Genomic DNA, 57,671 nt, shown 5'->3' with positions numbered 1-57,671 from the left:
GCACGAACAACGCCGCTGCCCGCATCGGGCCGACGGTGTGCGAACTGGAAGGGCCAATGCCGATTTTGAACAGGTCGAAAACGCTGATAGCCATTACTGCCGAACTCCTGGATGTACCAACTCCAGGCGCAAAAGCGCCCAGTGACGGAGCTGCTACGCTCAAGCTGCAATCCGCCGAGATGGCCGCATCATCAGGCTTTTGCGGTGTCGTTCGACGTCTCACACCGACGCACTCATGTCCAACAACGCCGCGGGTCGTCGACGCTGCGTTTTCGCCGTTTTTTTGCGGTTCAGAGCGGCAAACAGGGCAGAAAAAAGCTGTAAACGACGTCACTGACACTGGATGCGACCATCCCTGTACTGGTTACGACGCCCCCTGTAGGCGTCAGATTTTCACTGGTACATGATCGTATCGACTCGATTGCAAGGCGCCGTGGTAGAGCTGTCTTAAAAAACGCCACCAACCGCAACCTATAAGTGCGGTGGTCCAGTCGGAACACTGCCAAAAAAAACACCAAGGAGTCCACCCATGAAAGGTTCCCCGTCGTTGTTGTTGGCCGCCATGCTGAGTTTGCCGTTACTGGCTCAAGCCGCAGAACCCGCTCAGTGCAGCACCGTAAACTTCTCTGATGTCGGCTGGACCGACATCACCGCGACTACCGCGACCACCAGCGTTGTACTCGACGCCCTGGGCTACAAAACCAAGACCACCATGATTTCCGTGCCCGTGACCTACAAGTCCCTGGCCGATGGCAAGAACATGGACGTGTTCCTCGGTAACTGGATGCCGACCATGGAAAACGACATCAAGGCCTACCGCGATGCCGGTACCGTTGACGTCGTGCGCACCAACCTCAAAGGCGCCAAGTACACCCTCGCCGTGCCGCAAGCGCTGTACGACAAAGGGCTGCATGACTTCGCCGACATCGCCAAATTCAAGAAAGAACTCGACGGCAAGATCTACGGTATCGAGCCAGGCAACGACGGCAACCGCCTGATCCAGACCATGATTGACAAGGACGCCTACGGCCTCAAAACCGCCGGCTTCAAAGTCGTCGAGTCCAGCGAAGCGGGGATGCTGTCCCAGGTCGACCGCGCACAGAAACGCGATACCGCCGTGGTCTTCCTCGGCTGGGCACCGCACCCGATGAACAAACGCTTCAAGATTCAATACCTGACCGGTGGCGATGACTTCTTTGGCCCGGACTTCGGTGCGGCCACGGTAGCCACCAACACCCGCAAGGGCTACGTCCAGGAATGCAGCAACGTCGGCACTCTGCTGAAAAACCTGGAATTCACCGTAGACATGGAAAGCTCGCTGATGGGCAACATCCTGGACGACAAGATGAAGCCTGACGCAGCTGCCAAGGCCTGGCTGAAAAAGAATCCACAGGTGCTCGATACCTGGCTCGCTGGCGTGACCACCATTGACGGTAAACCAGGCCTGGAGGCCGTGAAAGCCAAGCTCGCGCAGTAATCGCTACTCCGGGTGGGCTTGCCCCGCCCGGGCTGTTTATTTCCTTGCATGCGGACGTTCACTACCATGCTGATTGATCAGAAAATCCCCTTAGGCCAGTACATCGCGGGCTTCGTTGAATGGTTGACGCAACACGGCGCCAGCACCTTCGACGCAATCGCCGTGACACTGGAAACGATGATCCACGGCGTGACGTTTGCGCTGACCTGGTTCAACCCGCTGGCATTGATCGGCCTCATCGCGCTACTGGCACATTTCATTCAACGAAAGTGGGGGCTGACCGTTTTCGTCATCGCCTCCTTTCTGCTGATCCTCAACCTGGGGTATTGGCAGGAAACCATGGAAACCCTCGCCCAGGTGCTCTTCGCGACCCTGGTCTGCGTGGTCATCGGCGTGCCGCTGGGCATCGTCGCCGCGCACAAACCGATGTTCTACACACTGATGCGGCCGGTGCTCGATCTGATGCAGACCGTACCGACCTTCGTGTACCTCATTCCAACCCTGACCCTCTTCGGGCTGGGCGTGGTCCCGGGTCTGATTTCGACGGTGGTGTTCGCGATTGCCGCGCCTATCCGCCTGACCTACCTGGGTATCCGTGATGTTCCCGCAGAACTGATGGACGCCGGCAAAGCCTTTGGCTGCTCGCGCCGTCAGCTGCTCTCGCGCATCGAACTGCCCCACGCCATGCCAAGCATCGCGGCCGGTATCACCCAGTGCATCATGCTGTCGTTGTCGATGGTGGTGATCGCCGCACTGGTGGGCGCCGACGGTCTGGGCAAACCTGTGGTCAACGCACTGAACACCGCCGATATCGCCCTGGGCTTCGAAGCCGGGTTGGCAATCGTACTGCTGGCGATCATGCTCGACCGTATCTGCAAACAACCCGACGCTAAAGTAGGGGGTGACGCATGAGCATTATTCGCTTCGAAGACGTCGACGTGATCTTCGCCAAAGATCCGCGTGAGGCGCTCAAACTCCTCGACCAGGGCATGACCCGCGACCAGATCCTGAAAAAGACCGGGCAGATCGTCGGCGTTGAAAAAGCCAGCCTGGACGTCGAAAAAGGTGAAATCTGCGTACTGATGGGCCTGTCCGGCTCCGGCAAATCCAGCCTGTTGCGCTGCATCAACGGCCTCAACACGGTCAGCCGTGGCAAGTTGTTCGTCGAGCACGAAGGCAAGCAGATCGATATCGCTTCCTGTACCCCGGCAGAACTGAAAATGATGCGCACCCAGCGCATCGCGATGGTGTTCCAGAAGTTCGCCCTGATGCCGTGGCTGACCGTTCGCGAGAACATCAGCTTCGGCCTGGAAATGCAGGGTCGCCCAGAGAAAGAGCGGCGCAAACTGGTGGACGACAAGCTTGAGCTGGTGGGCCTGACCCAGTGGCGTAACAAGAAGCCCGACGAACTCTCCGGCGGTATGCAGCAACGGGTGGGCCTGGCCCGCGCGCTGGCGATGGACGCCGACATTCTGTTGATGGACGAACCGTTCTCGGCCCTTGACCCGTTGATTCGCCAAGGCCTGCAAGACGAGTTGCTGGCACTGCAAAGCAAGCTGAACAAGACGATCGTGTTCGTGAGTCACGACCTTGATGAAGCGCTGAAGCTCGGCAGCCGGATTGCGATCATGAAAGACGGGCGCATCGTGCAGTACAGCGTGCCGGAAGAGATCGTGCTGAACCCGGCGGACGATTACGTGCGGACCTTCGTCGCCCACACCAATCCGCTGAATGTCTTGTGCGGTCGCAGCCTGATGCGCACGCTGGACAACTGCAAACGCATCAACGGTTCGGTGTGCCTGGATCCGGGCGGCGATTCGTGGCTGGACCTGGCCGAAGGCAACACCATCAAGGGCGCACGCCAGAACGGTGCGAGCATGGACTTGCAGAACTGGGCGCCTGGGCAATCGGTTGAAGGCTTGGGTCGTCGGCCAACGCTGGTGGACTCCAACATTGGCATGCGCGAAGCGCTGCAGATTCGTTACCAGACCGGCAACAAACTGGTGCTGCACGACAACAACAAAGTGGTGGGGATCCTCGGCGACAGCGAGCTGTACCACGCACTGCTCGGCAAGAACCTGGGTTAAGGCAACAGACACAAAAACGCCGCGAGAGGATCGCGGCGTTTTTGTTAGTGCAGATATTTGGCTTGGAATGCTGACAACTGTGGCGAGGGAGCTTGCTCCCGCTGGGTTGCGAAGCAACCCCAAAAACTTGTGAGTGCTACGCACTCAAGCGGGAGCAAGCTCCCTCGCCACAACAGCTTTACCGCATCACCTCAAGTCTCAGCTATAGACACGGCCAAGGAGCTGCCGATGGCTTTCAAACTGATCGAGCACGTCACGGGTGATCTGATCCTGAGCGAAGCCCATCAGGTCATAGTCCTGGCTGCCGTTGTGCAGGTACACCTCGGCGCGGTAGTAGCGTGCGCGAGGTTCATCGGCGCTTTCGGCCGACACCGTCTCGCTCGCTGCGGCCAGGTAGCCGTCCAGGCTCACTTCGTAGACGAAAGGGTTGCCCTCTTCCATCTCGATCCGCAGGCCCATGCAACGCTTGGATTTACCGAGCAAGGTCTGCACTTCCAGGCCTTGAGCCTGCAATTGCACCGCCGCATCTTCCAGCGCCGGGCTGACTTGCTTGTCCATGAAGCGCTGCACGATCGACTGGTTCGGTTGCAGGTCCAGCTGGGTCAAGCGCTCGCTGAAACCACGACGACCGCGTGCGGCCAGTTCCGCTTGCTCCTGTTCGACCTGCACATCCTGGCGCATCTGCTTGTGCAAACCGAACATGAAGAACACCAGCACCACCGAGAACGGCAGACCGGCCAGCACCACCATGGTTTGCATGGCTTCGAAGTTACCGGCAAACAGCAGGCCGATGGTCACCAGGGTAATCACCGCCGACCAGAAGATCCGCAACCAGTGCGGCGCATCTTCATCAACGTTGCCGCCCTTGCAGGACAGGTTGGCCATCATCACCGCGCCGGAATCCGCCGGGGTCAGGAACAGCACGAAACCGACAAAGATCGACACGCCGATCACAATCTTCGACGCCGGGTAATGCTCCAGCAACTGGTAGATCGCCATCGATGGCTGTTCCAGCGCCGTCTTCCCGAGCTCCACCGCCCCATGGTTCATCACCAGGTCCAGGGCCGAGTTACCGAAGATCGACAGCCACGCCAGGGTGAAGCCCAGCGGGATCAGCAATACGCCGGCCACCAGTTCACGCACCGTGCGACCACGGGAAATACGCGCGATGAACATGCCTACGAATGGCGCCCAGGAAATCCACCACGCCCAGTAGAACAGGGTCCACAGGCCCAACCAGCGGTCGGACTTGTCACTGTCGCCTTCGTACACATACAGATCGAAGGTCTTCAGCACCACACCGTTCAAGTAGTCGCCGATGTTCTGCACGAAGCCGTTGAGCAGGTGCAACGTCGGGCCGAACAGCAGCACGAAAATCAGCAAGCCGCTGAACAGCACGATGTTGAGGTTGGACAGACGACGGATGCCGTTCTCCACGCCGGACACGGCCGCGATGGTCGCCACGGTGCTCATCACGATGATCACGATCAGCAGGTTGGTGTTGCTGTGTTCCATGCCGAACAGGTTTTCAAGCCCCGAGGACACTTGCAGCGAACCGATCCCCAGGTTCGTCACCAGCCCCAGCAGGGTCACGAACATGCCGAAGCCGTCCACCGCATGCCCGGCCGCGCCTTTGACCCAACGCTCGCCCACCAGCGGATACAGCGCCGAGCGCAATGCCAGCGGCTGGTTATGACGGTAAGCAAAGTAAGCAACGGCCAGACCGACCAATGCGTAGATCGCCCAGCCATGCAGGCCCCAATGCAAGAAGGTCAGTTGCACCGCCTGACGCGCGGCCATGTTGCTGCCGGCTACGCCTTCCGGCGGGTTGAAATAGTGGTCCAGCGGCTCGGAAGCACCGAAGTACAGCAGCGAGATGCCGATACCCGACGAAAACAGCATCCCCGCCCAGGCGCCGTAGCTGAAGTCCGGGGTGTCGTCCTTGCTGCCCAGTTTGAGTTTGCCGTAGGACGAGAACGCCAGGCCGACCACGAACACCAGGTAAGCGGCGATCACCACCATGTAGTACCAGCCGAAGCTGCGGGATAACCAGGCCTGGGCAATGCCGAGCAATCTGCCCGCCTCTTGCGGGGCGATGATCAGAATGGCGGTCAACAACAGGATCAACGCGGTAGAGGTGTAGAACACCCAACCGTTGACCGTCACCTTCTCGGGTGGGGTCTTTATAAGAGAGGCAGAACTCATGGCACAGATGCTCCAGGCAGTGCGAGAGAAGAACACAAGGCAACGCGTTACCCGACCAATCGGTTAGTTGGCAGCCGACCGGCGGGTGATATAAAGACAGCCCGAAAAAAGCCCGAAGCCCGGGAGCGCCTGTGCGCAGGGGTTTCGAGCGGTTTCAGATGTCGTTTTTCCGCCAGCTACACGTAGCAAAAACCGGTAGACAGCGACGAATTGTCGCAGATCTTATTCTTTGTTGATTGAACGTTCAATCAAAACAAAATAGACTGGCCCTCAATCCGACAGACGTTTTTCGTCCGTCGGAAGGCCTAAGGAGATGTGCAAGATGCCCAAGGTCGGTATGCAACCCATCCGCCGCCAGCAATTGATCGAAGCCACATTGCAGGCTGTCGATCAGGTCGGAATGGGGGACGCCAGCATTGCGCTGATCGCCCGTTTGGCCGGTGTCTCGAATGGCATCATCAGTCACTATTTTCAGGACAAGAACGGCCTGATTGCTGCCACGGCGCAGTATCTGATGAGCGTCCTCAGCGAGAACGTCACCGCGCGTCGTCAAGCGCTGGAGGACAGCAGCCCAAGGGCGCACCTTCAGGTGATTATCGAAGGCAACTTCGACGCCAGCCAAGTCAATGGCCCGGCAATGAAAACCTGGCTGGCCTTCTGGGCCACCAGCATGCACCACCCGTCATTGCACAGGTTGCAGCGGATCAACGATCACCGCCTGTATTCCAACCTGTGTTGCCAGTTCCGCCGTGTATTGCCGCTCGATGATGCGCGCAGTGCAGCTCGCGGCCTGGCAGCCCTGATCGACGGTTTGTGGTTGCGCGGCGCCCTGTCGGGAGATGCTTTCGACACTGAGCAAGCGCACCGCATCGCTTACGAATACATGGATTTCCAATTGGCCAAGCAGGTGAGCTAGAGCACACATAACCGCTCAGCCCCTGAACCGTCACCGATCGCCAACGCTCCACGGCACCCGGTGACCAACGCCAACCACTTATGCACTTGCGAGGACACTATGGCCCGTTTCGAACTGCAAAAACTCTACATCGATGGCGGCTACTCCGACGCCAGCAGCGACGCCACCTTCGAAGCCATCAACCCGGCTAACGGTGAAGTCCTCGCAAAAGTACAGCGCGCGACCTTCGACGACGTCGAGCGTGCTGTGGTCAGCGCTGAAAAGGGCCAGAAAATCTGGGCCGCCATGACCGCCATGGAGCGTTCGCGCATCCTGCGTCGTGCCGTCGACATCCTGCGCGAGCGCAACGACGAACTGGCCGCCCTGGAAACCCTGGACACCGGTAAATCCTTCTCCGAAACCAAGTACGTCGACATCGTCACCGGCGCTGACGTGCTGGAATACTACGCAGGCCTGGTGCCCGCCATCGAAGGCGAGCAGATTCCACTGCGCACCATGTCCTTCGTCTACACCCGTCGCGAGCCGCTGGGCGTCGTCGCTGGTATCGGCGCGTGGAACTACCCGATCCAGATCGCCCTGTGGAAATCCGCACCGGCCCTGGCGGCCGGTAACGCGATGATCTTCAAGCCAAGCGAAGTCACCTCCCTGACCACGCTGAAACTGGCCGAGATCTACACCGAAGCCGGCGTTCCGGCTGGCGTGTTCAACGTGCTGACCGGCAGCGGCCGTGAAGTCGGTACTTGGCTGACCGAGCACCCACGCATCGAAAAAATCTCCTTCACCGGCGGCACCGACACCGGCAAGAAGGTCATGGCCAGCGCTTCGAGCTCGTCGCTCAAAGAAGTGACCATGGAACTGGGCGGCAAATCCCCGCTGATCATCTTCGACGACGCCGACCTCGATCGCGCCGCCGACACCGCGATGATGGCCAACTTCTACAGCTCCGGCCAGGTCTGCACCAACGGCACTCGCGTGTTCATCCCGACGCATCTGAAAGCCGCTTTCGAAGCCAAGATCGCCGAGCGCGTTGCCCGTATCCGCATCGGCAACCCGGAAGACGAGAACACCAACTTCGGCCCGCTGGTCAGCTTCGCCCATATGGAAAGCGTGCTGGGCTACATCGCCAAAGGTAAGGAAGAAGGCGCTCGCGTCCTGTGCGGCGGCAATCGCCTGACCGAAGGCGACCTGGCCAAAGGCGCCTTCGTGGCACCGACCGTGTTCACCGACTGCACCGACGAGATGACCATCGTTCGCGAAGAAATCTTCGGCCCGGTCATGGCGATCCTGACCTACGACACCGAAGAAGAAGTGATCCGTCGTGCCAACGACACCGACTTCGGTCTGGCCGCGGGTATCGTCACCAAGGACCTGAACCGCGCTCACCGCGTGATTCATCAACTGGAAGCCGGTATCTGCTGGATCAACGCCTGGGGCGAGTCCGACGCGAAGATGCCGGTCGGCGGCTACAAGCAGTCGGGTGTTGGCCGTGAAAACGGGATCAGCTCGCTGAACAACTTCACACGCATCAAATCGGTACAGGTCGAACTGGGCGATTACGCCTCGGTTTTCTAAGCAGACGCTGAAAACCCTGTAGCAGCTGCCGAGGCACGAGGCTGCGTTGCGCGTCCGCAGGACCGCCCCCGGGGGTCGCTGCGCACCCAACGCAGCCTCGTGCCTCGGCAGCTGCTACGGGCGACCTGACCAACTTCAATGAGGGTGCATTTAATGTCCCAAGAATACGATTACATCATCATCGGTGCCGGCTCGGCCGGTAACACCCTGGCGACCCGTCTGACTGAAGACGAAGGCGTCACCGTCCTGCTGCTCGAAGCGGGCGGCCCGGATTACCGTCTCGACTTCCGCACGCAAATGCCGGCCGCGTTGGCGTTCCCGCTGCAAGGCCGTCGCTACAACTGGGCCTACGAAACCGATCCAGAGCCTTACATGGACGGTCGCCGGATGGAATGCGGTCGCGGCAAAGGCCTCGGTGGTTCCTCGCTGATCAACGGCATGTGCTACATCCGCGGCAACGCGATGGACTACGACAACTGGTCGAAACTGCCGGGCCTGGAAAACTGGACCTACCTCGACTGCCTGCCGTATTTCCGCAAGGCCGAAACCCGCGACATCGGCCCGAACGACTACCACGGTGGCGACGGTCCGGTCAGCGTGACCACGCCAAAAGCCGGCAACAACCCGCTGTTCCACGCGATGGTTGAAGCAGGCGTGCAGGCCGGTTACCCGCGCACCGAAGACTTGAACGGTTACCAGCAGGAAGGTTTCGGCCCGATGGACCGAACCGTGACGCCGAACGGCCGTCGCGCCAGCACCGCTCGTGGTTACCTGGACATCGCCAAGAAGCGCTCGACCCTGACCATCGTCACCCACGCCCTGACCGACAAGATTCTGTTCGAAGGCAAGCGTGCGGTCGGCGTGCGTTACCTGATCGGCGCCGCTGAAGAGCGCGTTGAAGCCAAGGCGCGCAAAGAAGTGCTGCTGTGCTCCGGCGCCATCGCGTCGCCGCAGATCCTGCAACGCTCGGGCGTCGGCCCGGCCGAACTGCTGAAAAAACTCGACATCCCGGTGGTCCACGACCTGCCAGGCGTCGGCGAAAACCTGCAGGATCACCTTGAGCTGTACCTGCAATACGCCTGCACCCAACCGGTGTCGCTGTACCCGTCGCTGCTCTGGTACAACCAGCCAGCCATCGGTGCCGAATGGCTGTTCAACGGCACCGGTATCGGCGCCAGCAACCAGTTCGAAGCCGGCGGTTTCATCCGTACCCGCGAAGAATTCGATTGGCCGAACATCCAGTACCACTTCTTGCCGGTGGCGATTAACTACAACGGCAGCAACGGTGTGAAAGAGCACGGTTTCCAGGCGCACATGGGTTCCATGCGTTCGCCGAGCCGTGGTCGCATCCAGGCCAAGTCGAAGGATCCGCGCGAGTACCCGAGCATCCTCTTCAACTACATGGCCACCGAGCAGGACTGGCAGGAATTCCGCGACGGCATCCGCCTGACCCGTGAAATCATGCAACAGCCTGCGCTGGACGCTTACCGTGGCCGCGAAATCAGCCCGGGCATCGACGTGCAAACCGATGAGCAGCTCGACAAGTTCATCCGCGAACACGCCGAAACCGCGTTCCACCCGTCCTGCTCCTGCAAAATGGGCACCGACGAAATGGCCGTGGTTGATGCTGAAGGCCGTGTACACGGGATGCAGAGCCTGCGTGTGGTCGATGCCTCGATCATGCCGATCATCACCACCGGCAACCTGAACGCGCCTACGATCATGATCGCCGAGAAAATCGCCGACAAGATCCGTGGTCGCCAGCCATTGCCGCGCAGCACCGCTGACTACTTCGTCGCCGGTGATGCACCGGTGCGTGGCAAGCCGATGCGGGATGTGAGCCCTACCGCGCAGTAACCTCCCCTGATCGTTCCCACGCTCTGCGTGGGAATGCATCCCGTCAGAGCGTCCATGGCGGCATTCCCACGCAGAGCGTGGGAACGATCTCCGCACACCGGCAATCCTTTCCTACACCGCTTCATGCTTGATCCTACCCCCCGCGCAGGCCTAATCTAGCGCCACGCAAACGTTTCACCCCCTCGCTGCACCGATACGCCGCTTCTCCAGACCAAGGAGGTTCTCGAATGTTCGATTTCCACCCCCAGCTCAAGCAGCGTTTTGCTGCCTTGCGCACGGGCGCTGAATTCTTTTCGCTGCGTTATGTACGCGAGTCCGGCCAATACCTGTCAGTACGCAAGAATGTCGCCGAGCCGCCGAGCCTGCGCCGGGACGAAGGCGCGATGCTGACCGTTCGGGTCAACGGCGTCGAAGCCTACGCCGCGACCAACGACCTGTCGCAACAGGGCCTGCAAACCGCGCTGGAGAAGGCCGAGCAACAAGCCCGCCGACTCAAACCCCACGCCTTGCTCGACCTGAGCGCGCAAGTCGTTTCCAGCGACCGCGCCGATTACTTTTCGCCGAACCTCGACCAACCCTTCCCGTCCCTGAGCGACTGCTACCAACTGCTCGGCGCCGAATCCGCTGCCGTGCCCAAGGACGAGCGACTGGTGAACTGGGAAGTCAGCATCGGCATCACCAACGTCGAGCAAATCTACCTCAGCAACGCCGGCGCCGAACTGCGCCAGGCCCAGCGTTTCGTCTACCCGAGCCTGGAAGTCACCGCCTACGACGGCAACGACAGCCAGACCCGCACCCTGGGCCGCGAGAACTTTGGCCAGCAGGGCGGTTTTGATGTGATCAGCCGCTGTGGCCTGGTCGGCGCCGGACCGAAAATCGCCGATCAGGCGCTGCAATTGCTGCTGGCGCCGAACACCCCGAAAGGCCCACGCGACCTGCTGTTGATGCCAGACCAGATGATGCTGCAGATCCACGAATCCATCGGCCATCCGCTGGAACTGGACCGCATCCTCGGTGACGAGCGCAATTACGCCGGCACCAGTTTCGTCAAGGCCGAAGACTTTGGCCGCCTGCAATACGGCTCCAAACTGCTCAACGTGACCTTCGACCCGGACATTCCAGAGCAACTGGCCAGTTACGGCCATGACGACGACGGCACCGCCGCGAGCAAACAATTCCTGATCAAGGAAGGCCTGTTGCTGCGGCCATTGGGCGGTGCGCTGTCGCAATTCCGCGCGGGCATGGACGGCGTGGCCAACAGCCGCGCTTGCAGCTGGAACCGTCCGCCGATCGATCGCATGGCCAACCTGAACATCGAGTCTGGCGATCAACCGTTGGAGCAAATGATCGGCAATATCGAACACGGCATCTTGATGAGCACCAACCGTTCCTGGTCCATCGACGATGCGCGCAACAAGTTCCAGTTCGGCTGCGAATGGGGCCAGTTGATCGAAAACGGCGAACTCAAAGGCGTGGTCAAGAACCCGAACTATCGGGCAATTTCCGCGCACTTCTGGAAAAGCCTCAGCGCTGTTGGCAACGCCGACACTGTCAAGGTCCTGGGCACGCCGAACTGCGGCAAGGGCGAACCGAACCAGGTGATTCGCGTCGGCCATGCGTCGCCGGCCTGTGTGTTCAGCAATGTGGATGTGTTTGGGGGAGATGCCTGATGACTCACTTTACGAGCGCCCCTGACAACCAGGCCGAGTCGTTCAATGTCTTGGTCAACTGGGTGCGCGATGCGATTCGCGAACCGGAACAATTCACCCTCAGCTACGCCGCCGAGTCCTCGGCCTTCGTGCGTTTCAACCACGCCAAGGTCCGTCAGGCCGGGCAGGTGCAGCAGGCGAGCGTCGGTTTCAAACTGATCGACGAGGGTCGCCACGCCGACCTGAACATCACGCTGTCGGGTGATGCCGAAGTCGATGTGCTGCGCCTGGCCGAAGGGCTGCAACAGCTGCGCGAAACCTTGCCGTTGCTGCCGCAGGATCCGTACTTGCTGCTCAACCACAACGGTTGGCAGAGCAACAATGTTCAAGATCACCCGCTGCCGGACACCGAACAAGTGGTTGCTGAAATCACCCAGGCCGCCGAAGGGCTCGACCTCGTCGGGTTCTACGCCGCCGGGCCGATCAGCCGTGGCTTCGCCAGTTCTTCGGGCGCGTTCGGCTGGCATCAGGCCAACAGCTTCAACTTCGATTTCAGTCTGGTGCATGAAAACGGCCAAGCGGTGAAAGCCAGTTACGCCGGGCACGACTGGAGCAGCGAAGGTTTTGCCAAGCGCTTCCAGCAAGCACGCGAGCAGTTGGCATTTCTCGGTCGACCTTTGCGCACCTTGGCACCGGGGCAGTACCGCGCTTACCTGGCCCCTGCCGCCATGGAAGAAATCATGGACATGCTCGGCTGGGGCGGTTTCTCGGCGCAGTCGATTGCCAGCAAGAACAGTCCGTTGCAGAAGCTCTACGCTGGCGATCAGTCGTTCAGCCCGTTGGTGTCCGTCGATGAGAAGGTCAGCGGTTCCCTGAGTCCGGCGTTTTCCGGCGAAGGTTATCCGCGCAGTGATCTTGGGTTGATCGTCGCCGGCAAGGCCGGCGCGCAAATGGTCAGCTCACGCAGTGCCGCGGAATATAGCCTGACGGCCAACGGTGCCGGTGGCGGTGAGATGCCGAGTGCGTTGAACATGGCGCCCGGCGCATTGCCTGAAGCCGAGATTCTCAAGCAACTGGGCACAGGGCTGTACATCAGCAACCTCTGGTACCTGAACTACTCGGACCAACCGGCGGCGCGCTTGACCGGCATGACGCGGTTCGCGACCTTCTGGGTCGAGAACGGCGAGATCCAGGCACCGGTGAGCACCATGCGTTTTGATGACAGCGCCTACAACCTGCTCGGTTCGCAGCTGGAAGCGTTGACCCAGGAGCGCGAGTTGCTGCTGTCGGCGAGTACTTACAGTCAGCGGGCGACGGCGTCGTCTTTATTGCCGGGGGCGCTTGTCAGCCGGTTGACGTTGACCCTCTGACCCAGATCGTTCCCACGCTCCGCGTGGGAATGCAGCCCGGGACGCTCCGCGTCCTATTGAAGGCGTAACGCAGAGCGTCACAGGATGCATTCCCACGCGGAGCGTGGGAACGATCATTGATAAACCCACCAGAGGTCCCATGCCCAACCGCCCGCCTCTCGATGCTGTCACTGCCCGCTGGTTACCGTGGGTCGTCGCCATTGCCTTCTTCATGCAGTCCCTCGACGGGACCATCCTCAACACCGCCCTGCCGGCCATGGCCCTGGACCTGGCGGAAAACCCGCTGCGCATGCAAGGCGTGATCATCGCCTACATGCTCACTGTCGCCTTGCTGATCCCCGCCTCGGGCTGGATCGCCGACCGTTTCGGCACCAAGAAGATCTTCTTCGGCGCGATCCTGCTGTTCAGCATCGGCTCGTTGCTCTGCGCGTTATCGAGCACGCTGAGCATGTTGATCGGTGCGCGGATCATTCAAGGCCTGGGCGGTGCCTTGATGTTGCCGGTCGGCAGGTTGGTTGTTCTCAGGGCCTACCCGCGTTCGGAACTGGTGCGGATCATGGGTTTCATCACCATTCCCGGTCTGCTCGGCCCTTTGCTCGGGCCAACCACCGGCGGCTGGATGGTGCAGTACTTGTCGTGGCACTGGATCTTTTTGATCAACCTGCCGGTTGGCGTGATCGGTTGCTACGCGGTGTGGAAGTTCATCCCCGACCTGCGCGGCAGTGAACGCACGCGGTTCGATAGCCTCGGCTTTCTGCTGTTCGGCGCGGCGATGGTGCTGATCACCATCGCCATGGAAGGCCTCGGCGAATTGCACCTGCCGCATCTTCGCGTGATGTTGCTGCTGTTCGGCGGCATGGCCTGCCTCGCGGCTTATTGGTTACGGGCCGGGCACATCGATAATCCGCTGTTTGCGCCGTCGCTGTTCAAGACCCGGACGTTCGCCGTGGGCATTCTCGGCAATCTGTTCGCCCGCCTGGGCAGCGGCGCCCTGCCGTTCCTCGTGCCGTTGCTGCTGCAAGTGGCGCTGGGGTATTCGCCGTCCCAGGCCGGGATGAGCATGTTGCCACTCGCTGCGGCGGCGATGTTCGCCAAGTCCGTGGCGCGACCGCTGATCGAGCGCTTCGGCTATCGCATCATCCTCACTGGCAACACCCTGGCGCTGGGCGTCATGCTGGCGAGCATGGGCCTGGTCACCGAGCAAACGCCGTACTGGCTGCTGTTGGTGATGCTGGCGATTGCCGGCGCGATCAACTCCTTGCAGTTCACCGCGATGAACACCGTGACCCTGATCGACCTCGACGACGCCAGCGCCAGCAGCGGCAACAGTTTGCTGTCGGTGGTGGCGCAATTGTCGCTCAGCCTGGGTGTGGCCTGTGCCGGTGCGCTGCTTGGCGGCTTTACCGCAGAGGTTGGAAACGATGGCGTGGAGACGGTTTTGGGTGCGTTCCAATTGACCTTTGTGACGGTCGGGATCATGGCGATGCTGGCGGCGACGATCTTCTCGCAACTGTCACCCAATGATGGCCGACGGGTGGTCAGCCGCGAACACGACATCGAACACTGACCCGTAGCAGCTGCCGAGGCATGAGGCTGCGTCGGGCTGCGAAGCGGCCCCCGAGGGCGGTCCTGCGGACACACAACGCAGCCTCGTGCCTCGGCAGCTGCTACAACGTGCTTCTCGTCCAGAATTTGCAGGTGCAGCGCGCAGGCCTGATACACTGCGCGACATTTTGTTTTGCAGGCCCGTCCCGTGACCACCATCGCCACCGCTTTTAATACTTTGCCGCTGTCCGCCGCCATGCTGGCTAACCTCGACTCTTTGGGTTATGCCGAGATGACGCCGATCCAGGCGCAAAGCTTGCCGGTGATCCTCAAGGGGATGGACCTGATCGCCCAGGCCAAGACCGGCAGCGGCAAGACCGCCGCCTTCGGCATCGGCCTGCTGAACCCGATCAATCCGCGCTTCTTCGGTTGCCAGGCGCTGATCATCTGCCCGACCCGCGAGCTGGCGGACCAGGTGGCCAAGGAAATTCGTCGTCTGGCCCGTGCCGAAGACAACATCAAGGTCCTGACCCTGTGCGGCGGCGTGTCCCTCGGCCCGCAGATCGGTTCCCTGGAGCACGGCGCGCACATCATCGTCGGCACCCCGGGCCGGATCCAGCAGCACCTGCGCAAGGGTTCGCTGATCCTGCATGGCCTGAACACCCTGATCCTCGACGAAGCCGACCGCATGCTCGACATGGGTTTCTACGATTCCATCGAAGAAATCATTGCCCAGACCCCGGAACGCCGCCAGACCCTGCTGTTCTCGGCCACCTACCCGACCGGCATCAAGCAACTGGCCGCGAAGTTCATGCGCAACCCGCAGATCGTCAAGGCCGAGGCGTTCCACGACGACTCGCAGATCGAGCAGCGCTTCTACGAAATCTCCCCGGAAGAGCGCATGAGCGCTGTCACCAAAGTGCTCGGCCATTTCCGCCCTGCGTCCACCGTGGCCTTCTGCTTCACCAAGCAGCAAGTTCAGGAAACCGTCGATCACCTGACCTCCAAAGGCATCTCCGCCGTCGGCCTGCACGGCGATCTGGAACAGCGTGACCGCGACCAGGTGTTGGCAATGTTCTCCAACCGCAGTACTTCGGTACTGGTCGCCACCGACGTCGCCGCTCGCGGCCTGGACATCGATGCGCTGGACATGGTGATCAACGTCGAGTTGGCCCGTGACTCGGAAATCCACATTCACCGTGTTGGCCGTACTGGCCGCGCCGGTGAGAAAGGCATCGCAATCAGCCTGGTGGCACCATCCGAAGCCATCCGCGCGCAAGCCATCGAGAAGCTGCAGCAGTCGCCGTTGAACTGGGATCAGATCGACAACCTCACCTCCCAGGGCGGCGCGCCGCTGCTGCCGGTGATGAGCACGTTGTGCATCGGCGCTGGTCGTAAAGACAAGGTGCGTCCGGGCGACATTCTCGGCGCACTGACCGGCGACGCCGGTATTCCGGGCGCCCAGGTCGGCAAGATTGCGATCTTCGATTTCCAGGCGTTTGTGGCTGTGGAACGCGGGATCGCCAAACAGGCGTTGCAGCGTTTGAACGACGGCAAGATCAAAGGTCGTTCGTTGCGCGTGCGCATCCTCTGATCCTGATCGTTCCCACGCTCTGCGTGGGAATGCATCCCGTGACGCTCCGCGTCACATAACGGCGGACGCAGCGCGTCCATGGCGGCATTCCCACGCAAAGCGTGGGAACGATCATTGTGTGAGGACACCGTTTTGCGCTCTACCGAAGTCGTGATCATTGGCGCTGGCGCCGCAGGGTTGATGTGTGCGCTGACCGCCGCCGGGCGCGGGCGCAAGGTGATGTTGCTCGACCACGCCAACAAGGCCGGCAAGAAAATCCTGATGTCGGGCGGTGGCCGCTGCAATTTCACCAACATGTACACCGAACCGGGCAATTTCCTCTCGCAGAACGAACACTTCTGCAAATCCGCCCTGGCCCGCTACACCCAGTGGGATTTCATCGGCATGGTCGCCAAACATGGCGTGCCGTACCACGAGAAGAAGCTCGGCCAGCTGTTCTGCGATAACAAATCCAGCGACATCCTCGAAATGCTTTTGAGCGAGTGCGATCAGGTCGGCGTCAGCCTGCACCTGGACACCTCGATCCAGACCATCGAGAAACTCGAAAGCGGTTACCTGCTGGACACCACACTCGGCCAAATCACCTGCGAATCCCTGGTCATCGCCACCGGCGGTCTGTCGATCCCGACCTTGGGCGCCACCGGTTTCGGTTATCAAGTGGCCAAGCAGTTCGGCCACGATTTGCTGCCGACTCGCGCCGGCCTGGTGCCGTTCACCATCACCGATCAGCTTAAAGAACTGTGCACCGAGCTGTCCGGTACCTCGGTGGATTGCCTGGTGAGCTGCAACGAGCAGAGCTTCCGCGAGAACATCCTGTTCACTCACCGCGGCCTCAGCGGCCCGGCGATTTTGCAGATTTCGTCGTTCTGGGAATCTGGCGACACGGTAGCAATCAACCTGATGCCGGACCACGACGTGCCGAGCTGGCTGCAACAGCAACAAGCCGAACGCCCAAACAGCGAACTGAAAACCCTGCTGGGGGAAATCTTCACCAAGAAGATGGCCAACCTGTTGGCGGACAACTGGTTCGTCTCCAAACCGATGAAGCAATACACCCATGCGGAAATCGCCGACATCGCCGAAAAACTGGCGAGCTGGAAAATCGTGCCCGCCGGCACCGAAGGCTATCGCACCGCTGAAGTGACCCTGGGTGGCGTTGACACTCATGAAGTGTCGTCCAAGACCATGGAATCGCTGAAAAGCCCTGGTTTGTATTTCATTGGCGAAGTGCTGGATGTGACCGGGCATCTGGGGGGTTTCAACTTCCAGTGGGCGTGGGCTTCGGGTTATGCGGCGGCGCAGTACGTCTGATACACCGCGTTATCGTTCTTCGCGGGCAAGTCGAAAGCGTCCGAACAGACAACACAGAACCATCAAGGGAACAGATTTTGCTGTCAGATGTGATCGGCGCCATTGCGTCGGCGTCATTACTGGCTCAATTTAGCGTCATCGCCTCGGAAGGCCCTCGCACTTCATGTCATCGACCCCGTTCAGTCAGTCTCTGCGTCGCCTCTGGGCGCTGGATAAATTCAGTTACAGCGTAAGGGTGTTCATCGCCCTGACCGGCAGCATGGCCGTCTGTTGGTACCAGGATGAAATGGGGCTGTTGATCCCGTTGTTCCTGGGCATCATCGCCAGCGCCCTGGCCGAGACCGACGACAGTTGGCAGGGCCGCCTCAACGCACTGGCGGTGACGCTGGTGTGTTTCAGCATCGCCGCGCTCTCGGTCGAACTGCTCTTCCCCTACCCCGTCATTTTTATCATCGCCCTGGCGCTGGCCGCCTTCGGCCTGACCATGCTCGGGGCGCTGGGTGAACGCTATGGCGCGATTGCCTCGGCGACGCTGATCCTTTCGGTCTACACCATGATCGGCGTGGACCAACGCGGCGGCGCGGTGACTGATTTCTGGCACGAACCGGTGCTGCTGGTGGCCGGCGCCGCCTGGTACGGCCTGCTCTCGGTGTTGTGGCAGGCGCTGTTTTCCAATCAGCCGGTGCAGCAGAGTCTGGCGCGGTTGTTCCGTGAGTTAGGTTTGTACCTGAAGCTCAAATCGTCGCTGTTCGAACCGATCCGGCAACTGGACGTGGAAGCCCGGCGCCTGGAATTGGCCCAGCAAAACGGCCGCGTGGTGGCCGCGCTGAACGTGGCCAAGGAAATCATCCTGCACCGGGTCGGCAACGGTCGGCCAGGCTCGAAAGTCAGCCGTTACCTCAAGCTGTACTTCCTCGCCCAGGACATCCACGAGCGCGCCAGTTCTTCGCACTACCCTTACAACGCCCTGGCCGACGCGTTCTTCCACAGCGACGTGATGTTCCGTTGTCAGCGCCTGCTGCGCCAACAAGGCAAGGCCTGCCGCGCCCTGGCGGAATCGATCCAGATGCGCCAGCCGTTCATCTATGACGCCAGCTTCGCCGAAGCACTGGGCGACCTGCACGCCTCCCTCGAACACCTGCGCATCCAGAGCAACCCGGCCTGGCGCGGATTGCTGCGCTCGTTGCGCGCACTGGCGGCCAACCTCGGCACGCTGGACCGTTTGCTCAGCGACGCGAGCAACCCCGACGCCCTCGCCGACGCCACCGACAGCAGCCTGCTCGACCGCTCGCCGCGCAATCTCAAGGATGTGTGGCTGCGCTTGCGCACGCAACTGACGCCAACCTCGTTGCTCTTCCGCCATGCCCTGCGTTTGCCCCTGGCGTTGAGCATCGGCTACGGCATGGTGCATTTGATCCACCCGTCCCAGGGTTACTGGATCATCCTCACCACGCTGTTTGTCTGTCAGCCGAACTACGGCGCGACCCGGCGTAAACTCGGGCAGCGGATCATCGGCACCGCCATCGGCCTGACCTTGGCCTGGGCGCTGTTCGATCTGTTCCCGAACCCGTTGGTGCAGTCGTGCTTCGCCATCGCCGCCGGGGTGGTGTTCTTTATCAACCGCACCACCCGCTACACCCTGGCGACCGCGGCGATCACCTTGATGGTGCTGTTCTGTTTCAACCAGGTCGGCGACGGTTACGGGCTGTTCCTGCCGCGCCTGTTCGATACCTTGCTCGGCAGCCTGATCGCCGGCCTCGCGGTATTCCTGTTCCTGCCGGACTGGCAGGGTCGACGCCTGAACAAAGTGCTGGCCAACACCCTGACCTGCAACAGCATCTACCTGCGTCAGATCATGCAGCAATACGCCGCCGGCAAAAGCGACGACCTCGCCTATCGCCTGGCCCGACGCAATGCGCACAACGCCGATGCGGCGCTGTCGACCACGTTGGCCAACATGCTGATGGAGCCGGGGCATTTCCGGAAAGAAGCGGATGTCGGGTTCCGTTTCCTGGTGCTGTCCCACACGCTGCTGAGCTACTTGTCAGGGCTGGGCGCGCACCGCGAGACGCAACTGCCGCCGGATGTGCGTGAGCATTTGATCGACGGCGCCGGGGTGAGCCTGGCGGCGAGCATCGATGAGATCGCCCAGGGGCTGGCGAGCAAACTGCCGATTGCGATTCAGAGCGATGCGGAAGAGGCGTTGGCCAATGAGCTGGAGCAGATGCCGGATGAGATCGATGAAGGTCAGCGGCTGGTGCAGACGCAGTTGGCGTTGATCTGCCGGCAGTTGGGGCCGTTGCGGACCCTCGCGGCGCATCTGATTAAAGACACCAGCGAGGTCTGAGATGTGCGGTGGTTGGGCGGGCCTCTTCGCGGGCAAGCCTCGCTCCTACAGGACTGGGCGCGCTGCGATTCTCGACACGATAAAACCCATGTAGGAGCGAGGCTTGCCCGCGAAGGCGTCCTCCGCCACATCCCTAAATCCGGCTCAGCAACGCCTCACATCCCATGCTGTTTCAACAACCGTTCATAACTCCCATCCGCCTTCATCGCCGCAATCTCCCGATCAAACCCCGCCACGATCTGTTCATGCGCCGGGTTCTTCAGGCTGACCAGAATGTGCAGGCTGTTTTCGCTCAAGGGCTTGGGCAGGAACTCCACGGAATTACGGACTTTGGATGACTCCCGGGCCAGGTAATAACGGGCAACGAACTCATCTTCCAGGGTCAGCTTGACCCGGTCCGCCGCGAGCATGCGCACCGCCATGGCGAAGTTATGCACCGGGACTTTCTGCAGCGCCGCATCTTCATCGAACTCCGGCGAATACGCATAACCGCGCACCACGGCGATCGGGTAGGTGTGCAGTTGCTGCAGGTTGTTGTATTCGATCGGCGCGTCTTTGCGCTTGATGAAGCGCACGCGGTTGAGCAGGTACTCAGAGGAAAACTGCCCGAGCTTGGTCCGGTCGTCGTTGTACCAGGCATTGACCAGCACGTCGTAACGGCCCTCGCCCACGCCGAGCAAGGCGCGCGCCCAGGGCACCTGCTCGAAATCGCTGGCGTAGCCGGCCCGGGCCAGCGCCGTGCTGACGATGTCCGTGGCCAAGCCACCATTGACCAGCGTAGCGTCGGTAAAAGGTGGCCAGGCATCGGCCACCAGACGCAGCTTTTCCGCTGCCGCAGTCTGAGTCAGCAACAGCAACAGCAAGCCAATCAAAGCAAGAGCTCGATGCAATCGCGGCATGCTAGAAAATCCTTAGCGGGCGGGCTGCCCGATGTGTTTTTCAGCTAAAACCCCAAGACTCGACTACCGGCGTAGCGGTACTAAACCTTAGCTCATTGAAGCCACTGCACAGCGCTGACTTGCAGATTACACAAAGAAGACAACGGCGCGCGAAATGAATGATGGCATTTTGGCCTTTGTCACAGATTTCTCAGCCATCAAGACATCTTTCGCCGGGACGCTTAGTATCGGCAGGACGTAGTTCAAGGAATGTGAAGATGACAATCGAGTGGGTCTGCAAACATCACAGCGATCTGGGGAAAGAGCAGCTGTATGCCATTTTGAAACTGCGCGCCGAAGTGTTTGTGGTCGAGCAGCGCTGTGCTTATCAGGACGTCGACGGCCAGGATCTGGAAGGCGACACCTGCCATTTGATGGGCTGGAACGGGGATGCGCTGCTGGCGTACCTGCGTTTGCTCGACCCGGAGTTACAAGGCGGCGACGTGGTGATCGGGCGGGTGGTGACAGCGCCGGAAGGTCGTGGCCAGGGGCTGGGGCATGAAATGATGGAGCAGGCGTTGAAACAGGCTGAGAAGCGCTGGCCCGAAGTGCCGATCTATCTGTCGGCGCAAGCGCATTTGCAGGGGTATTACGGGCGATATGGGTTTGTCGCGGTTGGGGAGGAATACCTGGAGGATGATATTCCGCATATCGGGATGCGGCGTTCTTGAGGGCCTCTTCGCGGGCAAGCCGTGCTCCTACAGGGTGTTTGGGTTGCCCGCATCATGTGTGTACAACGCGAACAACGTAGGAGCGAGGCTTGCCCGCGAAGGCGCCGGTACAGGCGCCACAAAACCCTAGGGATATTCCAGCACCGCTTTAATCTGCCGCAAATTGCGCTCGATCCACCCCCGATCAATCGCCCCCCACTCGCGAATCCGATAACGCCCGGCATGGTTGCGCGCGCCGTCTTCCTGTTCGAACTCACAGACGATATCCAGATCCGCCAACGCCGCAATGGTGTCCTGGGCCGTGCGCCGGGGCATGCCGGTGACTTCGGTCAGGGTCGGGACGCTGCTGGCCAGCCCGCTGTCGATCAGGTACGCCACGTACAACCGGCGGTAGAAGCTGCTTTTGGTTTTGCTGACGTCCATTCGGACACTCCTTTACTGCATATCCCGCCAAGTCAGATACACCCGCAGATCAAACTCCACCTGGTGATACCCCGGCAACATGTGTTCGCACAACTTGTAAAACGCCTTGTTGTGATCCGACTCTTTGAAATGCGCCAGCTCATGCACCACGATCATTTTCAGAAACTCCGACGGCGCTTCCTTGAACAGCGAAGCCACCCGGATTTCTTTCTTGGATTTGAGCTTGCCGCCCTGCACCCGGGAAATCGTGGTGTGCAGGCCGAGGGCGCGGTGGGTCAGGTCCAGGCGATTATCGAACAACACCTTATCGATGGCCGGGGCGTTACGCAGGTATTCCTGCTTCAGGTCCAAGGCATAGGTGTACAACGCCTTGTCGCTTTGCACGCCGTGCTTTTGCGGGTAACGCTGATCCAGGTAGTCGCCCAGCCGACCGTCGGCGATCAGCTGGCGCACCTGGTCCTGTAACGCAGCGGGATAGGCCTGGAGGTATTTCAACGCGGTCATTGGGCGGGCAACACGAATCACGAAAAGGTCGCCAGTGTAGCGAATTCAGCGGGGCAGCGCGCTCCAGTCGAAGGGCTGCACAAACTCTCCGGCATCGTCGGAGGTCATGGGCCGCGCCACCAGGAAGCCCTGCACATATTCGCAGCCGTTGGCCTGCAGCCACTCATATTGCGCCACCGTTTCCACGCCCTCGGCGATCACCAGCAGGCCGTATTGTTTACACAGGTCGATCACCGTGCGCACCAGCGAGGCATCCCGCGTCGACTCCGGCAACCGCGCAATCAGATGCCGGTCAAGCTTGAGCGTGTCCAGCTCCAGATCCCGCAGATGCGCCAGTGAACACGGCCCCGAGCCAAAGTCATCCAGTGCCACCCTAACCCCCAGATTGCGCAGCAAACGCAGTTGCTTGCGGGTTTCGTCGGGGTTGATCATCAACGCTTCTTCGGTGACTTCGACCTCTATTTGACTCGGCCGCAATTCATGGCGCTCCAGCGTTTGCCGCAACTCGGTCACCAGATTGGGCATGCCGAATTGCGTACTGCTCAGACTCACCCCCAGCACCAGGTCATCGGCGAACAAGGTTTCCCAGGCTTTGCGCTGCTTGGCGCTGCGATGGTAAATCCAGCTGCCCAGGCGACTGATCAACCGCGCCTCTTCCAGCAACGGCAAAAACAGCCCCGGCGGAACATCGCCGACACTCGGGTGTTGCCAGCGCAGCAACGCTTCGAAGCCGCGAATCTGCCCGCCATTGATTGCCACTTGCGGCTGATACACCAAATTGAAATCGCGGTTCTCGATGGCGGTACGCACGCTTTCTTCGAGCATCAGGCGCGAGCGTGCCCGCCCGTTCATTTCATGATCGTAGAAGCGGTATTGCTGACGCCCAGCGCGCTTGGCTTCGTACATCGCAATGTCCGACGCCCGCAGCAAGCCGTCGAGGTTGGAACCGCAATCCGGATACGTGGCGATGCCGATGCTCGCACCGAGGGCAATGTCCAGGCCTTCGATCTGCTGACAGATCGATACGCGCTCAATCAGTTTCTCGGCAATCTTCGCCGCTTGCTCGGGGAATTCCAGGTCGAGCAACGCCGTGAACTCATCGCCGCCCATGCGCGCCAGAATGTCGAAGGGTCGCAAGCAAGCCTTCAACTGCTCGGACACCCAGCGCAACACCCGATCACCGGCATCGTGACCGAGGGAATCGTTGACCCGTTTAAAACCGTCCAGGTCCAGGTACAGCAACACCCAGGCACTGTCGGAACGCTCGCCGCGCAGCAGCAGGTTTTCCACGGTCTGGTGAAAACCACGGCGGTTGAGCAGCCCGGTCAGCGGGTCGGTCACCGCCTGGAACTCCAGTTGCTGATGCAGGTGGCGCACCACCGACATGTCCAGCACCGTCACCACCATCGCATGTTGCTCGGAGGGCAGTGGCGCGCAGGACAACGCCACCGGCACCTGCTGGCCCGGCGCCGTGCGCAACAGCGCATCGTGCAGGCGCGAGGTTTCGCCGCGTTTGTAGCCCGTATACAGGTCGGAATCGGCCCAGATCGGGATGTGCGGCTTTTGCAGGAAATCCAGAAACTCCCGGCCTTGCAGGTCCTTGACCGTGGCATTGAGCAGCCGCGACATCGCCGGGTTGGCAAAGCGAATCAAGCCGTCCTCACCCACTACCAGGATGCCTTCGGCAGCGTTGTCCAGCACCGAGGCGTTAAACGCCCGCGCGACCTCCAGATCGTGGCTCAGGCGCTGCAACGCCCGGCGATTGCGCTGATGCTCCAGCAACGCCTGGACTTTGGGCTTGAGAATCTGCGGGTCGAAGGGTTTAAACAGGTAATCCACCGCGCCGCTGGCGTAACCCTTGATCACGGCGTCCTGGGACTGCTCGTTGGCGGTGAGGAAAATAATCGGGGTCAAGCGGGTGCGTTGACTGCCACGCATCAGCCGCGCGACTTCGAAACCGTCCATGCCCGGCATCTGCACATCCAGCAGCACCAGGTCGATATCGTGTTCAAGCAGCAAACTGAGGGCCTCGAAGCCCGAGGCGGCGGTCATGACCTGCCAGTCCTGGCGCTGCAACAAGGCGCGCATGCTGATCAGGTTTTCCGGGTAGTCATCAACGATTAAAAGGACAGAGCTGCCTTCACCTGGCGTGGGTTGCGCGCATTCCATGCTGCTTCTCTTGTTCGGGGCGACAGGCCGGTTTCTCGTGAAAACCGGACATATACTGAGCCTTCACTCTAGACCCGGATCGGCAAAAGCAGTAGGTGTCATCGCGCCATCATTTAACCAAAGCGTCCATAAGCCGACTAACGGTCGGCGCTACAGCCCCCTGAAACCGGGAAGGATGGCTTTTTGACAGGATGTTGACGTCAATCTTCTGCCCGGCGGGCATTAACAAAGCCCGCGACTACGCTTATAAAGGCAGCCCTCCAAGGCCCGTGCTAGAGCTTCTGGCACGGGCGTGCAGCATGAATTCGTGGAAGCTTTGTCTATGATCGATCTCGCAACATGGAACCTCAGTGTTCCTGTCGGCAATCCGCCTTACACCGTCGAAACAGCCAAACTGGTGAAGGGTTTCAAGGACCAATACTTCCATTCCGACACCGGCACCCTGTTTTTCTGGTCCCCGGTCACCGGCTCCAAAACCGCAAACGCCAAATACCCCCGCACCGAACTTCGCGAAACCTACAGCAACGGCACCCTGCGCAACTGGCTCTACCCGGAGGCCGACAATTCCCTGCGCGCCACTTTGGCGGTGAACCAGGTGCCCAGCTCGGGCAAAATCGTCATCGGCCAGATCCACGCTTATGAAAGCCAGAAGCCCTTGGTGAAGCTTGAGTATCAATTCAAGACCAGCACCCAGTCGGGCAACATCGTCGCCAAAGTGCGCATGCACCCCGATGACGGCGAAGGCCGGGTCATCACCATTGCCACTGGCGTGAAACTGGACAGGGAGTTTTCCTACCTCATTCACCTGAGTCCTGGTGGTCAGTTGGGCATCAGCGCGGCGGGTTATCAGTGGGACTCGAACATCAGCGCCACCTGGCGCGACAAGCCGCTGTATTTCAAGGCCGGTGTGTATGTGCAGGACCACACCGGGTATACCAGCGAAGGCGGGAAAGTGACGTTCAGCAAGCTGGATATTGATCACGATAAGTAAGCCTTCTGCCCTGATCATTCCCACGCGCAGCAAAGGAATGCAGCCCGGGACGCTCCGCGTCCCTTCCTGAGGCTGGAACGCAGAGCGTCCCTAGAGGCATTCCCACGCAGAGCGTGGGAACGATCTCATTAAATAAATCTGTCCCCTTTTCCCCCTCAACTACTCACGCCTTTACGCGAACGACTCGAATGTTCCCTCTGCTGAAAAGACCCCTTCCTCAAAGAGTTTGAATTCCCCCGCGGGATATGGCATACCTGCTGACAAACGAAACGTACCACTGGCACATTTATCATCGTAAACACGATCAATCTCCAAATGTGCTCTAACGGCCTCATCATTTCCCCTTAGCGTGTAGGTCTTTCCAACCTCAAGGCCCACTCTAAACTTAATCCCCATATAATAATGGTGCCCGCCTAGTTCTCTATACTTCGGATTAATATAAAAGAACTCGTTATCCCTAGACAAAAGGCCCTCTCCCTGAAGCTTCAACGGGTGCTCACCATAGTCCTGATGTTTGAATATGACTTTCAGTTCACCAGAAACTTGGCTACCGACGCTATTTTTAATTTCCATTTTTTTCATCCAGCAAGTAAATGAGTTCAAGAGAAAAAAGGGGACAGATTTATTTATGCCCCCTCTTCCCCTAACCATATGCAACCTACGATAACAAAGCACCTGTAAGAAATAACAGTTTCTAATGCTCTTTTGCGATAACAAACCGTGAGTCATGACACGAAATCTCACTAAAAACCGTTGGGTTATCGTTTACCCTCCTCTGCTACGCTGTTGACAACATACATGGAAGTAGGTGGCAACATGCCCAGAACGGCACGTATTGTTTTACCCAATTACCCGCATCATGTCGTGCAACGAGGCCACAACAAGCAGGTGGTGTTTCCCGAGACAAGTGATTTCGCACATTACCTGGCTGATCTGCAAGAACTCAAAGCCGTCTTCGATGTGAAGGTGTACGCGTTTTGTCTAATGACCAACCATGTCCACTTATTACTTGCCCCCGGTGACTCTGCTGCTGGTCTCGGACAGTTGATGAAAGGCTTGGCAGGACGAATGACCCGGCACCGCAACAAACTGGAAGGACGCTCAGGCACGTTATGGGAAAGCCGTTACAAATCCAGCGTCGTACAAACCGATATCTACTTACTGGCCTGTAGCCGATACATCGAGCTCAACCCGGTGCGAGCGCAAATGGTTCAACGTGCACAGGACTACCCTTGGTCAAGCTTGCATCTACGCCTCAACGAATTTCCAAAGAATAACTGGCTGGATGAAAGCCCTGGATTCAGTGAACTTGGCACGAACCTCGCTGAGCGTATTACTCACTACGCGTCCTTTATGGAGCAGGGCGTTCCCTCATCAGAACTGCAATTGATTAGAGGCGCACTTCAACGCGGACAACTCACTGGGAGTCCGAAATTTACCGATGAGATTGAGGAGATAACCGGATTACGAATAACGCAGCGGGCGCGAGGTAGGCCGGCGAAATAGACTGAACACTTTTGAAGAGGGGCTGATTAAATAAATCTGCCCCCTTTTTTCATTTTTCTTGCTTTTTCTTTCTTTCCCTCTGCGACGCGACGACGAACCGCATTTTAGTTTTAACATCCATAACAAAAAACTCTTAAAAACTGTCAACTTTTACAGCTGACAGAAAATTTGATGCTGCCTACTATTCAACACGAAACAAGAAAAAATGAAAAAGCACAGATAAATAAATCCGTCTCTTTTTCCTCCTTTTTCCTTTACAGCTACGAGTACAACTTGGATTGCCTGCAATTCAAAGCGAGAGAAACAAAAAGAGAAAGTATTGATGAAATATTCTTTTCTATTTGCGCTCTTATCACGTCATATAAAACCCCATAGCAACAGGTGAAATCATGAGTACCGATCGCCAAAAATCGTTTACCGCCCGTTTGAGTTACGAAGAATATGCTGTTTGCTTCTATGAGTTAACACTAGACGCATCAACCGTGACAGGATATTTCAGAGGGAAACAAGTAACAGTTCCAGGCACCAAAGGATATGCGAACCTCAAGGATACCAAATATTTGTGCCTGAACAATAAACTTAATAAAAATGAAGGACCTTTACTTTATTTTCGTTATGTAGATGGCGGGTATATTATTTACGTCCGAGAGCAAGGTCCACAGTATGGAAAAAGCATTGGCATTTCAAATGGCTGGTTATTAACATCGGACACACCAGTCCACATGCGCCTCGCGGCGGTAGGAAACGAAAGTCTGAAACTAACGCTAGATGATTTTCCGAATGACACTTATAAAGAATTGTGCCTGCAAGGTCCCGACGGAACTTTGCAATACTACAAATTTGTAAAAACTGATGTTTCGTTTTCCTACTCTTACCTTGTGACTTACGGAGGTAAAAGCCCAATCCCATTCTACTTTGAAATCGTAGAAAAAAATGTGCCTTATCTAAGTAATCCCGAGGAAATTTAAAAAACAGAAAAGTGACAGTTTTATTAATCTAGCTCTAGCTCTAGAATACCACTTATAAAACTCCACTTTCATGGTGGGCAGCCTGCCTGCTAATCACCCCCCCAAAAAACCCGCCTCTCGGCGGGTTTTTTATCAACGCTGTTTAACGCCCAGGCTTAATTAACCTTAGCGTTCAACTCACCTTTCAGATAACGCTGATACATCGCTTCCAACGAGATCGGCTTGATCTTCGAAGCATTACCGGCAGTACCAAACGCTTCATAACGAGCGATACACACATCACGCATGGCGGTCACGGTCGCGCCGAAGAACTTGCGCGGGTCGAACTCGCTCGGGTTGGTGGCCATCAGGCGACGCATCGCACCGGTGGACGCCAGGCGCAGGTCGGTGTCGATGTTGACCTTGCGCACGCCGTGCTTGATGCCTTCAACGATTTCTTCAACCGGGACGCCGTAGGTTTCTTTGATGTCGCCGCCGTACTGGTTGATGATCGCCAGCCAGTCTTGTGGCACGGAAGACGAACCGTGCATCACCAGGTGGGTGTTAGGGATGCGTTTGTGGATTTCTTTGATGCGGTCGATGGCCAGTACGTCGCCGGTCGGTGGCTTGGTGAACTTGTACGCGCCGTGGCTGGTGCCGATGGCGATGGCCAGGGCGTCGACCTGGGTGCGTTTGACGAAGTCAGCGGCTTCTTCCGGGTCGGTCAGCATTTGGCTGTGATCCAGAACGCCTTCGGCGCCGATGCCGTCTTCTTCACCGGCCATGCCGGTTTCCAGGGAACCCAGGCAGCCCAGCTCGCCTTCTACCGAAACGCCGCAGGCGTGAGCCATGGCCACAGTTTGTTGGGTCACACGGATGTTGTAGTCGTAGTCGGTCGGGGTCTTGCCGTCTTCGCCCAGGGAGCCGTCCATCATTACCGAGCTGAAGCCCAGTTGGATGGAGCGCTGGCAGACGTCAGGGCTGGTGCCGTGGTCCTGGTGCATGCACACCGGGATGTGCGGGAATTCTTCGATTGCCGCCAGGATCAGGTGACGCAGGAACGGGGCGCCTGCGTATTTGCGAGCACCGGCCGAAGCCTGGACGATCACCGGGGAGTCAGTCTTGTCAGCGGCTTCCATGATGGCGCGCATCTGCTCAAGGTTGTTGACGTTGAAGGCTGGAACGCCGTAGCCGAATTCGGCTGCGTGGTCCAACATCTGGCGCATGCTGATAAGTGCCATTGTGTGTGTCTCTCCCGGTTTGGGTCGTTAATCGTGCCAGCCTGCCGTAGCGGCGGCGGCTATTCAAGTTATTGCAGATCGGGGGTGAGTCCGGTCCGCTCATTCGGTGTTGCCTAACTCTCTACGAGCCATCGATTACTCGGCTTTACAACCGCGGCCGATCAAATCATTGGTGGCGACCCAGTAAACCAGGCCTTCCTCACCTTTTACGTGAAACGCCAGCATGTCGTTGCTGTACAGCGAACCTTCGGCGCCCGGTTCAAGCTTCAGGCGATAGACCTGATCGGCCCCGCCGAGGCGCACGTCGACTTCCCTAAGGCTGTCGTCGGTGTAGCGCCAGAGCACTTTGGCCTGGCTGTCGCAGGTCCAGGTGGTCCAGTTGTCCGCGGGCGCCGAGGTGTTGAACAGGTTGAAATTCGAGCAACCTGCCAGCAGTGCCAGCGCCATGACGGCGATAAAACCTTTCATCCATGTTCCTCGACCAACGGCGCACGCCGCCGGCCTTGAGTAAAGAGTCAGACCCGTCAAGGGCAGCCATGTTCCTTGGCCGGGGTCTGTGTCTCGTATTTGTCCAGGCCATCGGGCCCGGAACGCTTGTTGAGCACCGGGTTGGTTTCCGCCTGCCAGTCGGCCTGGTAACAGCCCTTATCAGCCGGCGCAGACGGCGCGGGGTCGGGCTTGGCTTTCGGGTTACTCCCGCAAGCCGTCAGCGAAACCGCGACGATCAACAGCGCAATCGTCCTGACCATATCAACACTCCTTTGCCTGGTCATTTAAGTGATCTCAGGCCTTGGCCCGGCTTTCCAGGACTTCAACCGCCGGCAGAACCTTGCCTTCGACGAACTCGAGGAACGCGCCACCGCCGGTAGAAATGTAGGAGATCTTGTCGGCAACGCCATATTTATCGATGGCGGCCAAGGTATCGCCGCCGCCGGCAATGGAGAACGCCGAGCTTTCAGCGATGGCCTGGGCCAGCACTTTGGTGCCGTTACCGAACTGGTCGAATTCGAACACCCCCACCGGGCCGTTCCACAGGATGGTCTTGGACGACTTCAACAGCTCGGCGAAATTCGCCGCGGTCTGTGGGCCGATGTCCAGGATCATGTCGTCTGCCGCTACATCAGCGATCAGTTTGACGGTCGCCGTGGCGCCTTCCGCGAATTCCTTGGCAACCACCACGTCCACCGGCAGCGGCACGCTGACTTTGGCGGCGATGGCACGGGCGGTGTCCAGCAGGTCCGGTTCGTACAGGGACTTGCCGACCGGGTGACCGGCAGCGGCCAGGAAAGTGTTGGCAATGCCGCCGCCGACGATCAACTGGTTGCAGATCTGGCTCAGGCTGTTGAGCACGTCGAGTTTGGTCGAGACCTTGGAGCCGGCAACGATGGCGGCCATTGGCTGGGCCGGGGCGCCGAGGGCTTTGCCCAGTGCGTCCAGTTCAGCGGCCAGCAACGGACCAGCGGCGGCGACTTTGGCGAACTTGGCCACGCCGTGGGTCGAACCCTCGGCACGGTGAGCGGTGCCGAAGGCGTCCATCACGAACACGTCGCACAGGGCGGCGTATTGCTGGGCCAATTCGTCAGCGTTCTTTTTCTCGCCTTTGTTGAAGCGTACGTTTTCGAACAGCACGATGTCGCCGGCCTTCACGTCAACGCCGCCCAGGTAGTCGGACACCAGCGGCACTTCGCGGCCCAGGGCCTTGCTCAGGTAGTCGGCGACGGGCTTGAGGCTGTTCTCGGCCGAGAACTCACCTTCGGTCGGACGGCCAAGGTGCGAGCAGACCATCACGGCCGCACCTTTTTCCAGGGCCAGCTTGATGGTCGGCAGCGAAGCCAGGATACGCGCATCGCTGGTGACAACACCGTCCTTGACTGGGACGTTGAGGTCTTCGCGGATCAGTACGCGTTTACCTTGCAGATCGAGGTCGGTCATCTTCAACACGGTCATGGGTCGCAATTCCTACTGTTTAAGAGAGGCAGCTGTTTGCAGATAGTGTTCTGCAACGTCCAGCATTCGGTTGGCAAACCCCCATTCGTTGTCGAACCAGGCCAGAATATTCACCAGCCGTGGGCCGGAAACGCGGGTCTGACTGGCATCGACGATCGCCGAATGTGGGTCGTGATTAAAATCACAGCTTGCGTGGGGAAGCTCGGTGTAAGCCAGCAGACCTTTGAGCGGGCCGCTGGTGGCGGCCTCACGCAGGATCCGGTTGACCTCGGTGGCGTCGGTGTCGCTCACGGTTTGCATCGTAATGTCGAGGCACGACACGTTCACCGTCGGCACCCGTACGGCTTTGGCCTGAATTCGCCCGGCAAGTTCCGGCAGCAGGCGTTCGATGCCACGCGCCAGACCAGTGGACACCGGGATCACCGACTGGAACGCCGAACGGGTGCGGCGCAGGTCTTCGTGGTGATAGGCGTCGATCACCGGTTGATCGTTCATCGCCGAGTGGATGGTGGTGATCGACACGTATTCCAGGCCAATGGCCTGGTCCAGCAGGCGCAACAGCGGCACGCCGCAGTTGGTGGTGCAGGACGCGTTGGACACCAGCAATTCTTCGCCGGTCAGGCAATCCTGGTTCACGCCGTAGACGATGGTGGCGTCGACATCCGCCTCGCTGGCCATCGGCTGGGAAAACAACACGCGTGGCGCACCGGCGTCGAGGAAGCGCTGGCCGTCGGCGCGGGTGTGGTAAGCGCCGGAGCACTCCAGCACCAGATCGACGTCCAACGACGCCCAATCGATGCCTTCGGGGGTGGCACTGCGCAGGACCTTCACGCAGTTGCCATTAATATGCAGACAATCGTCCTCAACCCGCACGTCGCCGGGAAAACGCCCGTGAGTGGAGTCAAAGCGTGTCAGGTATTCGATGCTGGCCATGTCAGCCAGATCGTTGATCGCGACAATTTCAAACCCGGCCTTCTCGCCTCGCTCAAACAACGCACGCAAGACGCAACGACCAATCCGGCCGTAGCCGTTGAGTGCAACTTTGTAAGGACGCGGTTGAGGCATGGGGTTCTCGATTACCGTGGTGAATCCGTTGTTGCAGTGGTGGCAGGGCCGACGCCTTCGCGGGCAAGCCTCGCGCCTACAGGTTTTCGGTTGTCATGAAAAACAACACGATCCCTCGTAGGAGCGAGGCTTGCCCGCGAAGAGGCCAGCCCGGACAACGCAACCTTCGGACTTAGTCTTCCAGCAACTCTTCAGCCTGACCCAGGATGTTTTCCAGGGTAAAGCCGAACTCTTCGAACAAGGCTGGCGCAGGCGCCGACTCGCCGAAGGTGGTCATGCCGATGACGCGGCCTTCCAGGCCCACGTACTTGTACCAGTAGTCCGCGTGAGCGGCTTCGATGGCGATACGGGCGCTGACCTGCAACGGCAGGACCGCTTGCTTGTAGCCGGCGTCTTGAGCGTCGAACACGCTGGTGCACGGCATCGAAACAACGCGAACCTTGCGGCCTTGCTCGGTCAGCTTGTCGTAAGCCTGAACCGCCAAGCCCACTTCCGAACCGGTGGAGATCAGGATCAGCTCAGGCTCGCCTGCGCAATCCTTCAACACGTAACCGCCACGGGCGATGTCGGCGATCTGGCCGGCATCACGCTCCTGGTGCTGCAGGTTCTGACGCGAGAAGATCAGCGCCGAAGGGCCGTCCTTGCGCTCGATGGCCAGCTTCCAGCAAACAGCCGATTCCACGGCATCGGCTGGACGCCAGGTGTCGAGGTTCGGGGTGCTGCGCAGGCTGGTCAGTTGCTCGATCGGCTGGTGAGTCGGGCCGTCTTCGCCCAAACCGATGGAGTCGTGGGTGTAGACGAACACCACGCGTTTCTTCATCAGCGAGGCCATGCGTACGGCGTTGCGCGCGTATTCCATGAACATCAGGAAGGTCGCGCCGTAAGGCACCAGACCGCCATGCAGGGACACGCCGTTCATGATCGCGCTCATGCCGAACTCGCGAACGCCGTAGTACATGTAGTTGCCGCTGGCGTCTTCAGCCGAGACACCTTTGCAACCTTTCCACAGGGTCAGGTTGGAACCGGCCAGGTCAGCGGAGCCGCCCAGCAGTTCAGGCAGCAGCGGGCCGTAGGCATTCAAGGCGTTCTGGCTGGCTTTACGGCTGGCGATGGTTTCGCCCTTGGCCGCGACTTCAGCGATGTAAGCCGAGGCTTTTTCCGCGAAATCGGCTGGCAGTTCACCGCTCAGACGACGGATCAGTTCGTTGGCTTCGGTCGGGAATGCAGCGGAGTAAGCAGCAAAACGCTGATCCCACTCGGCTTCGGCAGCGCGACCTTTTTCCTTGGCATCCCACTCGGCATAGATATCAGCCGGGATTTCGAATGGGCCGTGGTTCCAGTTCAGCGCCTTGCGGGTCAGGGCGATTTCCGCGTCACCCAATGGGGCGCCGTGGCAGTCTTCTTTACCTTGCTTGTTCGGCGAACCGAAACCGATGGTGGTCTTGCAGCAGATCAGGGTCGGTTGCTCGCTTTTGCGCGCGGTCTCGATCGCGGTCTTGATTTCTTCCGGGTCGTGACCGTCAACGTTGCGGATCACTTGCCAGTTGTAGGCTTCGAAACGCTTTGGCGTGTCGTCGGTGAACCAGCCTTCGACTTCGCCATCGATGGAGATGCCGTTGTCATCGTAGAAGGCGATCAGTTTGCCCAGGCCCAAAGTACCGGCCAGGGAGCCGACTTCGTGGGAAATGCCTTCCATCATGCAGCCATCACCCAGGAACACGTAGGTGTGGTGGTCGACAATGTTGTGGCCAGGACGGTTGAACTGCGCCGCCAGGACTTTTTCCGCCAGGGCGAAACCCACGGCGTTGGCCAGGCCTTGGCCCAGTGGACCGGTGGTGGTTTCGACGCCCGGGGTGTAGCCGAATTCCGGGTGACCCGGGGTGCGGCTGTGCAGTTGACGGAACTGCTTGAGGTCTTCGATCGACAGGTCGTAACCGGTCAGGTGCAGCAGCGAGTAGATCAACATCGAGCCGTGGCCGTTGGACAGCACGAAGCGGTCACGGTCGGCGAACGATGGATTGCTCGGGTTGTGCTTCATGTAGTCACGCCAAAGCACTTCGGCGATATCCGCCATCCCCATAGGGGCACCCGGATGGCCGCTGTTGGCTTTTTGCACGGCATCCATGCTGAGGGCACGAATGGCGTTGGCACGCTCACGACGGCTTGGCATCGCTGATCTCCTAGGGTTTGAATAAAACGAAACGGAAAAAAGGCGAGCATTTTCCCTCACCCACCCGCCTCGGGGCAATGACAGATAGTCATCTAGAGGCGTTTTTCCAATGGATAACGACGGTTTCGACTGATGAAACCTTTCTGCTATTCGTTTGTAGAGACAACAGAGCATTGAGAAGTGCCATCTATCGAGCAATATCAAAACTTTTTGATATTGCTCTTGCGAGGTTTTCTGACCGTCACTAGACTGCTGGCCCTATGAATCTACGCGTGCCTTCCATTCAACATGACGATTGCGATGAGCTGGCGGCCTTGTGCAAGGCCGGTGGTGATCCTCTGCGCCTGAATGTATTGCGCGCGCTGGCCAACGATTCGTTTGGCGTACTGGAACTGGCGCAGATCTTCGGCATTGGCCAATCGGGCATGAGTCATCACCTCAAGGTATTGGCCCAGGCCGACCTGGTGGCGACCCGTCGTGAAGGCAACGCGATTTTCTATCGTCGCGCCCTGCCCCACACCGACTTGCTGGGCGGCAAATTACACGCGGCCCTGTTGGACGAAGTGGATAACCTGACTCTGCCGGCCGATGTGCAATCGCGGATCGCTCAGGTACACGGGCAACGGGCGGCGGCCAGCCAGGACTTTTTCTCACGGGTGGCGGAGAAGTTTCGCGCCCAGCAAGATTTGATCGCCGGCCTGCCGCAGTACCGCGAAAGCGTGGTGGCGCTGCTCGACAAGCTGAGTTTCAGCGCAGGCGCCACGGCGATTGAAGTCGGCCCCGGCGATGGCGGTTTTCTGCCGGAACTGGCGCGCCGCTTCACCCAGGTCACGGCGCTGGACAACAGTGCGGCGATGCTCGAGTTGGCGCGCCACGTCTGTGAACGTGAAAGGCTGACTAACGTCAGCCTGCAATTGGCCGATGCATTGAATGGTGTCAGCCTGACCGCCGATTGCGTTGTACTGAACATGGTGCTGCACCATTTCGCCGCACCGGCCGAAGCGCTCAAGCACATGGCCGGCTTGCTGCAACCAGGCGGTAGCCTGTTAGTGACAGAGTTATGTAGCCACAACCAGAGTTGGGCCAGGGAGGCCTGCGGTGATCTATGGTTGGGGTTTGAACAGGACGATCTGGCCCGTTGGGCCACCGCTGCGGGACTCGTTCCCGGGGAAAGCCTCTATGTAGGCTTACGTAATGGTTTCCAGATTCAGGTCCGCCATTTTCAGCGGCCGGCTGGCGACACTCACCATCGGTAAATTCAGGAAAACATCGAGATGAGCGAATACTCCCTCTTCACCTCCGAGTCCGTGTCTGAAGGGCATCCGGACAAAATCGCCGACCAGATTTCCGATGCGGTGCTGGACGCCATCATTGCTGAAGACAAGTTCGCCCGTGTGGCGTGCGAGACTCTGGTCAAGACTGGCGTGGCAATCATCGCAGGTGAAGTCACCACGTCGGCCTGGGTCGACCTGGAAGAAATCGTGCGTAACGTCATTCTGGACATCGGCTACAACAGCTCCGATGTCGGTTTCGACGGTGCCACTTGCGGCGTGATGAACATCATCGGCAAGCAGTCTCCTGACATCAACCAGGGTGTCGACCGTGCCAAGCCTGAAGATCAGGGCGCCGGCGACCAGGGCCTGATGTTCGGCTACGCCAGCAACGAAACCGAAGTGCTGATGCCTGCACCGATCACGTTCTCGCACCAGCTTGTGCAAAGGCAAGCCGAAGCCCGTAAATCCGGCCTGCTGCCTTGGCTGCGCCCGGACGCCAAGTCGCAAGTGACTTGCCGTTACGAAGGCGGCAAGGTTGTCGGTATCGACGCCGTTGTTCTGTCGACCCAGCACAACCCTGAAGTGTCGTACAAAGACCTGCGCGAAGGCGTGATGGAGCTGATCGTCAAGCACGTGCTGCCTGCCGAACTGCTGACCAAAGACACCCAGTTCCACATCAACCCGACTGGCCAGTTCATCATCGGCGGCCCGGTTGGCGACTGCGGTTTGACCGGTCGCAAGATCATCGTCGACAGCTACGGCGGCATGGCCCGTCACGGCGGCGGCGCGTTCTCCGGTAAAGATCCATCGAAGGTTGACCGTTCGGCGGCCTACGCCGGTCGTTATGTGGCGAAGAACATCGTTGCGGCCGGCCTGGCCGAGCGTTGCGAGATCCAGGTTTCCTACGCGATCGGTGTGGCTCAGCCTACGTCGATCTCGTTGAACACCTTCGGCACCGGCAAAATCAGCGACGACAAAATCGTCAAACTGGTTCGCGAAGTGTTCGACCTGCGTCCATACGCAATCACCACCATGCTCGACCTGCTGCACCCGATGTACCAGGAAACTGCTGCGTACGGCCACTTCGGTCGCACCCCGCAAACCAAGACCGTGGGCGACGATACGTTCACCACGTTCACCTGGGAAAAGACCGACCGCGCCGAATCCTTGCGCGCTGCTGCCGGCCTGTAAGACTTCCCCGGCGGTACCAAAAGCCCCGCACGGTTCGCGCCGTGCGGGGCTTTTTCATGATGGAAGAGTGTCCTCGAAACACCTCGAAAAACACCCCGCTTTCACAAAACTCATGACCGACTAGCCTTTCAAGCATCCCAATGAGCAAGGACGCTCTCGATGCTCCCCAACCTGCGCCTGTTTTTCGCCCTCCTGCTGACCTCCCTGACCGCCAGCGCCGCCGACTGTCCCGACTGGCCACCCACTCGCGCCGAGGCCGAAATCACCGCCCTGCAACAGCAAATCGACCGCTGGGACGACAGCTATCACCGCAACGGCCGCTCGCTGATCGCCGACGAACTCTATGACCAGTCCCGAACCCGGCTGACGCAATGGAGCACCTGCTTCAACCTCGTCCCGTCCGCCCAGCCGCTGCGAACGGCGCGCGGCAAGGTGGCTCACCCGGTCGTCCACACCGGCCTGGAAAAACTGCACGATGAACGTGCCGTCGCAGATTGGCTGCGTGATCGCAAAGACGTCTGGATTCAACCCAAGGTTGATGGCGTGGCGGTGTCGCTGATTTACCGCAATGGCCTGCTGCACCAAGCGATCAGTCGTGGCGACGGCATCAATGGCCAGGACTGGACCGCCGCCGCGCGCAACATCGCCGCCATTCCCCAACGGCTGCCGCAACCGCTGGACTTGGTGCTGCAAGGCGAACTCTATTGGCGCCTGACCGACCACGTACAAGCCCAGGCCGGCAGCCTCAACGCCCGCGCCAGCGTGGCCGGGCTGATGGCGCGCAAGTCGCTGAGCAGCGAACAGGCGGCCGGGATCGGATTGTTTGTCTGGGATTGGCCGCAAGGCCCGACGAGTTTGCCGTCCCGGGTGGCGACGCTGGAAGCGTTGGGTTTCCCGCCCACCGGGCTCTACAGCCAACCGATCAATACATTTGCCGACGCGCAGCACTGGCGCGACCACTGGTATCGCTCGCCCCTGCCCTTCGCCAGCGATGGCATCGTTCTGCGCCAGGATTCGCGCCCTCCCGCCGAACGCTGGCAGGCCCGGCCGCCCTACTGGAGCGTCGCCTGGAAATACCCCTTCGCCCAGGCGCTGGCCGAGGTGCGCAAGGTCCATTTCAAGATCGGCCGAACCGGGCGGATCACCCCGGTACTGGAGCTGTCGCCGGTGAAGCTCGATGACCGGCAGATCAAGCGCGTGAGCGTCAGCTCCCTGCAACGCTGGGAACAACTGGACATTCGTCCCGGCGATCAGGTCGCCATCAGCCTGGCGGGCCTGACCATTCCCAGGCTCGATGATGTGGTGCTGCGCAGCACCGAACGCCCGGAAGTGAATGCACCGCTGGCTGCAGACTTTCATCCGCTGAGCTGCTGGCAGCCAACGCCGGGCTGCGAGAGTCAATTCCTCGCGCGGCTGACCTGGCTCAGCGGCAAGCAGGGGCTGGCGCTACCGCATGTCGGCCCCGGCACCTGGGAGAAACTTCTCGAAACAGGCCGTCTCAACAACCTGCTGGATTGGTTGACCCTCGATGCTCAAGAGCTTGCTAACATTGATGGCTTCGGCGAGCGCAGCAGTGCTCGCCTTTTAAACAGTTTTGAAAGTGCCCGGCAACGTCCTTTTGCTCGCTGGCTAAAAGCCCTGGGCTTGCCGCCGACGGGCCAGGCGCAACTTGCCGATTCATGGCAGACCCTGGCGCAACGCAGCCACGAACAATGGCAGGCCGAAGCCGGCATCGGCCCGGGACGCGCAACGCAACTGAGCGCGTTTTTTCGCGACCCGCAGGTCCTGGCCTTGAGTGAAACATTACGTGTGGCAGGGATTGACGGTTTTTAGCGACCAACAATGCCTGTCAGCCCGGGAACCCAATGGTGGCGCTGCGCTCAAACAGCCCATTGCCACCTCGACCCGATTGCCTTTTTTGCATGGAGCTTTTATGAAATTTCTTGCACCGCTCGCTCTGTTGACCCTTTGCGGCATGATGGCCGCGCCACTGATGGCGGCCGAAGAAATCCCGGAACTGACCGGATGCGCCGCCAAGAAACAGGGCATCGTCAACCAGATCGAACTGGCCAAGTCTCACGGCAACGCCGATCAGCAGGCAGGCCTGGAAACCGCTCTAAAGGAAGTCACCGCCCACTGCACCGACGCCTCCTTGAAGAAGGAGCGGGAAAACAAGGTGCTCGAAGCCAAGCATGAAGTCAGCAAGCGTCAGGCCGATCTCGACAAGGCCATGAGCAAGGGCGACGCTGAGAAAATCAACAAACGAAAAGACAAACTCGCCGAATCCCGCAAGGAATTGCAGGAAGCGCTGGATGAGTTGGATAAGTAAGTTTCAGGAAGATCGTTCCCACGCTCGGCGTGGGAATGCAGCCATGGACGCTCCGCGTCCGCTTTTGATCTGCGATCAATGATCCCGAAACTGTTTATGGCACGCACTGCAGGCATCTTCGACTTTCTGCACCGCCGGCCCAAGGTTACTGGCCTTGTACGGCTGGACCTTGCTGGCAATCACCAATTCACCGGTGGCGCCTTCAAGGTTGCGGGCCATTTCCTGGAAGCGTGCCTGCTGCTGCCAGACATCATCCTTGGCGCTGGTGTGATCTTCTTCACGCACCTGTGGAAAATGTTTCCACGGCTCATGGGACAGCGCATCGAGTTTCACCGCACCCTCGGCAAATTTCGGCCCGTCGAACGGAATACGCCCACGCAACATGCCACCCAGGTCTTCGCCGGTCTTGAGCATTTGCTTGAAGATCGCCTTGCGCTGACCCAACGGCGAATTCGGATCGACACCGCCACAGGCGGACAAGGTCAGGCAGGCCAGCAATACAACAGAAAGTCTTTTAAAAGTCATGGTGGCTTCAGGTTACGGGGAACGGCGGCCAGTATCCTCGCGTCATCGGCAAACACCAATAGCCCTATTATCAATAAGGGTTGTTTGAGCGCATGGAGCACTCAGGCAACCGTCAAAGGAATAACTCCATGAACAGCCGTATCAAGGCCTGGCGCCCCCGCCTGACCTGGACCCTTCCGATGGTGGCCGTGCTCGCAGGCTGCACCGGCGGCGAAAACAACACCCCGAAAACCCATGCCCTGGCCACTTACACCAGCGCCACCTGGGAAGCGTTGCCAACCGTGTCCGACGACGATCTGGTGGCCGGTTTCGGTTCCTGGCGCAGCGCCTGCACCCGACTCAAGGCTGACCCGGTCTGGGGCGCGACCTGCGCCGCTTCCGCCACTGTGCCGCAAACCGCCGGCGAGATTCGCGGCTTCCTCAAGCAGAACCTGGACGTCTACGGCCTGCGTGCTGCCAACGACAATCCCAATGGCCTGATCACCGGCTACTACGAACCGGTGTACCCCGGCAGCCTGACCCAGACCGAAGTGGCGAACGTCCCGGTGTACGGCGTGCCCGAGGACATGATCATTGTGTCCCTGGACAGCATTTACCCAGAGCTCAAGGGCAAACGCCTGCGCGGGCGACTCGAAGGTCGCGTGCTCAAGCCGTATGACGATGCCGCCACCATCGAGAGCAAAGGGGTCAAGGCCCCGGTCGTGGCCTGGCTGACCGACCCGATGAACCTGCAGTTCCTGCAAATCCAGGGCTCCGGGCGCATCCAGCTCGATGACGGCCGCCAACTGCGCATCGCTTATGCCGACCAGAACGGCCACCCCTATCGACCGATCGGCCGCTGGCTGGTGGATCAGGGTGAGCTGAAGAAAGAAGACGTGACCATGGGCGCCATCAGCACCTGGGCCAAGGCCAATCCGTCGCGCATTCCGCAACTGCTCGGTAGCAACCCGAGCTACGTGTTCTTCACCCGCAACCCGGACAGCAACGAAGGGCCACGCGGTTCGCTCAACGTTCCGCTGACGGCCGGCTACAGCGCGGCGGTGGATCGCAAAGTGATTCCGCTGGGCAGTCTGTTGTGGTTATCCACCACCAAACCGGACGGCAGCGCACTGGTTCGCCCGGTGGCGGCTCAGGACACCGGCGGCGCGATTGCCGGCGAAGTGCGGGCGGACCTGTTCTGGGGCACCGGCGAAGCGGCCGGGCAACTGGCGGGGGATATGAAACAGCAGGGGCAGATCTGGATGTTGTGGCCCAAAGGCGCGGCGCTGCCGCAAGTCCCGCAGGTGGCTGACAAGCCTTAAAGGCAAAAAATCGCAGGCTCCTATGGGGAATCGTTGTGAACACGGTCCCTGTAGGAGCCGCCGCAGGCTGCGATCCTTTACTCTTGCCTCAATCAGATCGACACAAAAAAGAAACTGGCAATCAACCCCATCCCCACAAACCACACCAGTGACCGCAAGATCGCCCAGTCCGCCAGATAGCAAATGATGTACAGCAGCCGACTGGTGATAAACAGCACCGCCAGCACGTTGACCGTCACCAACTGCGCCGTGCCCACCAGATGGGCCGCGAGCACGGCCACCGCGAACGCCGGCATCACTTCGAAGCTGTTCAACTGCGCCGCATGCGCACGCCGGCCCAAACCATTCAGCGATTCGAGAAAGTCCCGGGGATCATGGTTGTCTTTCAGGTTGTACCTGCCACTGGCCTTGGCGATGGCCGTGCAGACATAGGGCAGGAAAATCGCGATCAATACGCACCACAGAGCAACCGTCATAAAGCAGTCCCTTCTTCAGTTTTCAGAAATTCGGTGGTCGGTCAAAACTTCATCACCAGGATGCCGATCAGCACCAACCCACAGGCTAAGAGCCGTGGCCGGCCGAAAGGTTCTTTCAAGTAGCGCATGCCGAACAACACCACCAGGATCACACTGATCTCGCGCAACGCCGCCGCTTCGGCAATCGAGCCCAGCTGCATCGCCCACAGCACCAAAGCGTAGCTGAACAACACGCAAAACCCGACCGCCAGCCCCAGTCGCCACTGTTCACGCCAGAACAACATGAACGCCGGCCGCTTGCGCACCAGCGCCAGCAGCGGGAACGGCCAGGCACTGAGCAGCGTGACCCACACCAGATAATCCAGCGGATGAGACCAGCGCCGCAACGCCTGGCCATCGATGAAGGTGTAGCAGCCGATGCACAGGCCGATCAGCGCCACCACCGGCAGCATCGACCATGGCAATCGCGCACCGCCACCGCCCTGCCATAGCAGGCACAGCATGCCGAACGGGATCAGCAAAATGCCGAAGATCTGCTGATTCGTCAGCACTTCCCCGGCGAAGATCAGCGTCAGCGCCAGCACCACCAACGGCGACAGGCCACGCATCAGCGGATAGACCAGCCCCAGGTCACCGACCCGATAGGCCTGGATCAGCAGGTAGCGATAGAGCAATTCAAACGCCGCCGACGCCAGGATCCATGGCCAGATTGCAATCGGTGGCACGTTCACGAACGGCAGCATCACGGCGACAAACAGCATCGCCACCGAGTCCATGCACGCCACCACCAGCAGCCGTTCGGCGCTGAACTTGATCAGGGTATTCCACGCCGCGTGTAACAGCGCCGCTACCAACACCAGTGCTGTTGCAAGCACGGCTTACTCCTTTTTGTTGTCCACGCCGCCCCTGTAGGAGCAAGGCTTGCCCGCGATGACATTCTTGAGATCGCCATCGCGGGCAAGCCATGCGCCTACAGGAATCGGGGCGGAGAATTGATTCGCCATATGTCCGCAGCTGTTTATACTGCAAGCGACCACGCCGCACTCAGTTGCGCACAGACTAATTCCAATAAATTCTGCCCCCGCCCGCTCTCATCGAGAACGGTCGATGGCCTGCGCATGCCTGATCCGAGCGTCAAGACTACCGACAGAGACCTTGCGCATGCCACTCGCCCTGTTTGCCCTCGCTGTTGCCGCGTTCGGCATCGGCACCACTGAATTCGTCATCATGGGTTTGCTGCCCGATGTCGCCCGCGACCTCGCCGTGAGCATTCCCCACGCTGGCCTGTTGATCACCGGCTACGCCCTGGGCGTGGTGTTCGGCGCGCCGATCCTGGCGATCGGCACCGCCAACATGCCGCGCAAAGCCACGCTGCTGGGGATGACGCTGATGTTCATCCTCGGCAACATCCTCTGCGCCCTGGCGCCGAATTACGCGACGCTGATGGCGGCGCGAGTGGTGACCGCGTTGTGCCACGGCGCATTCTTCGGCATCGGTTCGGTGGTGGCTGCCGGTCTGGTGGCACCGAACAAACGAGCCCAGGCGATTGCCATGATGTTCACCGGCTTGACCCTGGCCAACGTGCTCGGCGTGCCACTGGGCACCGCGCTCGGCCAATACGCCGGGTGGCGCTCGACGTTCTGGGCGGTGTCGGTGATCGGCGTCATTGCGGCCATCGCCCAATGGCTGTGGTTGCCGAAGGACATCGCCATGGACAAGGCCAACCTGGCCAGCGAGTTCAAGGTGCTGGGCAAGGTCAACGTGCTGCTGGCCCTGGGCATGAGCGTGTTGGCGTCCACCAGTCTGTTCAGCGTCTTCACCTATATCGCGCCGATCCTGCAAGACATCACCGGTGTCAGCCCTCACGGCGTGACCATCATGTTGCTGTTGTTCGGCGTCGGTTTGACGGCGGGCAGTATGCTCGGTGGTCGCCTGGCGGACAGTCGTCTGTTGCCTTCGCTGGTGGGCATGGCACTGGCCGTCGCGGTGGTGTTGGCGGCGTTCAGCCAGACCAGCCATTCGGTGATTCCGGCGGCGATTACGTTGGTATTGTGGGGGATTTTTGCGTTTGCCCTGTGCCCGATTCTGCAACTGCTGATCATTGATCAGGCCCATGAAGCGCCGAACCTGGGTTCGACGTTGAACCAGAGTGCGTTCAATCTCGGCAACGCCGCGGGTGCGTGGATTGGCGGGCTGGTGGTTGCCAGTGGCGCGGACCTGGCGGATTTGCCATGGACCGGGGCGCTGGTCAGTGGCCTGACGGTGCTGACGGCGCTTTTCTATATTTACCTGCAACGTCGGGGGGCGGCGGCGGTCAATGTGTCCGGCTGAACAACTGCGCCGTCCATGACTATGCCTTCGCGGGCAAGCCTCGCTCCTACGAGATGGGTGTCGTTCACAAACTGGGCGACAACCTCACCCCTGTAGGAGCGAGGCTTGCCCGGGAAGCAGCTCACACGGTGCACCTGCCTGAAACCCATTTTCTTCCCACCATCCAAAGGACCCCGGATGCTTGAACTTGTCGCTGCGTTTATTTGCCTCACGTCCCTTCTCACCTACGTGAATTTTCGCTTCATCGGCCTACCCCCGACCATCGGCGTCATGGTCACAGCGCTGATGTTCTCCCTGCTGTTGCAAGGCCTGAGCCTCCTCGGCTACCCCGGCCTCGAAGAGCGCGTACAACTGCTGATCGGCCAGATCGACTTCGGTGATCTGCTGATGAACTGGATGCTGTCGTTCCTGCTATTCGCCGGCGCCCTGCACGTCAATCTGAACGACTTGCGCAGCTACCGCTGGCCCATCGGCTTGCTCGCGACCTTTGGTGTCTTGATCGCCACAGCGGTGATCGGCAGCCTCGCCTATTACATTTTTGCCCTGTTCGGCTGGCACGTGAGCTTCTTGTATTGCCTGCTGTTCGGCGCGCTGATTTCCCCCACCGACCCGATTGCGGTACTCGGTGTGCTGCGGACCGCCAACGCGTCCAAGCCGCTGAAAACCACCATCGTCGGCGAGTCGCTGTTCAACGACGGCACAGCGGTGGTGGTCTTCACCGTGTTGCTGGGCATCGCGCAATTGGGCGAAACCCCGACCGTCGGCGCCACGGCCATGCTGTTCGCCCACGAAGCGATTGGCGGCGTGGTGTTCGGCGGACTGATCGGCTACCTCGTGTACCTGATGATCAAGAGCATCGAGCAGCATCAGATCGAAGTGATGCTGACCCTGGCGCTGGTGATCGGCGGTTCGGCCATGGCTTCGGAGCTGCACGTTTCCGCGCCGATCGCGATGGTGGTCGCCGGCCTGATCATCGGCAACCTGGGCCGCAACCTGGCGATGAACGACATGACCCGCAAGTATCTGGACGGTTTCTGGGAACTGCTCGATGACATGCTCAATGCGCTGCTGTTTGCGCTGATCGGCATGGAGCTGTTGCTGCTGCCGTTCAACTGGCTGCACGTACTGGCCGCGAGTTTGCTGGCGTTGGCGATTCTGCTGTCGCGCCTGTTGACCGTGGCCCCGGCCATCCTGCTGTTGCGGCGCTGGCGCACAGTGCCGCGCGGGACGATCCGGATTCTGACCTGGGGTGGTTTGCGCGGCGGTGTGTCGGTGGCGTTGGCCCTGGCCCTGCCGCTGGGCCCGGAGCGCGATCTGATCTTGAGCATCACCTACATCGTGGTGTTGTCGTCGATCCTGCTGCAGGGATTGAGCATCGGCAAACTGGTCAAGCACGTGACCAAGGATGAGCCTGTGCCAACGACACAGGCTGAGCATCACTGATCACTTCTTGATCTTCTGCGGGTCAGGTTCCTTAGCCTGATCCGCAGACTTTTTCGGCGCACCGCTTTCACTGCGCACCTGCGCATGGCTGATCAGCGCAAAGATGAAACTGCCGCCAATGATGTTGCCCGCCAGCGTCGGCCCGGCAAACACCAGCCAGAAATCCTTCCACGGCAACTCGCCGGCAAACACCAGGTACGACACTTCCGCCGAACCGACAACGATGTGGGTGAAATCCCCCAGCGCCATCAGGTAGGTGATGAGGATGATGATCCACATCTTGGCGCTTTCCATGGACGGGATCATCCAGACCATGGTGGCGATCATCCAGCCGGAAATGATGCCTTTGGCGAACATCTGGCTGGCACTGTTTTCCATGATCTTGCGCCCGATGTCGAGGAAGGCCAGGTCGGTCTTGGTGTCGAAAATCGGCAGGTGCAGCATCACGTAGGCCACCAGCAACGTGCCGCACAGGTTGCCGACCAGCACCACGCTCCACAGGCGCAGCAGTCGGCCGAAATTGTTCAGCGTGGGTTTGGTCATGATCGGCAGCACGGCCGTCAGGGTGTTCTCGGTGAACAGTTGCTGGCGCGCCAGGATCACCGCGAGAAATCCGGCGCAGTAGCCGAAACTGGCGATCACCTTGAAGCCTTCACCGTCCGGCAGCCGGGAATTGAGCAGCCCCATGGCCATCAGCGACAGGCCCATGGTCAGGCCGGCGGCCAGCGCCGACCACCAGAGCGCCGCGACACTGCGCTCGAGCTCCTGATCGCCCTGGGTGCGGATGATTTCGTGCAATACCGCCGCGCGGGGTGGCTGGTTACGGTCGGCTTCGTGCTGTTCTTCTGCCGAGAGGTTCGGGGTCTTGCCGTCTTTTTGAGTGTCCATGGAGCTCCGCAACCGGTGGCGTGTCATGTAGGTACGACACGCGGGGTTCGGAGCTGTTCACTGACCACCCAAACGAAACAAACCCTTGTGGCGAGGGAGCTTGCTCCCGCTGGGCTGCGAAGCGGCCCCAAAACCTGACACCCTATTATTCCAGGCAGACCGCATCGCTGGATTTACGACTGCTGCGCAGCCGGACGGGAGCAAGCTCCCTCGCCACAGATGACCGGGTTAATCGTTGACGACCTCGTCCTTGAACTGGTCTTTGACGTACAGGATCTCTGTGCGGCCGTGAGGTGCCGGCAAGCCGTCTTCACCCAGGTTGACGAACACCATGCGCTCGACCGTCAGGATGCTTTTACGGGTGATCTTGTTGCGCACTTCGCAGGTCAGGGTGATCGAGGTGCGACCGAACTCGGTGGCGGTGATGCCCAGTTCGATGATGTCGCCCTGGCGCGAGGCACTGACAAAGTTGATTTCGGAAATGTACTTGGTGACCACGCGCTGATTGCCCAGCTGGACGATGGCGTAGATCGCCGCTTCTTCGTCGATCCAGCGCAACAGGCTGCCGCCGAACAGCGTGCCGTTGGGGTTGAGGTCTTCGGGTTTTACCCATTTGCGGGTGTGGAAATTCATGTTCACTCCTGAGCGTCTTGCCGAATGATGGGGGGCATCATGGCAGAGCCCGACCTAGAGCTCTATTAAGCATCGACTATGGTCTCGATTACCGTTCGGACATTGACCAACAGAAAGGCTTTGGAAGATAAGAATAGCCCGCTATAATCGCCACCGTTTCAAAACGGTAACGTTCCATTGCTACCGTTTTCCCGCCACCTGTCCGAGGGGCGCTGCAGCAGGTCAAACCTGTCAGGCTCGGATGGGGCGTTGACTGGCCCAGGCCAGACACTAAACGCACAACGGCGCCCATTCGCATACATTACGAATGGAGGCTCATCATGAGCGCTGTTATCACGCCTGCAGATTTTACCGATTACAAAGTCGCCGACATGTCCCTGGCTGCCTGGGGCCGTCGCGAAACCATCATCGCCGAATCCGAAATGCCTGCCCTGATGGGTCTGCGCCGCAAGTACGCCGGTGAGCAGCCGCTCAAGGGCGCCAAGATTCTCGGCTGCATCCACATGACCATCCAGACTGCCGTGCTGATCGAAACCCTGGTTGCCCTGGGTGCCGAAGTACGCTGGTCGTCCTGCAACATTTTCTCGACTCAAGACCAGGCCGCTGCAGCTATCGCCGCTGCCGGCATCGCGGTTTACGCCTGGAAAGGCGAGACCGAAGAAGAGTACGAGTGGTGCCTGGAGCAAACCATCCTCAAAGATGGCGCGCCATGGGATGCCAACATGATCCTCGACGACGGCGGCGACCTGACCGAGCTGCTGCACAAGAAATACCCGACGATCCTGGACCGCGTCCACGGCGTCACCGAAGAAACCACCACTGGCGTTCACCGCCTGCTGGACATGCTGGCCAAGGGCGAGCTGAAAATCCCGGCCATCAACGTCAACGACTCGGTAACCAAGAGCAAGAACGACAACAAGTACGGCTGCCGTCACAGCCTGAACGACGCAATCAAGCGCGGCACCGACCACCTGCTGTCCGGCAAGCAAGCGCTGGTCATCGGTTACGGTGACGTGGGCAAGGGCTCCGCTCAGTCCCTGCGTCAGGAAGGTATGATCGTTAAAGTCTCCGAAGTTGACCCGATCTGCGCCATGCAAGCCTGCATGGACGGTTTCGAACTGGTTTCGCCGTTCATCGACGGCATCAACAACGGCACCGAAGCATCCATCGACAAAGCGCTGCTGGGCAAGATCGACCTGATCGTGACCACCACCGGTAACGTCAATGTTTGCGACTCGAACATGCTCAAAGCCCTGAAGAAGCGCGCTGTTGTCTGCAACATCGGCCACTTCGACAACGAAATCGACACCGCTTTCATGCGCAAGAACTGGGCATGGGAAGAAGTGAAGCCACAGGTTCACAAAATCCACCGTACCGGTCCTGGCGCATTCGATGCCCAGAACGACGACTACCTGATCCTGCTGGCCGAAGGCCGTCTGGTAAACCTGGGTAACGCCACCGGTCACCCAAGCCGCATCATGGACGGTTCGTTCGCCAACCAGGTTCTGGCGCAGATCTTCCTGTTCGGCCAGAAGTACGCCGACCTGTCGCCAGCCCAGAAAGCCGAGCGCCTGACCGTTGAAGTACTGCCGAAGAAACTCGACGAAGAAGTGGCCCTGGAAATGGTCCGCGGTTTCGGCGGCGTTGTGACTCAACTGACCAAGACCCAGGCCGACTACATTGGCGTGACCGTCGAAGGCCCGTTCAAGCCGCACGCTTACCGCTACTGATTGGTCCTGCTGCCTGCTCCCCCTGTGGGAGCGGGCTTCTTGTGGCGAGGGAGCTTGCTCCCGCTGGGTCGCGCAGCGGCCCTAAGCTTTGCGACTGCTTCGCAGTCGAACGGGAGCAAGCTCCCTCGCCACACAAGCCCGCTCCCACATGGGCGGGGCAAGCCTTCCAGGCTTACGCGTTTCCAAGGATATGACCATGTCCCAAGACCGTCGCTACAGCTTCGAGTTCTTCCCTACGAAGACCGACGCTGGGCATGAAAAGCTACTCGCCACTGCCCGTCAGTTGGCCACGTACAACCCCGATTTCTTTTCCTGCACCTATGGCGCTGGCGGTTCGACCCGTGATCGCACCATCAACACCGTGTTGCAGCTCGAAAGCGAAGTCAAAGTCCCGGCCGCACCGCATTTGTCTTGCGTGGGCGACAGCAAGGACGACCTGCGCAGCCTGCTGACGCAGTACAAGGCCGCCGGCATTACCCGTATCGTTGCCCTGCGCGGTGACCTGCCTTCGGGCATGGGCATGGCCAGTGGTGAACTGCGCCACGCCAACGATCTGGTTGAATTCATTCGTGAAGAAACCGGCGATCATTTCCACATCGAAGTCGCCGCTTACCCGGAAATGCATCCGCAAGCGCGCAATTTCGAAGACGATCTGAACAACTTCGTGCGCAAGGCCAACGCTGGCGCCGACAGTGCGATCACCCAGTACTTCTTCAACGCCGACAGCTACTTCTACTTCGTCGAGCGTGTACGGGCGATGGGCGTGAACATCCCGATCGTGCCGGGGATCATGCCGATCACCAACTACAGCAAACTCGCACGCTTCTCCGATGCCTGCGGTGCGGAAATCCCGCGCTGGATCCGCAAGCAACTGGAAGCCTACGGCGACGACACCCAGAGCATTCAAGGCTTTGGCGAGCAAGTCATCACCGAAATGTGCGAACGCCTGCTGCAAGGTGGCGCGCCTGGGTTGCACTTCTATACGTTGAACCAGGCTGAGCCGAGCCTGGCGGTGTGGAATAACCTGAAGTTGCCGCGCTAAAAATCGCACAAGCAAGATCAAAAGATCGCAGCCTTCGGCAGCGCCTACAGGGTGAACGCAATCCCATGTAGGCGCTGGCGAAGCCTGCGATCTTTTTCGTTAAACGCCCTTTTATTGTGCAGCAACACACTGAGTTAGAGCTTCTGGATCCCGTTTCTGGCTCTTTACGGTTTCTCGTCGTAATCTCAAGTCATGCCTTTGATCGCGCAGTTACTGACCGTGCTTCTTTTCACTTGCCTGAGCTTCGCCGCTCGGGGCGAGAAGCTGCGTATTGTCACGGAACCGTGGGCGCCGTACGTGTACGAGGAAAACGGCAAACCCCTGGGCCTGGACTACGAAACCACCGCCATCGTCTTCAAACGCCTGGGCATCGAAGTCGAATGGCAATTCCTGCCCTGGAAGCGCTGCCTGTCGATGCTCGACACCGGCCAGGCCGACGGTGCGCTGGATATCTTTCACAGCGATGAACGCGACGCCACCCTGCTCTACCCCAGCGAACCGCTGTCGGAAGTCGAATTCGTGATGTTCTACGCCAACGAACGGCCTCATCCGTTTCGCACACTCGAAGAACTGAAAGGCCTGACCATTGGCACATCGCCGGGTTATCTGTACAGCGAGGACTTCAGCGGTTCGACGCTGTTTACCCGAGAACCGGCGCCCACCCACGAAGCCAATTTCGGCAAACTGCTGCGCGGGCGCATCGACCTGTTGATCACTGACCGCCGGGTCGGCCAGCATTTGCTGGATGAACTGAACATCCGCGACCAGATCAGCGAAAACCCGACAATCATCAGCCACCAGAGCCAATTCCTGGCGGTTCGGCGCAATGCCGGCATGGATTTGCTGGTGCAGCGTTTCGGCGCAGAGCTCAAGCGCTTCAAGCGCGAGCCCGCCTACGCTGAACTGAGCGCCCGTTATGGCGCCGGCCCCAACCCCGAGGTGCAAATCCCAAGCACTACCGCCGCCCGCGGAAAAACCGTTGAGCAGCAGGAAAGCGGCGCGCAGTGATTGCTCTGTTATACTCCGGCGTTCCCGCCAGGCTCACGCCCGGACGCTCGGAATCGTTCAAGGCATCTCGACCCCGCTACAGCGCAGCTTTTCAGCCCGCGCGAGCGCTCCAGACGAGCCTTCGAAACCCAGCAGGACCGGACGGGATTGCGTTCCTCTTAAACGCCATTCGCGCCAGGCAAGACTCCCATTGGGCCAAGCCCTAACTAAAACAGGATTACTCATGTCCTTTGCTTCCCTCGGTCTCTCCGAGGCTTTAGTCCGCGCCATCGAGGCAGCGGGCTATACCGAGCCTACTCCGGTGCAACAGCGGGCTATCCCCGCCGTGTTGCAAGGTCGCGACCTGATGGTCGCGGCGCAGACAGGTACTGGTAAAACCGGCGGCTTCGCCCTTCCGATCCTGGAGCGGTTGTTCCCTAACGGTCACCCGGACAAATCCCAGCGTCACGGCCCGCGCCAACCGCGCGTCCTGGTCCTGACCCCTACCCGCGAACTCGCGGCTCAAGTGCACGAGAGCTTCAAGGTCTATGCCCGTGACCTGAAGTTTGTCAGTGCCTGCATCTTCGGCGGCGTCGGCATGAACCCACAGGTTCAGGCCATGTCCCGCGGTGTTGACGTGCTGGTGGCCTGCCCTGGCCGCCTGCTCGACCTCGCCGGTCAAGGCAGCGTCGATCTGTCCCACGTGGAAATCCTCGTGCTGGACGAAGCCGACCGCATGCTCGACATGGGCTTTGTCCATGACGTGAAAAAGGTCCTTGCCCGTCTGCCGAGCAAACGCCAGAACCTGCTGTTCTCGGCGACCTTCTCCAAAGACATCACCGACCTCGCCGGCAAGCTGCTGCACAACCCGGAACGCATCGAAGTCACGCCGCCGAACACCACGGTCGAGCGCATCGAACAGCGTGTGTTCCGCCTGGCCGCGAGCCACAAGCGTTCGCTGCTGGCGCACCTGATTACCGCCGGCGCCTGGGAACAGGTTCTGGTCTTCACCCGTACCAAGCACGGCGCCAACCGCCTGGCCGAGTACCTGGACAAACACGGCCTGAGCGCCGTGGCCATCCACGGTAACAAGAGCCAGAACGCGCGCACCAAAGCCCTGGCCGACTTCAAGGCCGGCGAAGTGCGCATCCTGGTCGCCACCGACATCGCTGCTCGCGGCCTCGACATCGATCAGTTGCCCCACGTGGTCAACTTTGAACTGCCGAACGTCGATGAAGACTACGTGCACCGTATCGGCCGTACTGGCCGTGCCGGCCGCTCGGGCGAGGCGATCTCGCTGGTGGCCCCGGATGAAGAGAAGCTGCTGAAAAGCATCGAGCGCATGACCAAGCAGAAGATTGCCGACGGCAACCTGATGGGCTTCGACTCCAGCGCTGTAGAAGCCGAGAAACCCGAAGTTCGCGAGCGTCCGGATGTGCGTAACCCGCGCAACCCACGTGGCCCGCGCGGCGACGGTCCGAACGGCACTGGCGGTGGCGGCGGTCGTAAAGACAAAGGCAAGGACAAGGGCGGCAAGGAAAAAGCGCCTGCTGCCACTGGCCGTGGCGATCGCCCGGCCCGTGAACACAAGCCACGTGAAGGCACTCCGGCGCGCGAACAACAACGTCCGGCGCCACGCGCTGCGGCGGCTGATCGTGCTCCGGACGAGTTCCTCGACGATGACGTGGATAACTTCGGTAACCGCGTTGACTACGTGCCACAGGCCAAACCGGCCCAGGGCCGTGGCCGTCGTCCGGGTGCTCCGGCACCAGGCGCGGCAGCTGGCGCAGGTGCTGGTGCTCCGCGCACCGGCGGCAAGCCTCAGGGCCGCCAGAGCGGTCCGCGCAGCAGCGACGGCGCCACCACCGGCACCCCGCCAGCCAAGCGCAGCGGCCCACGCAACGGCGCGCCACGTGACGGTCAGGCCCGTCGCGAAGATTCCCGCAACCGCCGCCCGGCCCGCACCGACGACCAGCCTCGTTCCGAACCGGCCGTGCAGAACCCGCGTGGCCCGGCACCGAAGATCATCCATAAAGAGTCGAAGACCGATCGGTTCCCGACTCCAGAGCAACTGGATCAACTGCCAGGCCGCCCGCGCGGCGAAAAACCAGCGTTGCTGACTCGCAATCGCTGATTTAACGCCGCCATAAAAAATGCCCCGGATCGCGAGATCCGGGGCATTTTTTTGCGCGCCACAAACCTGTAGGAGCGAGGCTTGCCCGCGAAGGCGCCATCCGCCACACCACAGAAACCGCGTTGCCCTCATTCGCGGGCAAGCCTCGCTCCGACAGGATTGCGGTGCAGCGCAAGTTTCGTTCGGCAATAAAAAACGCCCTCGATCATGAGATCGGGGGCGTTTTTGTGTCAGGCGCGAATGTTACTTCGCTTTGACACCTTCAAACGTTACGTACAACTCAACTGCGTCGGACGATGGACCCAGGTCTTTCTGCTTGCCGAAGTCGGAACGCTTCAGGTTGGTAGTACCTTCGAAGCCGGCACGGTAGCCGCCCCATGGATCCTTGCCTTCACCCAGGAAAGTGGCCTTGACCACGACTGGCTTGGTCACGCCAGCAATCGTCAGGTCGCCGGTCACGTCAGCTGTGTCTTTACCAGCGGCGTTTTTACCGGTGGATTTGACGCTGGTGGAGACGAAGGTGGCTTTAGCGAATTTGCTCGCGTTCAGGAAGTCACCGCTGCTGATGTGCTTGTCGCGTTCAGCGTTATTGGTGAACACGCTGGCGGTGTTGACGTTGAACTCGATTTTGCTGTCTTCCGGCTTGGCGGCATCGAAGCTGAACTTGCCGTCGATATCCTTGAACGTACCGGTGATGAAGCTGTAGCCCAGGTGGCTGATCTTGAAGTCAACGAAGGCGTGCTGGCCTTCTTTGTCGACGACGTAGTCAGCGGCCATTACGCTACCGGCCGACAGCAGCGCGGAACCGATTGCCAGAGCGGCGAGGGTCTTTTTCAACATGCTTTCTATTCCTTTGGAGTCGAGGTTGAACTTCAAGCTTTGCGGCCGAGCATTCGCGTCAGCGTCGCATCACGGTCGATAAAGTGGTGCTTCAATGCTGCCAACGCGTGGAGACCGGAAAAAATTACCAATACCCACGCCAGGTACAGATGAATCACACCGGCGGTGTCTGCCTGGTCCGGTAGTCCGGAAACCAGTGCAGGAATCTCAAACAGGCCAAACACCGGGATCCCGACACCGTCTGCGGTGGAAATCAGGTAACCGGCAATCATCACAGCGAACAGACTGATGTACAGGAACGAATGGCCGAACTTGGCGCCAAGGCGCGTCATGCGGCTATAGCTCTGCAAGGCCGGCGGTGGCGGGCTGATGAAGCGCCACAGCACCCGCAGCAGCATGATGGCAAACAGTGTCAGGCCAATGCTTTTATGCAGGTCCGGCGCATCTTTGCGCCACGTGCTGTAGTAATCCAGACCGACCATCCACAGGCCCAACGCGAACAGCCCAAAGACTGCAAGCGCTACACCCCAGTGCAGGAAAACGCTGACCCAACCATAGCGCGAAGAAGAGTTACGTAGCTGCATTGCCCAAATCCTGTGAGAACTGCGACCAAGACTATCGAGTTATCTATCGATTTAAAGCGGAAAATTTCGCTTTGAAATATCGAGAAATACGATCAAGAGTCTCTTAGGGAAGCGTTAAGGAAAGATTAAAGACGCCAATGAGTGAAAAAACAGGTAGCCCAACTAAAGAACACCTTTCTCACAGGGTTTATTCAAATCTTGAACCCGATTTTCTTCGGGCATAAAAAAAGCGCGGCATCACTGCCGCGCTTTCTTTCAACGCAAAGCCTTACTGGGCTTTGGTATCTGTCGCTGTCGGTGTCGTTGCAGCAGGCTTCTTGGCCGCTGGTTTCTTCGCCGGTTCAGCTTTTTTGGCCGGAGCCTTTTTCGCTTCGGTTTTCGCCGCTGGCTTCTTCACTGCTGGCTTGGCCGCTTTTTTCGCAGGCTCGGCTTTGACCGGTACCGCTGGCTTCGGCGCTTCAACCGGAGCGGGGGCCGGAGTCGGCGCAGGAGCTGGAGCCGGTGCCGGAGCAGGCGCTACTGGCTCAGGTGCCTTGGCCGGTGCTGGCTTGTCATCCGAACCACCAAACAGGTTGGTGAAGAAGTTACCTTTCTTCGCCGCCACCGCGCCGGCCGCTGCTGCGGTCGCTGCCGGCACAACTTTTACCGGTTCAAACGACTTGCCCGCCGCCAGGTCTTCAACCTGACTGGCTGCACGCTGACCGGTGCGCAGTGCGCCTTCCAGGGTGCCCGGGTACAAGGTGTCAGTGTGTTCGCCGGCGAACGCTACCCGTTGCAGCGGACGTTCCCACAGGCGCCAGTACTTGCTGATCTGGCCCGGGCCGAAGGCCAGGTAGGCGCCGCCCATCGATGGGTCGGTGCTGTAGCGACGGATTTCATAACCGGTGAACGAACCGCGCGCCTGTGGATAAAACGCGTGCAGGCGAATCAACACCTGATCGACCATCTGCTTGTCGCCGAAAGCCTGCATGACGCGAGCGTTGTCGCCGGACAGGTTGATCACCACGTTGGCGCCGCCCTTCAGGGCCGGTTCGATCCACAACATACCGAGGCCGGCGTTGCTGTAGATCTCGCCGGACATCCGCGCCTTGCTTTCCCACACTGGCGTCTTGAACTTCAGCATGATCTGGTCGCGCCAGCCGTAGTTGGTGCCCTTGATCGCGCCCATGTGCTGGGCATCCAGCGCCGGGGTCATGGCGATCTTGTTCAGGGCGCGCAACGGCACGGCCACAACGACGTAGTCAGCCTGGTAACCCACGCTGCCGACTTTGACAGTCACGCTGTCCTTGTCCTGGGTGATGGACGAGACCGGGGAGCTGGTCTTGATGGTTTTCAGCTGTTTGACGAAGGCCTGGGCCAACACCGGGCTGCCGCCGAGCAGGCGCGAAGCGCGCAGGTCACGGTCGGAAACACCACGGTAAACCCGGTTCTGCTGCGCGAAGTACAGCAGCGACAGGCGCGAAGGTTCGTCGTAATGGGTACGAATCTCCTGATTGACCAATTGGCGCGCCGTAGCAGGCAACGCCAGACGATCAAGCCAGTTAGAGACGTTGATCTGATCCAGGGCATGCAGCGTGTTGTTCGCGGCCGGGTTCTGCGGATCTTCGATCGAGCGGGCCAGGTCATCCACGGTTTTTTCGTAGCGCTTGAGCGCTTCGGCGGTGACCGGGTCCTTGGTCGCCAGATCCGCGGCGGTGTAATACACGCCGTCGATCAGATATCCCGGCGTACGCACGAATTCCGGGGCTGGCGTGGTGCTCAGCTTGAAGGTCGACACGTACTTGTTCAGCACCGGCTGGGTCTTGTCGTTGCCGATCCACTCGCTGGTGGCCATGCCGGAGCGACCGCCCAGGCTCGGCTTGGCTTCCAGCAGGGTCACCTGCCAGCCTTTGTTTTGCAGCTCGTACGCCGCGGTCAGGCCCGAAAGCCCGCCGCCGATCACGATCGCCGTTTTATCCTTGGCCAGCGCCGAAACGCTGAACAGCCCCAACATCACCAGCGCACAGGCGCGCAGCCAACCAGCAGACATTCAGCGAACTCCGGAAATCAGGTAGGAAAAAGCAGTTTTGCGAGTCAGACGACTCAAAGAACCGCGAAGAATACGTCAGCCATCAAAACGCCGCCAGCGACGTCTATCGCCCCTTACAAAGTAGCTCAATCGACACAATGGGTTGTCCCGGCGCGACGCATTGCATAGGCTTGCGCGATTGTTTGCCCGCGCCTGCCGCGGACCGCCTCGAGGAGACTGTAAATGGGCCTGAATAATCAGTGGATGCAACGGGACCTGGCCGTGTTGTGGCACCCCTGCACCCAGATGAAAGACCACGAACAGCTGCCGCTGATCCCGATCAAGCGCGGTGAAGGCATCTGGCTGGAAGACTTCGAAGGCAAGCGCTACCTCGACGCCGTCAGTTCCTGGTGGGTCAACGTGTTCGGGCACGCCAACCCGCGGATCAACCAGCGCATCAAGGACCAGGTCGATCAACTGGAGCACGTGATCCTCGCCGGTTTCAGCCATCAACCGGTGATCGAGCTGTCCGAGCGCCTGGTGAAGATGACCCCGGAAGGCCTGACCCGGTGCTTCTACGCCGATAACGGCTCGTCCTGCATCGAAGTTGCGCTGAAAATGAGCTTTCACTACTGGCTCAACCGCGGCCAGCCGAACAAGAAGCGCTTTGTCACGCTGACCAACGGCTACCACGGCGAAACCATGGCGGCCATGGCAGTGGGCGACGTGCCGCTGTTCACCGAAACCTACAAAGCCCTGCTGATGGACACCATCAAGGTGCCGAGCCCGGATTGCTACCTGCGCCCGGAAGGCATGAGCTGGGAAGAACACTCGCGCAACATGTTCGTCGCCATGGAACAGACCCTGGCCGAGAACCACGACAGCGTCGCTGCCGTGATCCTTGAGCCGTTGATTCAGGGCGCGGGCGGCATGCGCATGTACCACCCGGTCTACCTCAAGCTGCTGCGTGAAGCCTGCGACCGCTATGGCGTGCACCTGATCCACGACGAAATCGCCGTCGGCTTCGGCCGTACCGGGACGATGTTCGCCTGCGAACAGGCCGGCATCCGTCCGGACTTCCTCTGCCTGTCCAAGGCCCTGACCGGCGGTTACCTGCCGCTGGCGGCGGTGTTGACCACCGACGACGTCTACAGCGCGTTCTACGACGACTACCCGACCCTGCGCGCCTTCCTCCATTCCCACAGCTACACCGGCAACCCGCTGGCGTGCGCGGCGGCCTTGGCGACGCTGGATATCTTCGAAGAAGACAACGTCATCGAAAACAACAAGGCCCTGGCCCAGCGCATGGCCACCTCCACCGCGCACCTGGTCGATCACCCGAACGTCGCGGAAGTGCGCCAGACCGGCATGGTCCTGGCCATCGAGATGGTCAAGGACAAGGCGACCAAGGAAGCCTACCCGTGGCAGGAGCGCCGTGGCTTGAAAGTGTTCA

General features: G+C 59.9%; 49 protein-coding genes and 1 riboswitch (2 of these 50 only partly in view). Of the genes, 28 read left to right on the top strand and 21 right to left on the bottom strand.

Going from position 1 to position 57,671, the window contains the following annotated elements; genetic code table 11:
* A protein-coding gene (locus HKK53_RS23110) for an L-serine ammonia-lyase (RefSeq protein ID WP_133835664.1) crosses the window boundary here: on the bottom strand, positions 1 to 94 show its beginning. The gene continues 1,283 nt to the left of window position 1, outside the view; the window shows 94 of its 1,377 coding nt (coding positions 1-94); its start codon is at positions 92 to 94; its stop codon lies off the left edge, out of view.
* A 435-nt stretch (positions 95 to 529) separates the two neighbouring features.
* Between HKK53_RS23110 and HKK53_RS23105 the strand changes: the two genes are divergently transcribed.
* The 3 genes from HKK53_RS23105 to choV all read left to right on the top strand — a co-directional run bounded on the left by HKK53_RS23105 (position 530) and on the right by choV (position 3,564).
* Positions 530 to 1,477, top strand: coding sequence for a choline ABC transporter substrate-binding protein (locus tag HKK53_RS23105; protein WP_169372736.1), 948 nt, complete (start codon positions 530 to 532; stop codon positions 1,475 to 1,477).
* A gap of 66 nt (positions 1,478 to 1,543) precedes the next feature.
* A complete protein-coding gene (choW, locus tag HKK53_RS23100) occupies positions 1,544 to 2,389 on the top strand; it encodes a choline ABC transporter permease subunit (protein ID WP_169372735.1) in 846 nt (281 codons plus the stop codon).
* Complete coding sequence (gene choV / locus HKK53_RS23095; RefSeq protein ID WP_169372734.1) at positions 2,386 to 3,564, top strand: choline ABC transporter ATP-binding protein; 1,179 nt, start codon at positions 2,386 to 2,388, stop codon at positions 3,562 to 3,564. Before choW ends, choV begins: the two co-directional genes overlap by 4 nt.
* A gap of 198 nt (positions 3,565 to 3,762) precedes the next feature.
* Here choV and HKK53_RS23090 read toward each other — a convergent pair whose 3' ends face one another.
* Positions 3,763 to 5,712, bottom strand: coding sequence for a BCCT family transporter (locus HKK53_RS23090; RefSeq protein WP_237150807.1), 1,950 nt, complete (start codon positions 5,710 to 5,712; stop codon positions 3,763 to 3,765).
* A 379-nt stretch (positions 5,713 to 6,091) separates the two neighbouring features.
* Here HKK53_RS23090 and betI point away from each other — a divergent pair, with 379 nt between their 5' ends.
* The 9 genes from betI to yccS all read left to right on the top strand — a co-directional run bounded on the left by betI (position 6,092) and on the right by yccS (position 19,930).
* The gene (gene betI / locus HKK53_RS23085; RefSeq protein ID WP_010466984.1) at positions 6,092 to 6,685 is read left to right on the top strand and encodes a transcriptional regulator BetI; all 594 of its coding nucleotides are present in this window, start codon (positions 6,092 to 6,094) and stop codon (positions 6,683 to 6,685) included.
* 99 nt (positions 6,686 to 6,784) lie between these two features.
* A complete protein-coding gene (gene betB, locus HKK53_RS23080) occupies positions 6,785 to 8,257 on the top strand; it encodes a betaine-aldehyde dehydrogenase (RefSeq protein WP_169372732.1) in 1,473 nt (490 codons plus the stop codon).
* Positions 8,258 to 8,410: 153 nt separating this feature from the next.
* The gene (gene betA / locus HKK53_RS23075; RefSeq protein ID WP_169372731.1) at positions 8,411 to 10,114 is read left to right on the top strand and encodes a choline dehydrogenase; all 1,704 of its coding nucleotides are present in this window, start codon (positions 8,411 to 8,413) and stop codon (positions 10,112 to 10,114) included.
* A gap of 227 nt (positions 10,115 to 10,341) precedes the next feature.
* A complete protein-coding gene (locus tag HKK53_RS23070; RefSeq protein ID WP_169372730.1) occupies positions 10,342 to 11,784 on the top strand; it encodes a TldD/PmbA family protein in 1,443 nt (480 codons plus the stop codon).
* On the top strand, positions 11,784 to 13,133 hold the full coding sequence (locus HKK53_RS23065) for a TldD/PmbA family protein (protein WP_169372729.1): 1,350 nt from the start codon (positions 11,784 to 11,786) through the stop codon (positions 13,131 to 13,133). Before HKK53_RS23070 ends, HKK53_RS23065 begins: the two co-directional genes overlap by 1 nt.
* A gap of 139 nt (positions 13,134 to 13,272) precedes the next feature.
* Complete coding sequence (gene mdtD / locus HKK53_RS23060; RefSeq protein WP_169372728.1) at positions 13,273 to 14,700, top strand: multidrug transporter subunit MdtD; 1,428 nt, start codon at positions 13,273 to 13,275, stop codon at positions 14,698 to 14,700.
* A 186-nt stretch (positions 14,701 to 14,886) separates the two neighbouring features.
* Positions 14,887 to 16,272, top strand: a complete 1,386-nt coding sequence (gene dbpA / locus HKK53_RS23055) for an ATP-dependent RNA helicase DbpA (RefSeq protein ID WP_133835654.1) — start codon at positions 14,887 to 14,889, stop codon at positions 16,270 to 16,272.
* 132 nt (positions 16,273 to 16,404) lie between these two features.
* Positions 16,405 to 17,583, top strand: a complete 1,179-nt coding sequence (locus tag HKK53_RS23050) for an NAD(P)/FAD-dependent oxidoreductase (RefSeq protein WP_169372727.1) — start codon at positions 16,405 to 16,407, stop codon at positions 17,581 to 17,583.
* A gap of 163 nt (positions 17,584 to 17,746) precedes the next feature.
* On the top strand, positions 17,747 to 19,930 hold the full coding sequence (yccS, locus tag HKK53_RS23045; RefSeq protein WP_169372726.1) for a YccS family putative transporter: 2,184 nt from the start codon (positions 17,747 to 17,749) through the stop codon (positions 19,928 to 19,930).
* 155 nt (positions 19,931 to 20,085) lie between these two features.
* On the opposite strand, the gene HKK53_RS23040 is transcribed toward yccS, so the two are convergent.
* Complete coding sequence (locus HKK53_RS23040; RefSeq protein WP_169372725.1) at positions 20,086 to 20,829, bottom strand: substrate-binding periplasmic protein; 744 nt, start codon at positions 20,827 to 20,829, stop codon at positions 20,086 to 20,088.
* 257 nt (positions 20,830 to 21,086) lie between these two features.
* On the opposite strand from HKK53_RS23040, the gene HKK53_RS23035 reads away from it, so the two are divergent.
* Complete coding sequence (locus tag HKK53_RS23035) at positions 21,087 to 21,539, top strand: GNAT family N-acetyltransferase (protein ID WP_169372724.1); 453 nt, start codon at positions 21,087 to 21,089, stop codon at positions 21,537 to 21,539.
* Positions 21,540 to 21,665: 126 nt separating this feature from the next.
* Here the strand turns inward: HKK53_RS23035 and HKK53_RS23030 are convergent, their stop codons facing one another.
* From HKK53_RS23030 to HKK53_RS23020, 3 genes are read right to left on the bottom strand one after another with little or no spacing between them, the layout of a single operon-like run.
* Entirely contained in the window at positions 21,666 to 21,962 is a 297-nt protein-coding gene (locus HKK53_RS23030) for a winged helix-turn-helix domain-containing protein (protein ID WP_123404302.1), read from the bottom strand.
* Positions 21,963 to 21,974: 12 nt separating this feature from the next.
* The gene (locus HKK53_RS23025; protein ID WP_169374284.1) at positions 21,975 to 22,466 is read right to left on the bottom strand and encodes a M48 metallopeptidase family protein; all 492 of its coding nucleotides are present in this window, start codon (positions 22,464 to 22,466) and stop codon (positions 21,975 to 21,977) included.
* A 45-nt stretch (positions 22,467 to 22,511) separates the two neighbouring features.
* On the bottom strand, positions 22,512 to 24,635 hold the full coding sequence (locus HKK53_RS23020) for a putative bifunctional diguanylate cyclase/phosphodiesterase (RefSeq protein WP_169372723.1): 2,124 nt from the start codon (positions 24,633 to 24,635) through the stop codon (positions 22,512 to 22,514).
* Between the two features lie 322 nt (positions 24,636 to 24,957).
* On the opposite strand from HKK53_RS23020, the gene HKK53_RS23015 reads away from it, so the two are divergent.
* Entirely contained in the window at positions 24,958 to 25,626 is a 669-nt protein-coding gene (locus HKK53_RS23015) for a polysaccharide lyase family 7 protein (RefSeq protein ID WP_169372722.1), read from the top strand.
* A 171-nt stretch (positions 25,627 to 25,797) separates the two neighbouring features.
* Here HKK53_RS23015 and HKK53_RS23010 read toward each other — a convergent pair whose 3' ends face one another.
* Positions 25,798 to 26,199 carry a hypothetical protein gene (locus HKK53_RS23010; protein ID WP_169372721.1) on the bottom strand — a complete coding sequence of 134 codons (402 nt, stop codon included), beginning with the start codon at positions 26,197 to 26,199 and terminating at the stop codon, positions 25,798 to 25,800.
* Positions 26,200 to 26,442: 243 nt separating this feature from the next.
* On the opposite strand from HKK53_RS23010, the gene HKK53_RS23005 reads away from it, so the two are divergent.
* Together HKK53_RS23005 and HKK53_RS23000 are read left to right on the top strand one after the other, a co-directional pair.
* On the top strand, positions 26,443 to 27,132 hold the full coding sequence (locus tag HKK53_RS23005) for a transposase (RefSeq protein ID WP_169372720.1): 690 nt from the start codon (positions 26,443 to 26,445) through the stop codon (positions 27,130 to 27,132).
* A gap of 389 nt (positions 27,133 to 27,521) precedes the next feature.
* Positions 27,522 to 28,100 carry a hypothetical protein gene (locus HKK53_RS23000; RefSeq protein WP_169372719.1) on the top strand — a complete coding sequence of 193 codons (579 nt, stop codon included), beginning with the start codon at positions 27,522 to 27,524 and terminating at the stop codon, positions 28,098 to 28,100.
* Between the two features lie 155 nt (positions 28,101 to 28,255).
* Here HKK53_RS23000 and fba read toward each other — a convergent pair whose 3' ends face one another.
* The 6 genes from fba to tkt all read right to left on the bottom strand — a co-directional run bounded on the left by fba (position 28,256) and on the right by tkt (position 34,502).
* Entirely contained in the window at positions 28,256 to 29,320 is a 1,065-nt protein-coding gene (fba, locus tag HKK53_RS22995) for a class II fructose-bisphosphate aldolase (RefSeq protein WP_054044249.1), read from the bottom strand.
* A gap of 135 nt (positions 29,321 to 29,455) precedes the next feature.
* On the bottom strand, positions 29,456 to 29,788 hold the full coding sequence (locus tag HKK53_RS22990) for an MliC family protein (RefSeq protein WP_149659681.1): 333 nt from the start codon (positions 29,786 to 29,788) through the stop codon (positions 29,456 to 29,458).
* Positions 29,789 to 29,844: 56 nt separating this feature from the next.
* Positions 29,845 to 30,069: a hypothetical protein gene (locus HKK53_RS22985; RefSeq protein ID WP_169372718.1), complete on the bottom strand. Its 225-nt coding sequence runs from the start codon at positions 30,067 to 30,069 to the stop codon at positions 29,845 to 29,847.
* Between the two features lie 34 nt (positions 30,070 to 30,103).
* Entirely contained in the window at positions 30,104 to 31,267 is a 1,164-nt protein-coding gene (locus HKK53_RS22980; RefSeq protein ID WP_169372717.1) for a phosphoglycerate kinase, read from the bottom strand.
* A 12-nt stretch (positions 31,268 to 31,279) separates the two neighbouring features.
* The gene (gene epd / locus HKK53_RS22975; protein WP_169372716.1) at positions 31,280 to 32,332 is read right to left on the bottom strand and encodes an erythrose-4-phosphate dehydrogenase; all 1,053 of its coding nucleotides are present in this window, start codon (positions 32,330 to 32,332) and stop codon (positions 31,280 to 31,282) included.
* Between the two features lie 172 nt (positions 32,333 to 32,504).
* On the bottom strand, positions 32,505 to 34,502 hold the full coding sequence (gene tkt, locus HKK53_RS22970) for a transketolase (protein WP_169372715.1): 1,998 nt from the start codon (positions 34,500 to 34,502) through the stop codon (positions 32,505 to 32,507).
* Positions 34,503 to 34,762: 260 nt separating this feature from the next.
* Between tkt and HKK53_RS22965 the strand changes: the two genes are divergently transcribed.
* The 4 genes from HKK53_RS22965 to HKK53_RS22950 all read left to right on the top strand — a co-directional run bounded on the left by HKK53_RS22965 (position 34,763) and on the right by HKK53_RS22950 (position 39,296).
* A complete protein-coding gene (locus HKK53_RS22965; protein ID WP_169372714.1) occupies positions 34,763 to 35,758 on the top strand; it encodes an ArsR/SmtB family transcription factor in 996 nt (331 codons plus the stop codon).
* Between the two features lie 18 nt (positions 35,759 to 35,776).
* Positions 35,777 to 36,967, top strand: coding sequence for a methionine adenosyltransferase (metK, locus tag HKK53_RS22960; RefSeq protein WP_169372713.1), 1,191 nt, complete (start codon positions 35,777 to 35,779; stop codon positions 36,965 to 36,967).
* A gap of 159 nt (positions 36,968 to 37,126) precedes the next feature.
* Positions 37,127 to 38,800, top strand: a complete 1,674-nt coding sequence (gene ligB / locus HKK53_RS22955; RefSeq protein WP_169372712.1) for an NAD-dependent DNA ligase LigB — start codon at positions 37,127 to 37,129, stop codon at positions 38,798 to 38,800.
* A gap of 100 nt (positions 38,801 to 38,900) precedes the next feature.
* Positions 38,901 to 39,296 carry a DUF1090 domain-containing protein gene (locus tag HKK53_RS22950; RefSeq protein WP_169372711.1) on the top strand — a complete coding sequence of 132 codons (396 nt, stop codon included), beginning with the start codon at positions 38,901 to 38,903 and terminating at the stop codon, positions 39,294 to 39,296.
* Positions 39,297 to 39,371: 75 nt separating this feature from the next.
* Here the strand turns inward: HKK53_RS22950 and HKK53_RS22945 are convergent, their stop codons facing one another.
* Positions 39,372 to 39,821: a c-type cytochrome gene (locus HKK53_RS22945; RefSeq protein ID WP_169372710.1), complete on the bottom strand. Its 450-nt coding sequence runs from the start codon at positions 39,819 to 39,821 to the stop codon at positions 39,372 to 39,374.
* Between the two features lie 128 nt (positions 39,822 to 39,949).
* On the opposite strand from HKK53_RS22945, the gene mltA reads away from it, so the two are divergent.
* Complete coding sequence (mltA, locus tag HKK53_RS22940) at positions 39,950 to 41,122, top strand: murein transglycosylase A (protein ID WP_169372709.1); 1,173 nt, start codon at positions 39,950 to 39,952, stop codon at positions 41,120 to 41,122.
* Between the two features lie 92 nt (positions 41,123 to 41,214).
* Here mltA and HKK53_RS22935 read toward each other — a convergent pair whose 3' ends face one another.
* Positions 41,215 to 41,598 (bottom strand): MAPEG family protein, encoded by a 384-nt coding sequence (locus HKK53_RS22935; RefSeq protein WP_123404270.1) that lies wholly within the window; start codon positions 41,596 to 41,598, stop codon positions 41,215 to 41,217.
* Positions 41,599 to 41,639: 41 nt separating this feature from the next.
* Entirely contained in the window at positions 41,640 to 42,473 is an 834-nt protein-coding gene (locus tag HKK53_RS22930) for an EamA family transporter (RefSeq protein ID WP_169372708.1), read from the bottom strand.
* Between the two features lie 286 nt (positions 42,474 to 42,759).
* On the opposite strand from HKK53_RS22930, the gene HKK53_RS22925 reads away from it, so the two are divergent.
* Complete coding sequence (locus HKK53_RS22925; protein ID WP_169372707.1) at positions 42,760 to 43,929, top strand: MFS transporter; 1,170 nt, start codon at positions 42,760 to 42,762, stop codon at positions 43,927 to 43,929.
* A gap of 177 nt (positions 43,930 to 44,106) precedes the next feature.
* Complete coding sequence (locus HKK53_RS22920) at positions 44,107 to 45,372, top strand: cation:proton antiporter (RefSeq protein ID WP_169372706.1); 1,266 nt, start codon at positions 44,107 to 44,109, stop codon at positions 45,370 to 45,372.
* Here the strand turns inward: HKK53_RS22920 and HKK53_RS22915 are convergent, their stop codons facing one another.
* Together HKK53_RS22915 and HKK53_RS22910 are read right to left on the bottom strand one after the other, a co-directional pair.
* On the bottom strand, positions 45,373 to 46,260 hold the full coding sequence (locus HKK53_RS22915; protein WP_169372705.1) for a formate/nitrite transporter family protein: 888 nt from the start codon (positions 46,258 to 46,260) through the stop codon (positions 45,373 to 45,375). It abuts the gene before it with no gap.
* Positions 46,261 to 46,488: 228 nt separating this feature from the next.
* The gene (locus HKK53_RS22910; protein WP_169372704.1) at positions 46,489 to 46,893 is read right to left on the bottom strand and encodes an acyl-CoA thioesterase; all 405 of its coding nucleotides are present in this window, start codon (positions 46,891 to 46,893) and stop codon (positions 46,489 to 46,491) included.
* 198 nt (positions 46,894 to 47,091) lie between these two features.
* Positions 47,092 to 47,190, top strand: a riboswitch (S-adenosyl-L-homocysteine riboswitch).
* 23 nt (positions 47,191 to 47,213) lie between these two features.
* Here HKK53_RS22910 and ahcY point away from each other — a divergent pair.
* The 4 genes from ahcY to HKK53_RS22890 all read left to right on the top strand — a co-directional run bounded on the left by ahcY (position 47,214) and on the right by HKK53_RS22890 (position 52,786).
* Positions 47,214 to 48,623, top strand: coding sequence for an adenosylhomocysteinase (gene ahcY / locus HKK53_RS22905; protein ID WP_169372703.1), 1,410 nt, complete (start codon positions 47,214 to 47,216; stop codon positions 48,621 to 48,623).
* A 196-nt stretch (positions 48,624 to 48,819) separates the two neighbouring features.
* Positions 48,820 to 49,665 carry a methylenetetrahydrofolate reductase [NAD(P)H] gene (gene metF, locus HKK53_RS22900; protein WP_123599646.1) on the top strand — a complete coding sequence of 282 codons (846 nt, stop codon included), beginning with the start codon at positions 48,820 to 48,822 and terminating at the stop codon, positions 49,663 to 49,665.
* 192 nt (positions 49,666 to 49,857) lie between these two features.
* Positions 49,858 to 50,673 carry a substrate-binding periplasmic protein gene (locus HKK53_RS22895; RefSeq protein ID WP_169372702.1) on the top strand — a complete coding sequence of 272 codons (816 nt, stop codon included), beginning with the start codon at positions 49,858 to 49,860 and terminating at the stop codon, positions 50,671 to 50,673.
* Between the two features lie 223 nt (positions 50,674 to 50,896).
* The gene (locus tag HKK53_RS22890) at positions 50,897 to 52,786 is read left to right on the top strand and encodes a DEAD/DEAH box helicase (protein WP_169372701.1); all 1,890 of its coding nucleotides are present in this window, start codon (positions 50,897 to 50,899) and stop codon (positions 52,784 to 52,786) included.
* Between the two features lie 243 nt (positions 52,787 to 53,029).
* Here the strand turns inward: HKK53_RS22890 and HKK53_RS22885 are convergent, their stop codons facing one another.
* From HKK53_RS22885 to HKK53_RS22875, 3 genes are all read right to left on the bottom strand, one after another.
* Entirely contained in the window at positions 53,030 to 53,626 is a 597-nt protein-coding gene (locus HKK53_RS22885) for a YceI family protein (protein ID WP_169372700.1), read from the bottom strand.
* A gap of 32 nt (positions 53,627 to 53,658) precedes the next feature.
* Positions 53,659 to 54,210, bottom strand: a complete 552-nt coding sequence (locus tag HKK53_RS22880; protein WP_169372699.1) for a cytochrome b — start codon at positions 54,208 to 54,210, stop codon at positions 53,659 to 53,661.
* A gap of 268 nt (positions 54,211 to 54,478) precedes the next feature.
* Positions 54,479 to 56,239 (bottom strand): flavin monoamine oxidase family protein, encoded by a 1,761-nt coding sequence (locus tag HKK53_RS22875; RefSeq protein WP_169372698.1) that lies wholly within the window; start codon positions 56,237 to 56,239, stop codon positions 54,479 to 54,481.
* 222 nt (positions 56,240 to 56,461) lie between these two features.
* Between HKK53_RS22875 and HKK53_RS22870 the strand changes: the two genes are divergently transcribed.
* On the top strand, positions 56,462 to 57,671 hold the 5' portion of the coding sequence (locus HKK53_RS22870) for an adenosylmethionine--8-amino-7-oxononanoate transaminase (RefSeq protein WP_169372697.1). Its footprint extends 197 nt past the window's final position; only the first 1,210 of its 1,407 coding nucleotides appear in the window; it begins with the start codon at positions 56,462 to 56,464; its stop codon lies off the right edge, out of view.

The sequence above is a fragment of the Pseudomonas sp. ADAK7 genome (assembly GCF_012935675.1).
GTDB lineage: Bacteria > Pseudomonadota > Gammaproteobacteria > Pseudomonadales > Pseudomonadaceae > Aquipseudomonas.
This window is presented reverse-complemented; position numbering and strand designations above follow the sequence as displayed.

Coding starts and splice junctions, on each gene's coding strand:
- HKK53_RS22895 (WP_169372702.1), top strand. CDS start 49,858: ATGCCTTTGATCGCGCAGTTACTGACCGTGCTTCTTTTCACTTGCCTG.
- mltA (WP_169372709.1), top strand. CDS start 39,950: ATGAACAGCCGTATCAAGGCCTGGCGCCCCCGCCTGACCTGGACCCTT.
- betB (WP_169372732.1), top strand. CDS start 6,785: ATGGCCCGTTTCGAACTGCAAAAACTCTACATCGATGGCGGCTACTCC.
- HKK53_RS23035 (WP_169372724.1), top strand. CDS start 21,087: ATGACAATCGAGTGGGTCTGCAAACATCACAGCGATCTGGGGAAAGAG.
- HKK53_RS23030 (WP_123404302.1), bottom strand. CDS start 21,962: ATGGACGTCAGCAAAACCAAAAGCAGCTTCTACCGCCGGTTGTACGTG.
- HKK53_RS23020 (WP_169372723.1), bottom strand. CDS start 24,635: ATGGAATGCGCGCAACCCACGCCAGGTGAAGGCAGCTCTGTCCTTTTA.
- HKK53_RS23040 (WP_169372725.1), bottom strand. CDS start 20,829: ATGCCGCGATTGCATCGAGCTCTTGCTTTGATTGGCTTGCTGTTGCTG.
- HKK53_RS22950 (WP_169372711.1), top strand. CDS start 38,901: ATGAAATTTCTTGCACCGCTCGCTCTGTTGACCCTTTGCGGCATGATG.
- HKK53_RS23000 (WP_169372719.1), top strand. CDS start 27,522: ATGAGTACCGATCGCCAAAAATCGTTTACCGCCCGTTTGAGTTACGAA.
- metF (WP_123599646.1), top strand. CDS start 48,820: ATGTCCCAAGACCGTCGCTACAGCTTCGAGTTCTTCCCTACGAAGACC.
- HKK53_RS22935 (WP_123404270.1), bottom strand. CDS start 41,598: ATGACGGTTGCTCTGTGGTGCGTATTGATCGCGATTTTCCTGCCCTAT.
- HKK53_RS23015 (WP_169372722.1), top strand. CDS start 24,958: ATGATCGATCTCGCAACATGGAACCTCAGTGTTCCTGTCGGCAATCCG.
- yccS (WP_169372726.1), top strand. CDS start 17,747: ATGTCATCGACCCCGTTCAGTCAGTCTCTGCGTCGCCTCTGGGCGCTG.
- betA (WP_169372731.1), top strand. CDS start 8,411: ATGTCCCAAGAATACGATTACATCATCATCGGTGCCGGCTCGGCCGGT.
- HKK53_RS23065 (WP_169372729.1), top strand. CDS start 11,784: ATGACTCACTTTACGAGCGCCCCTGACAACCAGGCCGAGTCGTTCAAT.
- HKK53_RS22925 (WP_169372707.1), top strand. CDS start 42,760: ATGCCACTCGCCCTGTTTGCCCTCGCTGTTGCCGCGTTCGGCATCGGC.
- choW (WP_169372735.1), top strand. CDS start 1,544: ATGCTGATTGATCAGAAAATCCCCTTAGGCCAGTACATCGCGGGCTTC.
- HKK53_RS22990 (WP_149659681.1), bottom strand. CDS start 29,788: ATGAAAGGTTTTATCGCCGTCATGGCGCTGGCACTGCTGGCAGGTTGC.
- HKK53_RS23070 (WP_169372730.1), top strand. CDS start 10,342: ATGTTCGATTTCCACCCCCAGCTCAAGCAGCGTTTTGCTGCCTTGCGC.
- ahcY (WP_169372703.1), top strand. CDS start 47,214: ATGAGCGCTGTTATCACGCCTGCAGATTTTACCGATTACAAAGTCGCC.
- ligB (WP_169372712.1), top strand. CDS start 37,127: ATGCTCCCCAACCTGCGCCTGTTTTTCGCCCTCCTGCTGACCTCCCTG.
- HKK53_RS22985 (WP_169372718.1), bottom strand. CDS start 30,069: ATGGTCAGGACGATTGCGCTGTTGATCGTCGCGGTTTCGCTGACGGCT.
- HKK53_RS22920 (WP_169372706.1), top strand. CDS start 44,107: ATGCTTGAACTTGTCGCTGCGTTTATTTGCCTCACGTCCCTTCTCACC.
- HKK53_RS22885 (WP_169372700.1), bottom strand. CDS start 53,626: ATGTTGAAAAAGACCCTCGCCGCTCTGGCAATCGGTTCCGCGCTGCTG.
- metK (WP_169372713.1), top strand. CDS start 35,777: ATGAGCGAATACTCCCTCTTCACCTCCGAGTCCGTGTCTGAAGGGCAT.
- HKK53_RS22915 (WP_169372705.1), bottom strand. CDS start 46,260: ATGGACACTCAAAAAGACGGCAAGACCCCGAACCTCTCGGCAGAAGAA.
- epd (WP_169372716.1), bottom strand. CDS start 32,332: ATGCCTCAACCGCGTCCTTACAAAGTTGCACTCAACGGCTACGGCCGG.
- choV (WP_169372734.1), top strand. CDS start 2,386: ATGAGCATTATTCGCTTCGAAGACGTCGACGTGATCTTCGCCAAAGAT.
- HKK53_RS22875 (WP_169372698.1), bottom strand. CDS start 56,239: ATGTCTGCTGGTTGGCTGCGCGCCTGTGCGCTGGTGATGTTGGGGCTG.
- HKK53_RS23105 (WP_169372736.1), top strand. CDS start 530: ATGAAAGGTTCCCCGTCGTTGTTGTTGGCCGCCATGCTGAGTTTGCCG.
- HKK53_RS22890 (WP_169372701.1), top strand. CDS start 50,897: ATGTCCTTTGCTTCCCTCGGTCTCTCCGAGGCTTTAGTCCGCGCCATC.
- HKK53_RS23005 (WP_169372720.1), top strand. CDS start 26,443: ATGCCCAGAACGGCACGTATTGTTTTACCCAATTACCCGCATCATGTC.
- fba (WP_054044249.1), bottom strand. CDS start 29,320: ATGGCACTTATCAGCATGCGCCAGATGTTGGACCACGCAGCCGAATTC.
- betI (WP_010466984.1), top strand. CDS start 6,092: ATGCCCAAGGTCGGTATGCAACCCATCCGCCGCCAGCAATTGATCGAA.
- HKK53_RS22945 (WP_169372710.1), bottom strand. CDS start 39,821: ATGACTTTTAAAAGACTTTCTGTTGTATTGCTGGCCTGCCTGACCTTG.
- HKK53_RS23025 (WP_169374284.1), bottom strand. CDS start 22,466: ATGACCGCGTTGAAATACCTCCAGGCCTATCCCGCTGCGTTACAGGAC.
- HKK53_RS22880 (WP_169372699.1), bottom strand. CDS start 54,210: ATGCAGCTACGTAACTCTTCTTCGCGCTATGGTTGGGTCAGCGTTTTC.
- mdtD (WP_169372728.1), top strand. CDS start 13,273: ATGCCCAACCGCCCGCCTCTCGATGCTGTCACTGCCCGCTGGTTACCG.
- HKK53_RS22910 (WP_169372704.1), bottom strand. CDS start 46,893: ATGAATTTCCACACCCGCAAATGGGTAAAACCCGAAGACCTCAACCCC.
- HKK53_RS22980 (WP_169372717.1), bottom strand. CDS start 31,267: ATGACCGTGTTGAAGATGACCGACCTCGATCTGCAAGGTAAACGCGTA.
- HKK53_RS22965 (WP_169372714.1), top strand. CDS start 34,763: ATGAATCTACGCGTGCCTTCCATTCAACATGACGATTGCGATGAGCTG.
- tkt (WP_169372715.1), bottom strand. CDS start 34,502: ATGCCAAGCCGTCGTGAGCGTGCCAACGCCATTCGTGCCCTCAGCATG.
- HKK53_RS23010 (WP_169372721.1), bottom strand. CDS start 26,199: ATGGAAATTAAAAATAGCGTCGGTAGCCAAGTTTCTGGTGAACTGAAA.